Raw genomic sequence first — 53,360 nt, forward strand, 5'->3', positions numbered from 1 at the left:
CGCTGGATGGCCGGCGCGAAGCGCCGGGCAGACAGCGGATGGGAATCCGCAGCGCCGATGGCGCGGCGCGAAGCGTCCGCGCCATCGTAAAGTAGACAGAACTATGTATGCAGATTAGCAGCCCCCAGATGCCGGATAAATATATCACACTTTTAGGAAAATATGGGCAACATATTTAGAATCATGCGAAAATCCCGCGTGTATCCGATCGTTGACGCTTGTTAGACTGCGAAATCCTACAGTCTAATCCATTTATCCTAGCGCGGCATCGTGTACGTAATCCTCGTCGATTACTGTCGCCTTTCATCCTTGTTCTCCTGCATCGCATCCAGGGGACTTCTGACCGCGCGTCCCCCCTTGTTCAGCACGTGCGTGTAGATCATCGTGGTGCTTACATCCTTGTGACCGAGGAGTTCCTGGATCGTCCGGATGTCGTACCCGTCCTCGAGCAGGTGGGTGGCGAACGAATGCCTCAGGGTATGGCAGCTCGCCGGTTTCGCGATTCCCGACTCCCTGACGGCCGCCTTGAACGCCCGCTGGACCACGGACTCGTGGATATGATGCCGCCTGCGCACACCGTGGTCGTGATCGACATACATGCGCGTCGCCGGGAATACCCACTGCCAGCCGGGTTCCGATGACGCATTCGGATATTTCCGATCGAGCGCCAACGGCAGTACGACCGTCCCGCATCCATGGATCATATCGACCGCGTGTTGCTCCCGGACACGGTCCACCTGCCGGCGCAGGGGCCCGGCAAGCGTGCCGGGCAGCACCGTTCGCCGATCCTTCCGCCCCTTGCCGTCCCGCACGGTGATCTGGCTTTTCTCGAACTCAACGTCCTGTATCCGCAGCCGGCAGCATTCTAGGAGCCGCAGTCCCGCGCCGTACATCAGGGACGCCATGAGCCATGGCAGCCCGTACATCCGATCGATCACGAGGCGGACCTCGCGTTTCGTCATGACCACCGGCACCCGGATGGGGCGTTTCGCCCGCACGATGCCGTCCATCCATGCGAGCTCGATGCCGAGCACCTTCCTGTAGAGGAAGAGGATGGCGCTCAGGGCCTGGTTCTGCGTGGAGGCGCTGACGCGACGGCGAACGGCGAGCCATGAGAGAAAGGCCGTGATCTCCTTCTCCCCCATCGTCTCCGGATGGCGCTTGCCGTGAAAGAGGATGAACCTGCGGATCCAGCCGATGTAACTCTTCTCGGTCCGCCTGCTGTAGTGCTTCGTCCGGATCGCCTCCCGCACCCGGTCGAGCAAGGCCGATCGTCCCATCATCCACCACCCCTCCCAAAGAAAACGCCGGCGGGGGCCCGCCCCCCGCCGGCGCTCGATATATCCACTCGTTTCGGTGCGGTCGCGCTAGTCCTTCAGCACGAAGGTCACCTTCATGTCGACCCGGTACTCGGTGATCCTGCCATCCTTGCAGACGACCTTCTGCCCCTTGACCCACGCGCCCTCGATCTGCTCGAGGGTCTTGCTGGCCCGCGCGATGCCCTCCTTGACGGCATCCTCGAAGCTCTTCGGGGACGAGGCGCTGATCTCGGTCACCTTTGCCACAGACATGACATCCCTCCTGTCTCGTGGGTTTCCGGAAGCGTCGGTACCTCCATAACGCGTTCTGTCTTTCCCGCCGGGCGAGCGGCGGGCGGCGGCCGCTACTGCTGCACCAGCACCGCCCCGGTGAGCCCCTCGAGCGAGATCGCGATGTCGCCGCCCGCCACCTCGTACGCGGCGCCGCCGTTGAGCTCGTCGGCGAAGCGGTCGCCGTCGCCGAATCCGAGCTCGGCAACCGGCACCGTGATCTCCATCGCGCCCGGATCGTTGTTGAGGACGACGAGGATGCGGTTCGCCTCGTCCTCGCGCACGTAGGCGTAGACCTTCCCCTCGGCCAGCGCCGTGTGGAACGCGCCGGTACGAAGCGCCGGATACGCGTGACGGAGACCCGTCACCGCCGTGTAGTAGTCGTGTATCGCCGTGCGCTTGGGGCTCTCCTCCCAGCCCCACGGGAAGGGTCGCCGGCAGTCGGGATCCTTGCCGCCGCGCAGCCCCACCTCGTCGCCGTAGTAGATCTGCGGGATCCCCACGTAGGTCATCTGGAAGAGCGCCGCGAGCATGAGCCGCCGGTCGTTGTTGCCGGCGAGCGTGAGGAACCGCTCGGTGTCGTGGCTGTCGATGAGGTTCATCATCACCTGGACGGCCTGTTTCGGGTAGACGCTCCGTCCCGGGGCGAGGTCGCGGTCGAGGTCGGCCGCCGTGCCGATCCCCTGCCCGAAGAACTTCAGCGCCGGATCGCGGAAGAACTTGTAGTTCATCGTCGAGTGGAAGCAGCGGGGGCCGAGCCACGGCATCGCGTTGCCCCAGATCTCGCCGATGAGGAAGGCGTCGGGCTTCACCGCGTCCACCCGCTCGCGGAAGAGCCGCCAGAACCAGAAGGGCACCTCGTTCGGCACGTCGAGCCGGAAGCCGTCGATGTCGAACTCGCCGAGCCAGCGGTCGGCCACCGAGAGCACGTATTCCACGAGGGCCTCGTTGGGCTTCGCGTCGGCGATGTCGGTGATCGCGTTCTCCTGCGCGTTCGGCCTGGAGAGGTCGTAGTTGAGGTTCGGATGGATCCCGAAGCCCCACCAGCAGTCGTAGTAGTCGAGCGGGTTGGGGATCGGCCCGTCGGGGAGCGGCCAGCGCTTCCACTCGTACCAGTTCCAGTACTTCGATTCGCGGCCCTTCTCGCGCCCGTCGATGAAGGCGAAATGCCAGTCGCCGGTGTGGTTGAAGGCCATGTCGACGACGACGCGGATCCCCCGCGCGTGCGCCTCCCGGACGAAGGTCTTGAAGGTGGCGTCGTCGGCGAAGTGCGGATCGATCGCGAGGTAGTCCATCGGGTCGTACTTGTGGTTGCTGCGCGCCTGGTTGAGCGGGTTGAAATAGATGATCGTGACGCCCAGGTCGCGCAGGTAGTCGAGCTTCTCCGTGACGCCGGCGATGTCGCCGCCGTAGAAGGAGTAGTAGTCGGGCTTGCCGTCGGTGCGATAGGGGCTCCGCTGGAGCCCGCCGATGTTCTCCCACTGGGTGACGAGGTGGAAATACTCGCCGTTCGTCTTCCCGCTCGCCGGCAGGGTGTTGGCCCCCGCGTAGTATGGTTCGGTGAAATCGGGATCGTTCGACGTGTCGCCGTTCCGGAACCGCTCGGGGAAGATCTGGTAGAAGACGCCGTTCTTCGCCCAGTCGGGGGTGAAGAATGCGGGCACGGTCTCGGGGGAGTAGACGAACATCTCCCCGGCCGCCGGCTTACCGCTCGCGAACCCGCCGGCCGCGGCGAAGAAGTGGACGCCGCCGTCGACGTAGTCGAAGGCGAAGCGGATCGTCGAGGAGACCGGCACGTCGAGAACGGCGCGGTAGTAGGTGTAGACGACGTCCTCCGCCTCGGGAAGCATGTCGACGATCTGCTCCCCACCGCCGTCGACCGCGTAGAGGAGCTGGACGTGCTCGACGTCGCCGGTGTGCGCGCGGGCCTTGAACTCGATCGCTTCCTCGCTCAGCGGGTTCACCGTCGAATAGTCGAGCGCGATGGCGAGGTCGCCCGTCATCATCTCGCCGTCGCCCTCCTCGATCGAGACGTCCTCGTAGGAGGCGTCCACCGCGATCACCGAGTTCCTGCCGCCGAAGCCGTCGTCGGCGAAGTCGGCCGCCGCCTCGTCGGTGAGCCACGTGCCGTCGACGACGAACTTGTACTGGTAGGTGCCCGGCGCGAGGAGGAGCGTCGTCTCGTAGACGCCGTCGCCGTCCTCGTCGCTCATCCGGGTCTTCGAGTCGTTCCAGTCGTTGAAGGAGCCGGCGAGGAAGACGTTCGCGACGCCGCCGATCACGGGCTGGAAGCTGAACGTGACCTGCTTGAGCCCCTCGCCCCCCCCGGCGGCCGGGGCCGCCGCGCTTCCCCCGCCCGCCCCGGCGACGACGCCACCCTCGGGCGAGGCGACGGGCACGTAAAGAACGGAGTTCTTGCCGCCGAAGCCGTCGTCGGCGAACTCGGCCGCCGTCTCGTCGGTGAGCCAGGAGCCGTCCTTGACGAACTTGTACTCGTAGCGTCCCGGGGCCAGCTCGGTGCGCCACTCGTAGACGCCGTCGCCGTCGTCGTCGGCCATCCGGTCGCGCCCGGGATCCCAGTCGTTGAAGGAGCCGGCCACGTAGATGTTCGAGCCGGCCGCCGCCTCGAAGACGAAGCGGACCGGCACGGCGCCGCCCGCGGAAGCCGAAGCGGGCGCGGCGGCCGGAGCGCTTTCGGCCGCGGCCCCGCCGCCCCCCTCGCCGATACCGACGGCGAGCTCCTCCGCACCGTCGGGCACGTCGACGACGGAGTTCTTCCCGCCGTAGCCGTCGTCCACGGAGGCCGCCGCGTGCGGGTCCTCTTTCCACGTGCCGCCGTCGATGACGTACTTGTACTGGTACTGCCCCGGCGCGAGGGCGAGCGTGATCATCCAGATCCCGTCGCCGTCGAGGTCTGCCATGGCGTCCTGCGACGTGCTCCATCCGTTGAAGGAGCCGGCGAGGTGGACCGTGCCGGGCCGGCCATCCGGCCTGAACGTGAAGGTGACCCGCGTTTCCGCCGCCGACGCGTCGGCGGCGACGAGGCCAATCGCCAGCAGGGCGACGATCAGCAGGACGGGCAACAGTTTCCTCGAGGCGGATGCGCCCATGTCATCCCTCCGTGGTTGAGATTCGGGTGATTCCGTTGTCGTCGTGACTCTCCGTACCCCTCGCCCGGATTGTATCGGGCCGCCGGGCCCCTGACAAGCCGAAAGAGATGCTTGTCCTCGACGGCGAAATCGTGGAAAATGGTGGCCGACCCTCACCACAAACAGGGAGGCATCCCATGCGCAACGGCTCGATCCGTCGATCGGCCGCGCTTGTCGCGGCGATCGCCACGGCCACGCTCCTTTTCTCCTGCAGCGACGACGGCGGAGGCGTCGACACCGACGGCGACGGGGACGGCAGCGGCGTCGTGTGGTTCGTCGACGTGAACGCCACCGGCGCCGGCACCGGCACATCCTGGGCCGACGCCTTCACCGATCCGCAGTCCGCCATCGATGCCGCCTCCGCGTGGGACTCCGTGTGGGTGGCCGAGGGCGTCTACCTGCACGCCGGCCACGACAGCGTTCCCGTCCTGCGGCTCGCCCCGGACGTCGTCGTTCTCGGCGGCTTCCAGGGCGTCGAGACAGCCGCCGTCGAGCGCGTCCCCGGCGTCTACGAGGCCGTCCTCGACGGCGCGGACGCGGCGTGGCACGTCGTCGTCGGCGCGGAGGGAGCCGTTTTCGACGGCTTCACGATCCAGGGCGGAAACGCCGACGGCACGGGCGTGGATCGGCGCGGCGGCGGCGTCCACCTCTCCGGCGTGGGGATGCGGATCGCAAACTGCGTCATCCGGAACAACTCGGCCGACCAGGCGGGCGGCGGGCTCTCCGCGTGGAACGACCGGTCGCTGGTCATCGGCTGCCGGTTCACCGCCAACACGATGCCCCAGGAGAGCGGCCTCGGCGGCGGTGGCTGCTTCCTCTCCGGCTGCGAGACGGAAGTCAACGGCTGCACCTTCGACCTGAACGAGACGGAGACCGACGGGGGCGCCCTCTGCATCGACGAGGGATCTCCCACCGTCCTCTGGTGCCGGCTCGAGCTGAACACGGCGAGCTCGGGCGGCGCGGTCCACGTCGACGGCGCCAACTCATCGAACAACCACCCGATCTTCTCCGGCTGCCTGTTCGAGGGGAACTCGGCCACCTACGGCGGCGGCGTCGATCTTTTCGAGTGCGTCGTCACCATCGACAACTGCACCTTCGGCGAGAACGTCGTCCTGCAGGGCGGGGGCGCGATCTACGCCAACCGCTCGACGCCGGCGATCAGCAACACGGGCTTCTTCGCGAACGACGGCACGAACAGCACGGGCGGCGTCTTCCTGCTCTCGCATTTCGGCGCCTTGCGGGCGACGATCCACAACTGCATCTTCGTGGACAACCGGTCGACGAATGGATGGGGCGGCGGCCTGTACTGCCACGGCACGAGCCCGGCGATCACCTCGAGCACGTTCTCGGCGAACCGCTCGCTGAACGGCGGCGGGATCTGCAACTACGAGGCCTTTCCCGAGATCACCGACTGCATCGTCTTCGGCAACATCGACTCCGACGGCGGGGCGAACGACAATCCCGACATGGCGAACATGCAGAACAGCATGCCGATGGTGACCTTCTGCGACATCGGCATCGCCGCGTACGACGGCGTAAACGGCAATTTCAACCTCTCGCCGGTCTTCTGCTCCGGCATATCGGGATCGTATTTCCTCTCGCAGACGGCATGCGGCCAGGCGGCGACGAGCCCCTGCGTGGACGCAGGCTCGAACACGGCCGCCGCGCTCGGCCTCGACTCCCGGACGACGCGCACCGACGGGGTGACCGACACGGGCGCCGTCGACATCGGCTACCACTACGCGCCCTGACCCGCCGCGGGCGGCGGGGGATCCGGTCCCCCGCCGCCCCGTTGATTCATCCCGCCGGATGGGGTATCATTACCGCAACGGGGGGCGCCGGCGGCCAGGCTGCCGGCGGCCGCCCGGTAACGCGACGATCGAACCACACCGGCAAAGCGAGGACACCGTGCACCGCACCCGACGACCGCCCGCGGCCGCGCTCATCGCGCTCCTCCTGGCGGGCACGGCTGCGGCCGCGCCGGTCCACACGACCTACCTCTGGCACATGCACCAGCCGATCTACTGGCCCGACCGCTCCGCGTGGACGCCCGCGCGCTACGAGACGGCCTACGAGACGATCACGCTCGGCCACTCGGAGAACGACGTCTTCTCGATCTTCGACAAGGACGACCGCGTCCACGACTACCAGGACTACCCGCGGACGGCCGTCTCCTCGATCCTCGACCTTCCCGACGCCGGGGCCCAGGTCTCCTTCGCCGCCGCCCTCGCCGAGAACGTCGGCAGCCTCGCCGCCGCCGGCTGGAACGGCGGGCGATACGCCCCCGCGTGGTACGCCCCCTACCGCGAGGCCCGCTCCTGGACGACATCGGGCGGCCGGCCGCGTCTCGAACCGGTCATCGTCGCCGCCCACCACCCGATCGCCCCGCTCATGGACGAGCGGGCCCTCGCGATGGAGCTCGCCGTGGCGAAGGCCGCCTACGCCGCGGCCTGGGGCGACTCGGCATATTCGCTCGGTTTCTTCCCCGCCGAGATGTGCTTCTCCGAGCGGATGATCCCCGCGCTCGTTGCGGCGGGGATCGAGTGGACGATCGTCGCCGACATCCACCTCTCGCGCGCCTGCGCCGACTACCCCTGGCAGGCGAACGAGGACAACTGCGACCCGCCGAACCCCGCCGACCGAATCAACCCCGCTCGGGGGTACTACGAGTCGATCTCGATCAGCCGGGGCGTCACGGTGAAGACGCCGCCCCCCTGGGGCTTCCGCCCCCACCGGGCCCGGTGGGTCGACCCGGAGACGGGCGCCGCCGCCGAGATCGTCGTCGTCCCGGCGGCGAACGCGATGAGCTGGAACGAGGGCTACGGCCTCTACGGCACCGGCGAGGTCGACGCGATCGCCCCGTACAACGACCCGTCGCACCCGATGCTCGTCCTCTTCGCCCACGACGGCGACAACGCGTGGTCGGGCGGGTACTCCTACTACAACGAGAACGTCACCGGCTTCAGCCACGCCGCCGCGGCGAAGGGCTACGAGCCGACGACCGTCGCCGAGTACCTCGCCGACCATCCGCCGGCAACCGGCGACTACGTCCACGTGGAGGACGGCGGCTGGGTCAACGCCGACGGCGACTTCGGCTCGCCGCAGTTCATCAACTGGAACTGGCCCCTCTTCGACGCCGCGGGCGTCTTCGACATCCCCGGCGGCTGGGCAGAGGACGAGCGCAACTGGGCCGTGCTGACCGCCGCGCAGAACCGCGTGGAGACGGCCGAGGCCCTCGCCGGCGCGGCGCCCGATCCGGCGCGCGTGTGGAATCCGGCCGCGCCGGGGGCCACCGACGTCGAGAAGGCGTGGCACCACCTCCTCTCCGGCTACGAGAGCGGCTACATGTACTACGGCACCTCCCTCGACATGGAGATCAAGGCCACCCTCGCCGCGAACGCCGCGCTCCTCTACGCCGAACCGATCATCGCCGCCGCCGGCGAGGCCGACCCGGTTTCCCCGACGATCTGGCTGCCGCAGCGCCTCCCGTGGAACCCCGGCGGCCGCGGGGGCGGCTCGCTCTGGGGCTACCCCGGCGGCGACGGCGCCCCGATGCCGAGCGACTTCCACGTGTGGACCTTCGTCCACGACGTCTCGGGGCTCGCCCGCGTCGACCTCCGCTACCGGATCGACGTGGACGGCGAGAACCCGATGACGAGCGACCAGAACGAGACCTTCGCCGGCGGGCCGGAAGTGGGATCGTGGCAGACGCTGCCGATGAACCGCCGCGTCTTCCCCGCGGAAAACGTGCACAACGACCCCTCGATAGACTTCACGGTGATGCCGGACCGGATCGCCGACCAGTACTGGGCCGAGATGACCGGCTTCGACGAGGTCCTCATCGACTACTTCGTCGAGGCGGAGGACTCCTCGGGAAACGTCGAGCGATCGCCGATCCAGCACGTGTGGGTCGGTGTCGCCGTCGCCGAGCCCGACCACGTCATCGACGGCGACCTCGACGGCGGCGCGGTCCTCGCGGCGGAGAACAACGAAATCCATCTCTACGCCGACTGGGACGGCGAGTTCCTCTACGTGGCGATGGAGGGGGTCGGCGCCGACCTCCTCGGCGACCACTTCGTCCTCGTGGGCACCGCCCTCGCCCCGCCCGTTTCGGCGCCCTGGGCGAAGAGCGGCACGGTGGCCGGCCGCATGCTCTTTCTCGCGGGCGAGGACGACAACAACTGGTGCGGATGGTTCGACGCCGGCGAGTCGGTCCTCTCGGGGAGCGTCGCCTGCGCCTCGGCCAGCTGGCTCGAGGGGACGGTGCGCCTCGCCGACCGGCTCGGCGAACCCCTGCCCGACGGCGTCTGGCTCGCCGCGGTCGCCTACGCCACACCGGACGGCGGCCCCCTCGCCGCGCAGGCGCCGGCGGGAAACGCAGACGGCGACGTCGACGCCGCCGAGTACGTGTGGCTGCCCCTCTCGGTGACGGCCGCCGACCCGGCGCTGCCGGCCGCGCCGACGCTCGCGCCCCCCTGGCCCAACCCCTTCAACGGAAGCGCGCGGATCGCGTTCACCCTGCCCCGCGGCGGGCGGATCGAGGTGGCGATCCACGACGCGCTCGGCCGAGCAATCCGCCGCCTCGCCGGCGGGTTCCGCGGGGCCGGGCGCCACGAGATCGCCTGGGACGGACGGGACGAAGCGGGCCGCCGCGCCGCCGCCGGCGTCTACTTCGTGAGGCTCTCGGGGGGCGGGGCCCGGCTGAGCCGGAAGATCGTCGTCGTCAGGTAAGACGAACGGGATCGCGAGGCCGCGAGCGGCCGCCGCGAGGAAGGACGGCTCCGACATGGACGGCATGGCCCTCGTCATCATCAACCCCGCCGCCGGCGCGGGCAACGTCGCCGCGGTATGCCGCGCCGTCGAGACGCGCTTCGCGGCCGCGGGCATCCCCGTCGACCTGCGCCTCACCCGCCACGGCGAACGGATCGACGAGACCGTCGCCCGGCTGATCGGGAACGATACGACCCTCGTCGTGGCCGCCGGCGGCGACGGGACGGTCTCGGGCGCGGCGAACGCAGCGGCCGCGCGTGATATCCCCGTCGCGATCATCCCGACCGGCACGGGGAACCTGCTCGCCCGCGAGCTGCACATCCCCCTCGCCGTCGATGAGGCGGCCGCCCTCGCCGCCGAGCCCCCCGGCATCCGCCGGATCGACGCGATGCGGATCGACGGGCGCCTCTACCTTCTCAACGTCGGCGTGGGGATCACCTCCCTCACCGTCCGCGACACCCTCCCCGAGGCGAAGCATCTCATCGGCCGGGCCGCCTACGTCCTGACGGCCCTCGGCAAGCTCCTCGAGACGGAACCGGTCGACATCGACGTCACGGTCGACGAGGAGACCGTCCACGTCCTCTCTCCCGAGGTGACGATCTCGAACAGCGGGATGCTCGGCCGGATGATTTTCCCCGCCGGTCCGCCGGCCAGCATCGACGACGGACTCGTCGACGTCTCCTTCTTCGACACGCCGACGATCCTCCACTACCCCGCGGCGGCGGTCGAGGCCCTCGCCGGCCGCTTCGAACGGTCCCACGCGCGCCTCGTCGGCGCCCGCCGGCGCGTCCGCATCGAGAGCGATCCCTCGCTCCCCGTCCAGGCCGACGGCGAGCTCGTCGGACGCACCCCCGTCGAGGTCGAGGTCCTCGCCGGCGCCGTCGGTATCGTCGCCCCCGCACCGCCGCGCACATAGCGTCTTCGCCGTTCGCCGCCCCCGCCTCTTCCCTGGGAAACCCCAATCACCAAAAACGGCCCCTCCCCGGCATATGAACCGGGAAGGGGCCGCGCCGAGTCACCCGACCCTGCGGACTCGACAGGAAAGGCTACCGGAGCAGGATCATCTTCCTGCTCGCCGCGCGGTCGCCCACGAGCAGCTTGCAGAAGTAGACACCGCTCGCCAGCGCGTTGCCGCCGGCGTCGGTGCCGTCCCAGGCGACGCGCACCTCGCCCGCCTCGACGACGCCGTCGAGGAGGGTGCGCACGAGGCGCCCGTTGACGTCGTAGACGCGCAACATCGCCCGTCCCCGCTCCGGGGCGACGAAGAGGATCGTCGTCGTCGGGTTGAAGGGGTTGGGGAAGTTCTGTCGCAGCACGAAGGGCGCCTGCGGCTGGTCGTCGACGCTCACCACGCAGGTGTTGAAGTAGTCCAGCTCGAGGAGCTGCGGGTTGCCAACGGCGTCGAAGGCGTCGTCGACGAAGACGTACCGGTTCGCCTGCGTCGTGCACTCGTAGGCCGAGTTGAAGAGGTACTTGTACTCGACGTACTTCGCGTGCGAGTCGGGGAAGACGATCGAGAGCGAATATATCCCGTCCCCCGCCGCGGCGTCCGGGGCGACCCCGTCGTCGGCCATCGGGTTGATCGACGGGACGCTCCAGTCGATCACCGGCGGCGCCGTGTTGCCCGGTCCGCCGTTGACGGCCACCGTGTCGCCCGCGCCCGGCTTCACCCAGCGGGTGTCGACGGTGAAGACGACCTCGACGTCGCGGCCGATCGTCGAGCAGCGGTCGTAGTACTGCAGCGGCATCACGATCGGACCGAGCGTGCCGCCGACCGTGTCGTACGCGGCGTCGTTCAGCCACACCTCGCGGTCGTCCTCGCCGATGCACTCGTAGACGTCGTTGTAGAGGTACTTGTAGTTCACCGTCTTGAAGGAGAGCGCCGGGAACCGGACGGCGAGCGCGTAGATCCCGTCGCCGGCCGAGGCGTCCGGGGCGACTCCGTCATCGGCCATCCCGTTCACCGAGGGCACGTCGAAGGTGAGGGGCGCGACGCTCCCGTTGATCGCGACCACGCTGTCGAGGCCGGGATCGTAGGTGTTGAGGTCGACGGTGAAGACGACGTCGATCGCCTTGTCGGTGTAGTCGGCCTCGTTGTAGTCGTCCCAGTACACGTCGATCGTGTCGTAGGCGCTCTCGTCGTTGACGATGTAGATGCGGTTGGGGATCGACTCGTAGATCGAGCACTGGTGGACGAACTTCCACTCGAGCGTCTTCATGGGTCCCGGCGAGGGGTACACGCACTCGCCGTCGAGCGAGAAGTAGGCGAGGAGCTCGTAGACGCCGCCGCCGGTGTCGCTCATGAACGCGTTGTCGCAGAGCGTCCAGGTGAGGGGCGCGATGCCGCCCTCCACGGTGAAGGTATCCACGCCGAAGGAGGTCTGGCCGAGGTGGAATCCCATCCGGCCGCGGAAGAGCAACCCCTTCACGAAGAAGCAGGCGACGTTCGTCGTGTCGTTGTCGACGACGACGTTGCCGTTCAGGTCCTCCACGTCGACGGCCTTCACGCCGAAGTAATCAGCGTCGGGGGCGATCGGGGCGTCGAGGTAGAGCCGGACGCGGCTGGGGAAGACGCCGTCGCGGACGACCGAATCGATCGAGGCGGTCGTGTTGACGAGCGACCAGTTCGACGCGTTCTCCGCCGTCGCCTCGTCGACCGGCTCGCTCCAATCCACGCGGATCACGTCGAGCGCGTCGCCGCCGGCGCCGGGCTCGGCCACGGCGAGCCCGGCGCGCGAGATCGTGGGCGGCTCGCTGTCGCCGGCCGCCTGGACGATGTACATGATCATCGAATCGAGCTCGACGGGCGAACCGGCGTCCCAGGTGGTCCCGCCCGGGGTGCTGAGCTGGAGGTCGTCATTGGCCACGGCGTCGAGCGGGCCCTTCGACGAGCCGTCCTGCGTGGAGATGATCTCGATGTAGATCGTGTCGCCCGCCGAGATGCCGAGGTCGCTCAGGTTGAGGCCGAGCTCCTCGAAGCCGGTGTTGTTGACCCAGCCGAGCGAGCTCGTGCCGCTGTAGAGGAGATCCCAGGAGGAGACGTTCCAGGTGCGCAGCTCCTGCCATGAGTTGTCCATGTTGCAGTAGCAGTGGTAGTCCGGCTTGTGCGGCGCGGTGTTCCAGGCGATCGCGTGTCCCCACGGATCGGTCGTGCCGCCGGCGCCGCCGGTGGAGATGGCGATGCCGACCTGGTTGCCGGTCCAGCCGTCCTTGTCGTACTGGAAGCCGATGTAGAGCTTGTTGACGTCGTTCGTGACGAAGACCGAATCGATGTCGATGGGCACGAGCTCGCAGTCGTACCCGTCGGCGTCGAGCAGGTTTTCGGCGAGAAAATCGTTCGAGCCGTCGACCGCGATCGTCTGCGGCGCCAGGCCGTGTATCGATCCCGCCAGCCCGACGAGCCCCACGAGGGCGATCGCGATCACAAGGGTTGCACGCGTGCGGTTCATCCGTCGCCTCCTCCTTTCGCCGGGAACGCCCCGGCGTGTCCAACGAACGTTGCATCCCGGCTGGCGGCGGGGCGTTCCCCGCCGCGTCGCCTACCTCAGGAGCGCCATCTTGCGCGTCCGGACGTACTCGCCCGCGACGAGCCTGTAGAAATAGATCCCCGACGAGACGCGCCGTCCCCCCTCGTTCCGGCCGTCCCAGGCCGCCTCGTACCGGCCCGGCAGGCGCCGGTCGGCGACGAGGGTCCGCACGAGCCGTCCGCGCACGTCGTAGACGGCGAGCGTCACCGGCACCGCGCCGGCCCGCCCGCTCCCCGCCCTGCCCGGCACCTCGAACCGGATCGTCGTCGCGGGGTTGAAGGGGTTCGGGTAGTTCTGCGCGAGGGCGCCGGCGAAGGCGGCCGGCGTGTCGTCCGATCCGGTGAGCGGGCCGCGGACATACACCCACGAGCCCGGTTCGATCTCGTTGCCGGCGCACGAGACGTCCTTCACGTGGCTCACCGCCACCGAGTGGGCGTAGAGGACGGGCGAGGCGAGGGCGAGCTTGACCGTCGCGCCGTCGGGCTGGAGCGTCGCCGAGAGGACGGCGACGGTGTTCGACGGCACGTTCGTCTGGTAGACGGTGTAGTTCGACGCGACCTCCGCGCCCGCCTCCGCCACCTCCTCGTCGAAGAGGACGTCGACGAGGCTGTCCGAGAGGGCGTCGCGGTGAGCCGAGACGATCGACGGCCCCTCGACGTCCTCCGGGTCGGGGCTGCCGTCTCCGTCGGCGTCGACGACGATCGTGAAGGCGGCGTCGACGACGGGGAGCGCCGCCGAGGCGTTGCTCGGGGCGCTGTCGCCGCCGAGCACCCCGTCCGGTTCGGGATCCCAGCAGATCGAGGCGACGATCGAGATCGAGGCGTTCTCCGGCACGATCCCTTCCCCGAGGCCGTAGAGCAGGTTCCACGGCACGGCCAGCTCGCTCCCGCCGAGATCGCCGCGGTCGTGAACCGCATCGAAGGCGGTGACGACCGAATCGCTGAGATCGGTCGATGCGGTCGCCGTCTCCACGCGGAAGAAGGAGTCGCTGTCGTACTCCCCCTGGTGCTGGTAGCAGCCGTAGTAGTAGTCGGCGCGGAAGCCCGCGGCGGTGAAGACGGCCCCCCGCTCCCAGTGGTCGATCGCGGTGAGATCGGTCTCGCCCCCCGGGCCGCCCGGATCGGTGTCGATGTAGAGGACCCAGCTGTTTTCCGTGACGATCCCGTCGATCGCCACGTAGAGGTAGAGGGAATCCCACGACACGTAGAGCCCGTCGATCTCGTTGGCCGCCGTCCACTCCGAGTCGTTCGAATCGGCCACGGCCAGCTCGCACGCCCCCCACTCCGCCGGGTCGATATAGCCGTCGATCGTGATCGAGGTCTCGGCGCCGTACGCGACGGCGACGTCGTCCGCGTTCGTGAGCGCCGCGCCCCCGACGCCGTTCAGGTCGCTCGCCGCTCCGGCCGCCATCATCAGCTCGAGCGCGCCGGTGTCGAGCGCCTCGAGCGCGGCGGCGTCGGCCGCGGAGAGCTGGAGGGTGATGACGAATCCGTCGGTCGTCTCGACGACCGCCGTCAGGGCGGAGAGGGTCAGCTCGGCGAGGCCGTCGTCGTCGTCGTCGATCGAGACCCCCGTCGGATCGAAGCTCGCGTACCGGGTGACCTGGTTGAACTCGATCCGGAGCCTGTCCGTGCCGGGATAGTAGAGGGCGTCCGTGGCGCGGGGGCCGATCGTGTCGGCGAGGGCCGTGGCGAGCGCCCGGAGCTCGGCGATCTCGCCGTCGGGATCGGGAGCGCCCGTCTGGCCGACCCAGAGCAGGTACTCGAAGACCCCGCTCCCGTAGACCTCGTCGCCCTTCATGATGCGGGCCGAGAAGTCGAGGTTGTGTCCCGCCCCGCCCCCGCCGAGGACGAGGGCCGCCGTGGCGCCGGTGTTGGGATTGCGCTGCCCCATGTACGAGGCGTCCCCCGCCCATACGCGGTCCATCTCGGCGTTCCAGACGAGGTCGACGAGGCCGGGCGAGTAGCCGTTCTTGACGTACTGCGTGACGCCCCCCACCTCGTAGACGACGTCGAGGTACGGCAGCCCCTCGGCGAGGGTCACCGTCTTGACGAGACCGGCGTGGGTGAAGCGCACGGCCACGTCCGGCCCCGCGCCGTCGACGATCTCGATCCCGTAGACGTCGTGCTGGTAGTTCGGTCCGACGTCGCTGAAGCAGCCGACGTGGTTGACGTCGTTGTAGTCGGCCGAGGTCCCCGACCAGTAGGCGTTGTCGACGCCGACGATGGAGAAGCCGTAGCCCGCGCCCTTCGCGAAGACGTTCGTCGCCCGCGCGCCGATCGCCTCGAAGACGGCGAAGAGACGGTCGTTGTGGACGATCACCTCGTCGTAGCCGTCGTTGTCGATGTCGGAGAGGAAGGCGGCGGTCGTCGCGGCGTATTCGCCGTTCGCCCAGTGGGCCGCCTCGGCGTACATGCCGGTGTTCTTGATGTGCGAGGAGTAGTTCAGCTGCCAGCCGGAGATGTCGCCGCCGAGGCCGTCGTGCCAGCCCGTCTCGTGGAGGTTGGTCATGAGGCAGTACCAGCCGGCCTGCGAGATGTCGTTGTCGGGAGCGGCCATGAGGGCGTTGTACGCGTCGTTCCAGAGGGTGCCGAAGTTCTTGCAGTTCCCCCCGCGCCCCGGGTCGCAGTATCCCGAGCCGTCGCCGCCGTTGGCGTAGGGGACGTAGCCGGCCCAGTGCGTGTACCAGCCGTTGTCGCCGCCGCCGTAGCCGCCCGTGCCGCCGATCTCGTTGTACGTGCCGAAGGTGACGTTCATCGTCGTGCCGGTGAAATCGGGATTGGAGACGGCGTCGGCCACCTTCCACACGTGCAGCCAGGCGCTCTCCTCGGCGCACTTGCCGATGAACCAGTCGTAGGTCTCCTTCGCGTTCGGCGTGGCGCTCGCCCAGGAGCCCATCTCGGCGCACGCCTCCCAGTCCTCCGCGAAGAGGACGAAACGGTAGTCGCCGACGCCGGAGTTGGCGATGTCGGTGAGGGTCTGGAGCGCCGCGGCGCCGTTGCCGCCGACGATATCGCCGGTGAAGGAGCGGTCGCGCGGGATCACCTTGAGGGAGGTGCCCGAGATCGTGTGGATCTGGTGGTTGTCGTAGCCCTGGCAGTGGACGTCGTCGTCGAGGATGACGGCCCAGACGCCGTGGGGCACCCAGTCGTCCGACGGATCGTCGTTGACGCCGGCGTTCGGGTAGAACGAGGGGTGGAGCCAGACCCGCTCGGGCACCCACGCCACGCGGGGCACGTAGCCGTAGCGGGTGTTCGTCATCTGCGCCTGGATCTCGACCGACCAGTCGTTCATCGCGTCCTGGACGAAGGGCATCATGTGCTGGCCGTAGGCGGAGGTGACCATCCCGGCCCAGCCGGCCGAGACGCCGGCGGCGAGCCATGCGTTGAAATCCGTCGGGTCGCCGCTGCGGGCGTCCCACTCGGCCGAGGTCTGGAGCGTCGCGCTGAGGTGGAAGTTGCCCGGGATCGAGGTGGCCTCGTGGATCTGGAGCTGCTCGTCGAAGCCGCTCCCGTCGGGGTCGTCCCATCGCCCGTGGAAGACGTCGCTGTAGGCGAGCCCCTGGTTGCCGTGATGGACGAAGGCGCAGTGGGCGTTCCCGCTCGGCGCGAGCGTGTTGCCGAGGAGACGGTCGACGATCTCGCCGTCGACGATCGAGAAAACCTCGGCTCGCATCGGGACGGCGGCCCCCGCCGCGCGTTCGCCGTCGATCGATCGGACAGCGACCCCGTCGCCCGCGCCCGCGGCGAGCGCGAGGGCGCGCGTGCGACGAGTCCGTCCCTCGAAGAACTCCCCGCCCGTCGAGAGGAAGGCGCGCTCGAGGGAACGCCGGCTCTCGAGATCGCCCGCCGCCGCGTAGGCCGCGGCGCGCCGGCCGGGATCGGCGGCGAAGGCGTCGAGCACGACGGCCTCCTCCCAGGCGATCCCCGCCTCGCCCGCCAGCCCGGCGGGAAGCGCGGTTTGCCCGCCCTCGGCGTAGTCGAGAAGGAGGACGACGACGGGTTGGTCGCGGTTGAAGAGATCGACCCCCGAGGCCGGATCGGTCATGCGCACCATGGAGACGCGGAAGTCGACGCCGTCGGCGCCGCCGCCGAGGTAGAGGGCGAGAAGGTCGCCCCCCTCGCGCCCCGCCGGCACGTCGAGGCAGCCGTCGATGCCGGCGACCTGGCCGTGCTCCCAGGCGATCGGCGCGATCTCGCCCGCGCCGGCGAGGAGAAGATAGCGGCCGGGAACCGCATCCGGCTCCCCGGTCAGCGACGCCACGAGCACCGGCGCCGCGAAAACCAGTGCGGCGTACAGGATACCTCTCTTCATGCTCTCTCCGGGTTGTTGTGGTTGTCCGCCCCCGGGGCGGGGCGCCCCTTCATGCAAAGGGGGGATACCCCCACGTGGCGCGCACAGGTATCCCCCGAACAATTCGCGTACGATCGTCTACCGGTGGATCTGCTTGATCTCACCCCACGTGGACGACTCGGTGCCGATGCCGCAGAGCGGGCAATCGTCGCCGGCGTAGTTGTTCCAGTGGTCGACCCAGGGCACGATCCAGGACGACGCGGTGTCGTCGATCGTCGTCGCCCGGTTGCCGACCCATTCCCAGTCCGCGCAGCCGTTCGCGCGATACTTGTACTGGATGGCGGGATTCGAGCCGGCCGGGAAGACGACGGCCGCCTCGTAGTAGCGCGCACTGTGCACCGGGCAGGGCCGCGCCATGAGAACGCCGCTCCCCCAGGCGCTCAGCGCGGTGGCGTCGCCGGTCACGCAGACGTCGCCGGGATCGGCGATGTACTCCGGGTCCCCCTCGGGCGGGAAGCAGAGCCGGAAGTAGACAGTGACGTCCTGCTGCAGGACCGCCGTGATGTTGAGCTTGAACGGCGGATCGTTGTCGTTCTGGTCCTTGGCGCCGGTGTAGACGGACGCGTCGGTCGAATCGTACCCCTCGCAATAGAACCAGATCTCGGTCTGTCCGACGAGCGCGGCCTGCGGGATCACCGCGGTGTACTCGTCGTTGCTGCCGACGTCGGTGTTGTAGACCATCTCGACAGGCGTGTACGGGCCGCCGTTCGGGCCGTAGTACAGCGTCGCGCCGATACCCGCGCCCTGGCCGGCCTGGTCGGTCACGGTCTCTTTCCAGATCTGGAAGTAGACGCCGATGTCGCCGCCGTCGGTCACGGTGGCGTCATTGACGGGCCAGATGCTGCCCGCCCAGCCGAACGTCGCGTTCGCGACCCCGGCGTACGACGCGAGAACAGCGAAAGCGAGAAGAAGCGTGCACAGTCTCTTCATCTCAACCCCCTCGCGGTAACGAAGTGAAAAGAGCAGAACGTCCGCGGATTCCAGGGTACAGCTACCCCATCCCGGACAGTTTCGAAGCATTTTGGATTATATCACAGATCTGGCACGCGGTCAATCGATTAGACAGGGCGGACTGATCGAGAATCCGCTGGAATGAACGCGCTCAACTCGTTGTCGAAATTACAGCAACGGCCAGCTACGCAAGCGGCGGCGGCATCCTCGCCGCTTTCCGTTGTATAAGAACGTACGGGGCGCTATGATCGTCTCGTTCCCGGTCCAGGGCCCCGGCGAAACCGCCGAAGCGAAGGAGAATCGAGATGAGAAGACCACTGGTCACGTTCACGCTCTGTGTCGCCCTCGCCGCGGCCGTCGCGCCGGGCCACTCCTGCGCCGACGCGCCGGCGCCGGCGACCCCGCCGGCCAGACAAATCGACACCGGCCCGCTGAACAACTTCGCCTTCGACCTCTACGGCGAGCTCGCGCCGGGGGCGATCGACGAGAACGTCTTCGTCTCCCCGACGAGCGTGATGCTGGCCCTGCTCATGACGTACAACGGCGCCGCCGGCGCGACGGCCGATTCGATGGCGGCCGCCCTCCACGTCGACGGCCTGTCCGTCGACGACGCCAACATGATGGCCGCCGGGCTGATGCACAGCCTCCACGGCGCCGGCGACGTCGACGTCGCCGTCGCGAACTCCCTCTGGCTCCTTCCCGGCTTCCCCTTCCGGAAAGACTTTATCGCCCGGGTCGGCGTTTCGTACGACGCGGAGGTCTTCAACGAACTCGACGCCGGCAGGATCAACAGCTGGGTCGATGAGCACACGAAGGGCCGCATCGACCGGATCGTCGACCAGCTCGGCCCCGACGACATCGCCGTCCTCGTCAACGCGATCTGGTTCAAGGGCACGTGGAAAGAGGAGTTCGACCCGGCGCTCACCGGGGAGATGCCCTTCCGGTCCTCCGCCTGCACCGCGGGCGCCGCGCCGCTGATGACCGCGAATCGGAACTTCTCCTACCTCGAGAACGACCTCTTCCAGGCCGTGCATCTTCCCTACGGCGACGGCACGACGGGGATGTACGTCTTCCTCCCCCGCGAGGAAATCGGCCTCGTCGCCTTCCACGACTCCCTCTCCGCGGACCGCTGGAACGGGTGGATGGGCGCCTTCCGCTCCCGGAAGGGCACGTTGCGTCTCCCCCGATTCACCACCGAGTACGAGGCGGTTCTCAACGAGGCCCTGATCGGGCTCGGCATGGGCCTCGCCTTCCATCCCGTCAAGGCCGACTTCAGCCGGATGTGCTCGCTCGAGCGCGGCCCCGTCTCGATCAGCGAGGTCCGGCACAAGAGCTTCGTCGAGGTGAACGAGGAGGGCACCGAGGCGGCGGCGGCCACCTCGGTCCAGATGCGCCTCACCTCGGCCATGCCGATCGATCCACCCTTCGAGATGACCGTCGATCGTCCCTTCTTCTTCGCGATCAGGGACAACATGACCGGCGCGATCCTCTTCATGGGCTCGATCGTCGATCCAAAACAGAACTAATTTGCATGCAGGTGATTACGGTCGTCGCCTAATGTGATTTCTCGCCTGGTGGGGTTGCAGGGGGCTCCGTCGGTCCCGTCGGCTCCGCCTCCGCTGCGACCGCCCGGACGATCCCGTAGAGGTGCGCGACGAGCGGCCGGAGCCCGGCCTTCGCCAAAGCCGAGATGCGGAAGACCGTCTCGCCCTCGTCCGGCTCGAAGGACGGCTCCTCGCCGGGGGCGAGGGCGTCGGTCTTGTTGAGGGCGACGACCCGTGGCCGTTCGAGAAGCGCCGGGCTGTACGAGCCGATCTCGTGGAGGAGCTGCGCGAGGGCCTCGTCCGGCGGCAGCGTCCCCGCCGCGTCGAGGATGAAGAGGAGGACCCGGCAACGTTCGACGTGGCGGAGGAACTCGAAGCCCAGGCCCTTCCCCTCGTGAGCCCCCTCGATGAGACCGGGGATGTCCACCATGCAGAAGCTGGCCTCCTCGTCGACGCGGACGATCCCGAGGACGGGCGAGAGCGTCGAGAAGGGGTAGTCGGCGACGATCGGGTGGGCGTCGCTCACCGAGCGCAGGAGCGTCGATTTGCCGGCGTTGGGGAGCCCGACGAGGCCGACGTCGGCGATGAGCTTCAGGGTGAGGCGGATCGTGCGCTCCTCGCCCGGCCGGCCCCCCGTCGCGCGCCTCGGGGCCTGGTTGCGCGCGGAGCGGAAGTTCCAGTTCCCCTTGCCGCCGCCTCCTCCCCGGGCGATGACGATCTCCGCTCCCGCCTCGACGAGATCGGCGATCGTCTTTCCCGTATCGACATCCTCGACGAGCGTTCCCGGGGGCACCCGCACGACGACCGCATCCCCGCCGCGACCGCTCTTGCGCGCCCCCTGGCCGGGGCGCCCGCTCTCCGCCCGGTAATGCTTGCGGTAGCGAAGGTCGAGAAGCGTGCGCATCTGCGGCTCGACGCGGATGATCACGTCTCCCCCGTCGCCGCCGTCCCCCCCGTCCGGTCCCCCGCGCGGCACGTACTTCTCCCGCCGGAAGGAGACGCACCCGTCGCCTCCCGCGCCGCCGCGGACATGGAGTTCCACCCGGTCGATGAACATCATGCGGCACCCGCCTCGAAATACTTGCCCGGATTGAAGAGGCCCCCGGGGTCCATCGCGCGTGCGATACCGCGCTGCAGCGCGACCGCTTCCGGCGGGAAGAGCACCGGAAGCCAGGGCGCCTTCGTCATCCCGATGCCGTGCTCGCCGCTCAGGGTGCCCCCGAGTCCGACGACGCGGCGGAAGAGCTCGTCGACGAACCGCTCCACCCGCTCCATCTCCTCGCGGCGGCGCCGGTCGGTCATGATGTTGACATGGAGATTGCCGTCGCCGCAATGCCCGAAGATGTAGCAGTCGAGCTGGAGCCGGCCGGCCAGCTCGTGGATGTGCCGTACCGCCTCCTCGAGCCTGCCGAGGGGCAGGGAGACGTCCTCGTTGACCTTCGTCACGCCGCGCCGGGCGAGGCTCGGGCTGATCGAGCGCCGGAGCTCCCAGAGCGCCTCCCGCTCGCCCTCGTTTCGCGCGGTGACGAGGTCGAGCCCGCGATCGCGGCAGAAGCTCTCGAGGAGTCGCTGCTGCCCGGCCACCTCGCGCCGCGGGCCGTCGATCTCGAGGAAGAGCCGGGCGATCCCTTCCCCCGCACCGCCGATCCGCCGGTACTCGCCCACCGTGCGCATCGTCTTCGCGTCGATGAACTCGAGCACGGTCGGCGTGAATCCCGTTCCGAGGAGCTCGGCCGCCGTCCGCATCGCCGCGGCGTCCCCGCCGACAGCGAGAAGCGAGGTCCGGCGGTCCTCGGGGAGGGCGAGAAGGGCGAGCCGCGCCGCGTAGACGAAGCCGAGCGTCCCCTCGCCGCCGACGAGGAGGGCGGCCGGGCCCTCGGCCGGCGTCGTCACCGTCTCTCCCGCCGCGGTGATCCACGTGATGGCGCGCACGTAGCGCCTGGTGACGCCGTAGCGGTACGCGCGGGGGCCGCCGGCGTTCTCGGCGATGTTGCCGCCGATCGTCGACACCTTGAGGCTCGCCGGGTCGGGCGGGTAGAAGAGCCCCCCGGACTCGAGCCGGTCCTGGAGCTCGCGGTTCACGACCCCGCACTCCACCTCCGCCTCGAGACGGTCGCGGTCGACGGCGAGGATGCGGCGCAGGCGCTCGGTCGAGAGGACGAGGCCGCCGCCCGCCGGCACGGAGCCCCCGGAGAACCCGGTGCCGGCGCCGCGGACGAAGAGGGGCACCTCCGCCTCCCCCGCCGCCAGGATCACGCGCCGGGCCTCGTCGAGCGTCGCCGGAAAGGCCACGCCGGCGCAGCGGCCCCGGCGACCGGTGGCATCGAAACCGTAGGCGATGCGGTAGTGCGGCTCCGTGCGGACGGCGATCCCGACGAGTCGGCGGGCGAGGCCGGCCACCCTGCGCGCGAGATCGTCAGTCATGACGGAACCGCCTTCCGGGAACGGCGAGCCGGGCGTCCCGGAGCGCCGCGGATCGGGGGCGGACGGCGCCGCCCCCTTCCGCCGTTTTGCGGATCAACCGGCGTATTTCTTCACGAACCGCTCGAACCGGTCGAGCGCCCCCGTGAGTTCCTCCTCGCTCGCGGCGAAGGAGAAACGGATCATGTCGTCACACCCGAACGGCCCGCCGGGGATCACGAGCAGGCCGTCCTCGGCGAGGAGCTTCTCGCAGAACCCGGTGCTCGTCGAGACGCCGCAGGCGTCGTAGAGGGCCGAAACGTCGACGAAGAAGTAGAAGGCGCCGCCCGGGGCCGGGAAGGAGATCTTCGGGATCCGCAAGAGGCGCTCGCCGAACATCTTCATGCGCTTCTCGAACGCGACGCGCATCATCTCGCGGTCGCCGGCGCCCTTCTCGAGCGCCTCGAGGGCGGTCCACTGGGAGATCGAGTTGGGGCAGCCGGTGGCGTGCGCCTGGTAGGCGGCCATCCGGTAGGCGACCGGCTCGTCGGCGAGGCCGAATCCGATCCGCCAGCCCGTCATCGCGTAGCTCTTCGAGACGCCCGTCACGACCACCGTCTGCGCCTTCAGCTCCGGCATCAGGGTCACCGGGGAGACGTGCTCGACGCCGTCGTAGACGAGGAACTCGTAGATCTCGTCGCTGATAACGGCGATACCGCTGTCCAGGAAGACCCGGCAGAGGGGCTCGAGCTCGGCGCGGCTGTAGACCGTTCCCGCGGGATTGTTCGGCGAGTTGAAGAGGATCGCTTTCGGCGATCCGGCCGCGAGCTCCTTTTCGAGACGTTTTGCCGTGAGCTTGTAGCCGTTCTCCGCCGACAGCTCGACGATCCGCGGACGGGCGCCCACGAGCGACACCATCTCGGGATAGGAAACCCAGTAGGGCGTGGTGATCAGCACCTCGTCGCCCGGATCCGTCACGGCGAAAAGGGCGTTGAAGATCGTGTGCTTGGCGCCGTTCGAGACGACCGTCTCCTTCCATCCGTAGGGCACGCCGAGGCGCTCGGAGTAGAACTCGGCGATCTTCCTGCGCAGCGGCTGGATCCCCGCGGCGGGGGTGTACCGCGTCTGCCCCGTCTCGATGGCCCGGTAGGCACCCTGCTTGATGACGTCGGGGGTGTCGAAATCGGGCTGGCCGGCCGCGAGGCCGATGATGTCCTCGCCCTGCTCCTTCAGCTGGTTGGCCTTGGTGTTCCAGCTCAGGGTGATCGAGGGCTCGACGGTACTCGCCCGTCGGCTGAGGATTCCGGACACGACGATCCCTCCAGAATAAAGGTACGGGCGCGACCGTCCATCGGCCGGGCGCCGGAAACACCTTACATAACGAAAAAACCGGCGTTCCCGCAAGGGCTATCTGCGCGGGTGCCAGCGTTCGAGACGCTCGATGACGGCAGCGGGAACGAGGCAGCTGATGTCGCCGCCGAGCCGGTGGATTTCCTTGACGAGGGAGGAGTGCAGATAGATGTACCGTTCGCTCGGCATCAGGTAGACGGTCTCGAACTCGGGGTCGAGCTTCCGGTTCATCAGGGTGATCATCAATTCGTACTCGAAGTCCGAGACGGCCCGGAGCCCCCTGATGACGACGCTCACGTCGCGTTTGCGGAACTCGTCGACGAGGAGGCCGTCGAAGCTCACCACCTCCACCCGCTCGCGGCCCTCGAGAGCCGCGCGGGCGATCTCCACCCGCTGCTCGAGCGTCAGCAGCGGCGCCTTGTGGGCGCCGGCGGCGACGGCCACGATCACCCGGTCGAAAACGCGGACGGCGCGGTCGACGAGGTCGATGTGCCCGTTGGTGATCGGGTCGAAGGTCCCCGGGTAGAGCGCCGTCTTCTCCTTCAACTGTCCCCGCCTCCTTCCGGTTCCGCCGCAGCGCCGCCGCGGCAGTCGAAGATCGATACGGTCGTCTGCCCGAACTTCCTCGAGCGGCGGAGCTCGAGGCGGCCCTTCTTTGCGCAGGAGACCGGCGAACCGCTCTCGACGACGAGGAGCCGGCAGATCGCGCGCCGGGCCGTCTCGACGACGCGGACGACCTCCTGCGCCACCGCGCTCGCGTAGGGAGGATCGGCGAAGATGACGTCGAATTGCCCTGCGCCGCGCGAGGCGAGCCTGGAGAGGAACAGCCGGGCGTCCCCCGGAACCACGTCGGCGCGGTCGGCGCCGTAGCCGCAGCGCTCGAGGTTGGTCCTGAGGGCCCGGAGGATCGCGCGGTCCTGTTCAACGAAGACGGCGCGCGCCGCGCCGCGGCTCAGGGCCTCGATCCCGATCGCGCCGGAACCGGCGAAGAGATCGAGCACGCTCCTGCCCGCCACCTCGGCGCCCAGCTGATCGAAGATCGATCCCTTCACCAGCTGCGATGTCGGGCGGAACTGCGGTCCGCGCCCGCATCGGAGGGCCCGTCCCTTGCATTCTCCCGCGATCACCCGCATCCCTGCATGCCCCTTTCGCCCCGGCACGGGGCCGGGGAGTTCAGGATACGAAACGTACGGGGCCCAAACAAGAGAAAACCCCCGGCGCGCAGGATTCGCGCCGGGGGTCGACGGTGAGTGGAGGGGGCACGTATCACTCGACGATGTTCGGTGTCACGAAGATCACGAGCTCCTGCTTCTTGGACGCCTGGCTCGTCGACGAGAAGAGGCGGCCGAGGAAGGGGATGTCCTTGAGGACCGGAACGCCTCGGACGACCTCGGTCTCGGTCTTCTTGATGAGACCGCCGATGACCGCCGTGTCGCCGTCGGAGACGATCACCCGCGTGTCGGCCTCGCTCGTCGAGATGATGACGCCGCCCTGGGCGGTCGACTCGCTCTGGAGCTCGGAGACCTCGGGATGCAGGTCGAGCGTGATCGTGCGATCGGCGTTCACATGCGGAATCACCCGCAGCATGATGCCGATCTTGGTCAGCTCGGTGATCGGGTTCCCCGCCTCGTCGGCGACGATGAGGGGAATCTCCTTGCCGACGAGGATGCTGGCCTCGCGGTTGTCCATGGTCGTGATCCGCGGATTGGAGATGATGTTCGCCTTGTTGCTCTTCTCGAGCATCTCGAGAATGGCGTTCAGCTCGCCCCACGAACGGACCGTGCCGAACTTGATCGTTCCCGAGCTCGACGCGATGTTCTCGGCGACGGACATGCTTCCGGTTCCGCCGACGCCCGACTTGTGGAGGTTGAGCAGGCCCCAGTTGATCCCGAGCTCGCGGGTGGCCTCGACGTCGACCTCGACGAGCTTGGCGTTGATGTCGACCTGGTGGTTCTTGCGGTCGAGATCGGCGACCATCGCCTCGATCTTCATGATGTTCTTCTCGATATCGTTGACGATCAGGGAGTTGCTGCCGTAGTCGACGTCGATCTTGCCTCGGCTGCTCACGACGTTCTGCAGCGCCTGCTTGAGCTCGTCGGCGTTGGCGTTGTTGACGAAGATGATCCGCGTCACGAGCGGAAGCAGCTCGTCCTTCTTCTTGCCGGCCGTCTGCAGCTCGAGCTCCTCCTGCAGGAGGCTCTTCATCTCGGCGACCCTGATCATTCCGTATTCCTCGCGATAGCCGTACCCGTTGGCCTTCAGAAGAATGTCGAGGGCCTCTTCCCACGGCGCGTCCGTGATGTGGACGTGCACCTCCCCCTTGACTTCCTTGCCGTAGACGATGTTGATGCCGGCGAAATCGCCGATCGTCCGGAGCACGGTCTTGATGTCGGCGCCCTGCGCGTCGATCGTGATGCGCCGCGCCGCCATCCCGGCGCCGCCGCCGGCGGCGGGGGCGCCGCGCGTGTAGGCGTCGTTCCAGGGCAGGTTCTCGTCGACGGGCATGACCGTCCTCTCGGACGGCGTCGGGTCCTCGGCAACGGCCGGGGCGGTCTCGACGACCCACGGGGATTCCTCGACGGGCGCGGGCACGGGCTCCTCGGCTGGAGAGGCTCCCTGCTTGTGTCCGCCTCTCGCGGGAACGACGACCGGCAGGACGGGTCCCATCGCGGCCGTGTTCAGGATGGGCGGCGAGGAGACGGATCTCCCGGCGCCTGCCGCCGTCTCGACGGGGGCAGCGGTCGAGATCTCGACGACCCGCATGCCCTTCTCGTCGAACATGCGCCAGTCGGCCCTCGCCGCGAGATCGACGACGATACGGCTGATCATGACGGGATCGTACTGGAACTGGCTCGTTCTCACGTTCGAGACCAGCGCGTTGTCCATCGGTCCGGAGACGCCGTCGATCGCGTGCTTCGCGCCGATGCAGTCCACGACCAGGCGGTCGGGGCCGTCCATGCGGAAGACCTTGAATTCGACGTCACCGGCCGTGCTGATCTCGAGCCGCACCGTGCCATCCCCCGGCACCACCGTGAGACCGTTTATCTCGTTCACGGTCCCGGCGGAGAGGCCGAAGAGCGGCAGCATCACGGCAGCGAGGACAGCCAGGGCGATTCTGCGGATCGCTGTCATCACGATTCTCCTTTTCCCTTCGTGTTCTCCAGGCGGAGGGTGACACTGGTTGTCTGTCCGAACATCGTCACTCTCGCGACGAGGTTGCGATCGCCGATCGATACGACGGAGCCGTTCCGCACGGGATCGCCCGACTTCAGTATGTATCCGTACCCGTTGTTGTCCTCGAGCATCGCGTACTTCTCGAGACCGCCGGTCAGGACGCCGACGAGTTTGACGCCGTAGATGTCGACGAGCTCGAATTCGCCTTCCTCGAACTCGCCCGAAACAAGGCTCCGGAAGGGATCCCTGCGATTGAAGGCCTGGTAGTAATAGCGCTTCTCCCGCAGGTTCTGCTGTTCGGCGCTGCCCGCGCTTTCGCTTTCCCCGGCGGCCACCGCGAAGGGGATGAGCACGCTCGTCACGAACAGGAGACCCGCGATGGCGGCCCCGGGAAGACGGAGCGACCTACGAACGCTGCTTCTCCGTACTTTCATCAGCCGTCTCACCACCTTCCAGGAGCGTGTATGCCGTCATGACCATCTCGGCCTCGATCGTATGGCTCGTTACGACCTTGCCCTTCTCCCCCGGCTGCTCCGCATAGGGACTGATATGCATGTTGCTCACGTTGATGATCCGGTCGAGATTGGCGACCTTCGAGAGGAAGGCGCCGAGTTCGTGGTACTGGCCGCGCACCCTGATCTTGACCGGATTCTCCTTGATGAACTCCCTGGCGACGACCGGCTGCGGCTCGAAGAGCATGAACTCGACGCCCGCCTGGTTGCCCGCCCGGGTGACCTTGCGCAGCAGCCTGGCGACCTCCTCCTGCTGCGGGAGGAGGCTCTGGGCGGCCACCCACTTCACGTGGAGCCGTTCGTACTCCTCCTCGAGCCTCGCCAGGTCGCCGACGGTCTTGCGCGCCTTCTCCAGCTCGGCCGCCATCTTCTCGTACTCCCCGGAGAGAGTCTCGTGCTTGGCCTTCATGGGCCCGTAGAAGAAGGGCAGGAACGAGGTGAAGAAATAGACGTACCCGATCATCATCAGCAGGATGGCGACGATGATCGATTTCTGTACCTGCGGATCCTTGAAATCCATTGCCGTGACCTCGTTTCTACTGCGGCAGAGCGTTCGCGCTCAGCGTGAACTTCATGACCTGCCGGTCCTTGATCTGACCCATCTCGGCGATCGTGAGATCGACCTGCGTGAAGAGGCCGCTCGTCTCGAGGTTGCTGATCATGTCGGCGACCGTGTAGTTCGAGAAGGTGACCCCGTCTATCGAGTACCGGTTCGGCGAGAGCTCCTGGATGTCGGTCAGCCAGCAGTTCTCGGGCGTCTTCATGGAGATGTCGTTGAGCAGCTTCACGCGGAAGTACCGGTGCCGATCGAGCGAGGTGATGAGGTTGAGCCGGCGGTCGACCTCCTCGCGCTCGCGCGTGATCTGCTTGATCTTGGCGAGCTGCGGGGCGAGCTTGCGCGACTCCTCCTTGGCCGTCTCGATCTTCCCCTCGAGCACGCGCACCTGGTGGTGCTGCATGAAACCGATCACGAGGATGGCGGCGAAGAAGACGACGACCCCGGCCACGAGATAGACTGTCGACATCTCCGGCAGGCGGAACTCGCGCTTCTTCGCGCGCTCTTCCGGTGGCAGCAGGTTGATCCTGATCATTATTTCCCCGCCTTTCTCAGAGCAAGGCCGATACCGACGGTCAACAGCGGAGCGATGCTGTCGATATCCTCCTCGAACCCGTCCGTCACGCTCTCGTCGTACTCGATCCCGTCGAGGGGATTGTGGATCGACGGCATGATGCCGTGCTTCTCGGCGATGATCTCGGCCAGGAAGGGGATACGCGCTCCGCCGCCGCTCAGGACGATCCGGTCGATCGTCTCGGCGTCTCCCGCCGTCTTCAGGAACGAGATGCTCCGCTCGATCCCCAGCGAGAGATCGCTGGAGCAGCTCTTGATGATCTCCTTGATCTTCTGCTCGTCCCGGCCGCCCAGATCGCCGGAGACGATCCTCACCGCATCCTCGTATCCGACGCCGAGTTCCTTCTGGAAGGCCTCGACGAAGGAGTTGGTGCCGATACTGATATCGCGGGTGAAGTGGGGACAGTCGTTCTGGATGATGTTGAGATTGGTCACGTCCGAGCCGATGTTGATCAGGCCGACGACCTTCCCCTCCTCATCGACCGGCGGAAGGTCCTCCTCGCCCGTGATCTCGTCTTCCGCGCCCCCGGCCCCGGCGGCGCCGTCGGCGAAGACCGAAGCGTTCCGCTCGAAGCAGTTCTGGACGGCGAAGGAATCGACGTCGATGATCCGGGGATTGAGGCCCGCCTCGCGGATCAACTCGGCGTGCATGTTGACCATGTCCTTCTTCGCCGCGACGAGAAGGACTTCCATCTGGTTGGCGCCGATGTCCTCTCGGAGGATCTGGAAATCGAGGCAGACGTCGTCGATGTCGAATGGGACGTGCTGCTCGGCTTCCCAGAAGATCGCTTCCTGCGCGTCCTCCGGCGGCATCTTGTCCATGACGACCTTCTTGACGATGACGGCCCGGCCCGAGACCGCGGAAACGACGTCGGTCGTCTGGATCCCGGCCTGCTCGAAGCATTCGCGGATGCCGTCCACGACGAGGTTCCGGTCCATGATCTCGCCTTCGACGATCGCCTCCGGGAGCAACCGGGTGAACCCGAGTTTGACGATCCGGGGAACGGCCCCCGAATGATCGATCTCGACGACCTTGATCAGGCTGGATCCGATATCGAGCCCCACCGTCGTCGTGTTCTTCCTGAGGAACGGTAAAGAGATCATGTGTGCACCAACCTTTTGCTCATCTGCAACGCGTCGGATCGGCCGCGAATGACGGACGAAACGTTTTATTGTCAGTCACTTGTCCCGTTTCATGGCTGTAACGCTGGCTGTTCGTAACCGAGGTATCGCAACAAGCGTGCCAACGCAGGATCGCGCAAGTATCACATAACAGGCTGTAATCCATGATGTTATGGATGCCGCGATGAGCCGCGTCCCGTCGGTGCGGCGGAACTGCACGAAATCAGTGCAATACCGCCGGCCAAGCTCAGAGGCGTCCGAGATACCAGGCGAGGATACGGGAGCCGAGAAAGAGGCAGCACCCGGCGGCCGGGGCGAGAAAGGAGCCGAAGGCCACCTTCGCACTTCCGCCGGCGCCGGTCCGTCGCATCAGGGCGACCCCGTAGATCGATCCGAAGAAGGAAGCGATGAGGATCACCGGAACGACCATCCGGACGCCGAGGAAGGCCCCGATCATCGCCATCAGCTTGATGTCGCCCCCCCCCATCCCCTCCGCGTGCCTGACGAGGCGGTAGAGGACGCCGACGAGCCAGAGGCCGCCGCCTCCGACGACGACGCCCAGCGCCGAGTCGAGAAGGTCGATCGATGGGGAGACGGCGCTCCATGCGACGCCGACGAGAATGAAGGGAAGGCTGATCTCGTCGGGAATGATCCGGTGTTCCCAGTCGATCAGGGTGACGGCGAGGAGGGCCATGAGAAAGGCGTATGCGAAGACCGCGTCCACCCCGGCCCCGTATCGCCGCAAACAGAGCACGGCGAGCACGCCGCCGAGCAGCTCGACGACGGGGTAACGCGGCGAGATGGCGCCCCCGCAGCCGCGGCAGCGTCCCCGAAGCGCGAGCCAGCCGAGCACGGGGACGTTCTCGTGCCACGCGATCGGCCGCCCGCATGCCGGGCAGGCCGATCGCGGGCGGACGACGGATCGGCCGAGCGGGAGGCGGTAGACGACGACGTTGAGAAAGGAACCCGCCATGAGTCCGAAGAGCGCCGCGACGACGTACGGATACCAGTTCATCTCGTCTCCTCCCCCTCCCCGTCAGGCCGGCGGATCTCCTTTTCGAGGCGATCGAGGTACCGCCTGGCCAGTTCATCCCTGATGTAGGGGTCCTCCGAGGTCCGCGCCAGGTCGTCCCACATCGCGATGGCCGCCTCGCGGTCCCCCGCCTTCGCGGCGACGAACGCGGCGAACCGCTTGGCCAGCTCGTCGGCCCCCGGCATCCTCGCCGCCTCGCCGAAAAGCCTGGCCGCCTCACGGTAGTCGCGCGCGTCGACGTAGTGGAGGAAGCCGTTCTCGAAGACGAGCCACCAGTTGTTTGGATTGGCCGCGATCCCCTTCTCGAGGAAACGGATCCCCTCGTCGAAGCTGCCGAGATCCTCGACGATGATCATCGCGCCGAAGAGGTAGGCGAAAACGAACTGCGGGTCGAGATCGGTGATCACCTCGACGAGGCGGCTGAAGAGCGCCAGGTCGTTCTCCCCCCCGCGGTAGGACCCGTAGTACTGCACCGTCCTGAACCACAGGACGTCGGCCGCGAGGTTGCGGTACTCGAGGGCCGCCTGCTCCATGAACCGTCCGGAGGGGAGGTAGAGGACCTCCTGCTCGCGCTGCCGCGCGGCGAGGGGCTCGACCCGCAGGGCGGCGACGAACAAAAGCATCAGGGCCGCGGCCCCGACGAGCGAGAGTCCGATACGCGTCCGCATCCCCACCTCCTAGGCGAACTCGTGCCGCCGGAAGACGAGCCAGGCGAAGTACAGCACGACGCCGACGTAGACGAGCCCGTAGAGGACCGGTGCGACGAGGTCGCCCGGCGACCACGGAAGGCCGTGCACCGCCTCGTGCCGCAGGTTGAAGACGGCGAGATTCGGCATCAGGTAGTAGACGGCGTCGGTCACGCGCGCGAACGCGCCGCCTCCGAACTTCTGCGCGAAGACACGCAGGTCGCCGCTCAAACTCCCCGCGACGAAGATGCACAGCGAGAAGAAGGAGGTGAGGATCGGCGTCGTGAAGGTGCTGAAGAAGACCGTCACGGCGCACATCACCGTCATCTCCACGCAGGAGAGCAGGACGGCGGCGAAGATGGCGCCGCCGGGGCGGCCTCCCGTGAAGAGGATCATGCAGGCGAGCAACGCCGTCATGACCGCCGTCATCAGGAATACGGCCGCCGCGAGGCCGGCGAACTTGCCCGCGACGTACTCGAGGCGCGACACGGGGCGCGTCAGCACGATGTAGACGGCCCGCTTTTCCACCTCCTTGTGCACGAGGACGCTCCCCACCATGACCGCGGTGAGCACGCCGAGGATCGAGATCCCGGCGAGCCCGACGTCGGTCATCACCTTCATCCGCGCGCCGATGGCGAGCGGCGAGAGCACCCAGGTGCTCGCCATGAGGATCCCGCCGAAGAGCAGCGCGACGAAAACGAGCTTCTCCCGCACCGATTCGCGGAAGGTGCAGAGAGCGATCGATAGTATCCGCGTCATCGTGCCACCCCCGTTCCCGCGGCGATCCCGGCCGCCGCCCGTTCGCCTTCCGGGCCGCCGGCCGCGTTGATCTCGTCGAGGAATACCTCCTCGAGCGACCGGTGCCGGTTGGCGATCCGGAGCACCTCCGCGCCGCCGTTGTAGAGATGCGTCACGACGGTCCTGACGAACGCGCCGGAGCGCACGACGAGGAAGATCTCCCCGCCCCGCGTCTTCGACGAGACGAGATAGTCGGCCACGGCCTCGATCCGCTCGGGCGCCGCGCCGCGGGCGACGATCTCCACCTGCCCCTCGCCGAGCCGGCCCAGTTCACCGAGCCCGATCGTGCGCGCGATGCGTCCGTCACGGATGATCAGCGTGCGGTCGCAGAGAGCCTCCATGTCGGGCAGTATGTGGGAGGAGAAGAAGATCGTCCGTCCGCGGCGACGCAGGTCGACCAGGATGTCCCGCACCATCACGCGGCCGAGCGGGTCGAGCCCGGAGAAGGGCTCGTCGAGGATGACGAGATCGGGATCGTGGAGCACGGCCTGCGCGAGCCCCGCCCGCTGCGTCATCCCCTTGGAGAAGCTCCTGAGCCGCTTGCCCTCGTGTCCGGCGAGCCCGACCGTCTCGACGACCTCGCCGATCCTGTGCCGGAGACGCCTCCCCCCCAGGCCGCTCAACCGTCCACAGAAGGAGAGGAACTCGCCGAGGGTCAGGTGGGGATGGAAGTAGGGGGATTCGGGGAGGTAACCGACCCGGCCCATCGCTTTGCCTTCCCCCGCCTGGCGGTCGAAGATCGTCACCGAGCCGGCGTCCGGGCAAATCAGGCCGAGCAGTATCTTGATCGTCGTCGTCTTGCCCGCGCCGTTGGGACCGAGGAACCCGAGGATCTCCCCGGGGCCCGCCTCGAAGGAGACGCCGTGGAGCACCTCGCGCTTCCTGAGCGACATGTCGCCCCGGAAGGATTTCCGCACATCGTTCGCTCTGAGGATCGTCATGACGCTCGCTTCCGTCTTCCGGTCACCGTTCCGGCCGCGTCCGGCAGGAAACCGTTCACCCTTCCCCGAAAGGGGCGGAAAACCTGCCGCTCGACGGGCGTTCTCTCCACTGTGCGTCGGAAGTTGCAGGAAGCGTACCGGCCGCGCAAACGGGCGGCCGGGAATGAAAAGAGGGGACGGCCCGCGTGAGCCGCCCCCCTTGATGTCACGTTCCGCAGAGGTTTCTACTGACCGCTGTTCAGCGTGATGATGACGTTGCCACCCTTGCCGGCGCCGGTGATCGAGTAGCCGATGTTGGTGCCGGCGGGAGCGAACGGCATGTAACCGGTCTGGCCCTCGGCCGCCGCGACGGCGTTCACGGGCTCGGTGGCGGCCTTCGTGAACGGGTTCTCGAGGAGGGCGGCGCCCGGAAGCATGTCGGTGATCGTATCGCCGCCGGGAGTGGTGTCGGCGTCGATGTTAGCGGCGTACACGCCGTCGTTCTGGACCGCGAAATCCTCGGCGGCCAGCTGGACGGTGTGACAGTTGGACTTCACGGAGGCTTCCTTGGCGCGGGCCTGCATGTTGATGAAGTTCGGGATGGCGATCGCGGCCAGGATACCGATGATAACCACGACGATCATGAGCTCGATGAGGGTGAAACCCTTGTTGTTCATCGAGGCACCTCCTTGTGCGTTTTCGCAAAGCCCTCGCGGGCCTTGTCGTCTCAGGTTTCCGGTCTTCACGAACCGTTTACTTCTCTTCCGCACCGGTCGCGGTAACCGGTCTCGATTCAGGAATCGCAAGCATTGTGCCAAACGTCATTCAGGATCTCGCCTTCCCAAACCCCCTTTTCTCATCAGGTTACGCATTCGCATATCGCTTCCGTTTCATGGCCGGGGTCGATTTCTGCCCGGTCCGGCTCTCGTTCCGCAATGCGCGAGGTCAGCTTTCCGCCAACTCCCGTTCAAGCCCGTACCGCTGGATCTTGCGGTAGAGCGTCGAGGCGTTGATGCCGAGGATCGAGCTGGCCCGCTTCTTCTGCCAGTTCGTCTCCTCGAGGACGGAGATCAGGTACTCCTTCTCGAGTTCCTCGAGCGTCATCTGCGCCCGGTCCATCACGAGCCTGCGCCGCTGGCGGGAGAAATTCCGGATCTTCTCCGGCAGGTCCTCCACGCCGATCCCGTCGCCGTCCTGCAGTATCACGGCGCGCTCGACGATGTTCTCCAGTTCCCGCACGTTCCCCGGCCAGTCGTAGGAGCAGAGGAGCTCCATCGCCTCGTCCGAGATCGTCCTCTCCCGCCCGGTCTTCTCCGATGCGAACCGGAGGAAATGGCTGACGAGGAGGGGAATGTCGTCGCGCCGGTCCCGCAACGGCGGCAGGGCGACCGGGATCACGTTGAGGCGGTAGTAGAGGTCGGTCCGGAAGCTCCCGTCGTTCACGGCCGCCTCGAGATCGGCGTTCGTCGCGGCGATCAGGCGCACGTTCACCTTGATCGGCGCCGTCCCGCCGACGGGGATGATCTCCCGTTCCTGGAGGACGCGGAGGAGCTTGACCTGGATCGCCGAGGAGGTCTCCCCCACCTCGTCGAGGAAGAAGGTGCCGCCGGAGGCGACCTTGAAGAGGCCCTCCTTGTCCTTGATCGCGCCGGTGAACGATCCCTTCACGTGGCCGAAGAGCTCGCTCTCCAGCAGGTTCTCCGGAAGGGCGCCGCAGTTGATCGTGACGAAGGGCGCGTCGACCCGGCTCGATCGGTAGTGGATCGCCCGGGCGATGAGCTCCTTGCCCGTCCCGCTCTCGCCGCAGATCATGATCGTGCTGTCCGTGTCGGCCACCTTGTCGACGAGGTCGAAGACCTCCTGTATCTCCTCGCTCTTGCCGATGATCTCCCTGAAATCGCTCTTCTTCTTGAGCTGCTTCTTGAGGAAGGTGTTCTCGCTCTTCACCTTGTGGATGTCGAGCGCGTTGCGGACGACCATCTTGATCTCTTCGTTCTTGGCGGCCCGCTTGATCAGGTAATAGAAGGCGCCGTGGTTGAGCGCGTCGATCGCCGTCTTCTGCGACGCGTACGCCGTCATGATGATGACGGGAAGCGCGGGATCGATCTCCTTGATCGCGGAGAGGACCTCGATGCCGTCCATCCCCTCCATGCGGATGTCGGTGATGACGACGTCGAAATTCGACGTCGCGGCCGCCTTGACCGCCTTCCTGCCGTCGCTGAACGTCTTGACGTCGTACCCTTCCTTCTTGAGCATGATCGACAGGTACTGGCACATGCTCTTCTCGTCGTCGACGATCATTATCCGTTCGCCTGCCATATACGCGACCCCCGTCCGTTCAGACGCCCTGCATCGTTTCGAAAATCTCGTGTATCGTTTCCATGTCCTCCTCCGCCGGCGCGCCGCCGATCGGCAGGAAGACGGAGAAGACCGTCCCGGTCTCGTCGCTTCGCACCTCGATCGCCCCGCCGTGGCTCTCGACGATCCTTGCCGAGATGGCAAGTCCGAGCCCCGTCCCGGCCCCCTTCGTGGTAAAGAACGGCTCGAAGACGCGCGGAAGCACGTCCGCCGGGATCGGCGGGCCGTCGTTGGCCATGTCGATCCGGACGCACTCGGTCGGCGTCTTCTCCTCCCCCAGGGGATGTACGGCAGCCCGGAGCCCGATCGAGATCCGCCCCTTCCGCCCCACCGCATCGCACGCATTCAGGCCGATGTTGAGGAAGACCTGCCTGATGAGCTCGTCGTCGGCCATGATGCGCATCCCGCACGTCCGGCATTCCAGTTTCATGTCGATCGCCCGGTTGTCCGGGGACGAATGCCGCAGCAGGGTGAGCACCTCATCGAGATAGCGCTCGATGTCGACGGACGAGAAATCCGGGTGCTTGAGCCGCGCGTACTCGAGGAAATCCGAGATGATGTTGTCGAGACGCTCCGATTCCCGGATGATGAGATCCATGAGATCGCGGTTCTCCCCGCTCGTGTCGAGCTCCTCGGCGAGCATCTGGATCGAGCCGCAGATCGACGCGAGGGGCGCGCGCACCTCGTGGGCGATCGCAGCGGAGAGCTCGCCGACCGCCGCCATCTTGTCGCCCCACCGGATCCGCTCGCGCATGCGGCGCACCTCGGTGAGGTCCTGGAAGAGGGCGATGACGCCGCGCGATTCCCCGTTCTCGTCGAGCAGCGAGGAGATGCTGAGCCCGAGCGGCATGACGCCGCCCCCGACCCGCTCCACCTCGATTTCCTGCCGCCTCCTCGGCTCGCCGGTGGCGAGCCCGAAGGAGAGCGCATCGACGAGCGGCTTCATGCGCCCGGCGACCTCCTCGATTGCTTGGCCGCCGTACTCGGCGTTTGCGTCGAGGCCGAGTATCCGCAGGGCGGCGGGATTGATCGTGACGATCTCCCCGCACGTGTCGGTGACGATGAGCCCGGAGCTCATGTTCGCCACGATATTGTCCGTGCTGAGCTGGATGCGCCGGATCTCCCGATCGCGGTCGGCGAGCTGCTCGCTCTTCCTGCTGATCCGCCGCGAGTACCAGCCGCTCGCGAGACCGGTGAACACGAAGACGGCCATGTGCAGGTAGCCGCGGACGAGCGGATGCTGTATGGCCACGTTCCGCGCGGAGAACCCGTCGGCGGGCAACGCGATCCATCCCCCCAGCTCGAGGGCGGTGTAGATGATGTACGCCGACGAGGCGAGCACGGCGGTCATCGTCCCGCCGAAGACCCGGAACCAGGTGCCGCTCGCCAGGATCGGCAGGACGTAGAGGATCGTGAAGTTCGAGGCCGATCCGCCGCTGCAATGCATGATGGCGGTGAGCACGGCGAGATCGATCGCCGTATGCAGCCAGAGGGCCGTCGAGAAGGAGATCCCGGCCCGGAAGGCGAGGTAGACCCCGCCCGTCGAGAGGTAGAAAACGCCGAGCAGGCTGTACAGCGCCACGAGCGACAGGGGACGGCGGTCGATCTGGAGGGCCATGATCGCGGCCCCCACGACGACCGTCGCCACGACGAGCCGCAGCACGGACACTCTTCTCAGCTTCCCCTCGTCCACGGGGGAAAACGCACGCGGAAACGCCTTCATCGGGCCGTCCTTCCGGTTACCCGGCAACGACTGTCACGAGCTTGAACATCGGCAGGTACATCGCGATCAGCATGCCGCCGACGATGGCGCCCATGAATACGATCATGATCGGCTCGATCGCCGCGGTGAGCGCGTCGACGGCGTTGTCGACCTCCGTGTCGTAGAAGTCGGCGACCTTCTCGAGCATCTCGTCGAGGGCGCCGGTCTGTTCGCCGACGCCGATCATCTGGACGACCATCGGCGGGAACACGCCGCACTTCTTCAACGGGTCGGCGATCGTGTTTCCCTCGCTGATGCTCTGCCGCGTCTCGACGACCGCGTTCTCGATCACCTTGTTTCCCGACGTGCGGGCGGTGATCTCGAGGCCGTTGAGGATCGGGACGCCGCTGGCGATGAGGGTGCCGAGCGTCCGGGTGAACCGGGCGACGGCCCCCTTGCGGATGACCTGGCCGAGGATGGGGATCCTGAGGAGCAGCTTGTCGATCCGCAACCGGCCCGCATCGGTCTTGTAGAAGCGCTTGATGAAAATGAACGAGCCGACCCCGATGGCGAGCAGCAGGTACCAGTTCGCACGGAGGAAATCGCTCAGCATCATGACGATGCGGGTCGGGAGCGGCAGCGAGCCGCCGAAGTCGGTGAACATCTGGGCGAAGGTCGGAATGATGACCATCAGCATGAAGATCGTCGCGCCGATCGCCACGCAGAAGACGATCGTCGGGTAGGTCATCGCGCTCTTGATCTTCGCCTTGAGGGCATCGGCCTTCTCCAGGTAGACGGCGAGCCGGTTGAGGATCACGTCGAGGATACCCCCCGCCTCGCCGGCGTCGATCATGTTGACGAAGAGGTCGGAGAAGCATTCGTGCTTCTTCAGGGCCTCCGCGAGCGTCGCCCCGGACTCGACGTCGCTCATCACCTCCGTGACGATCTTCTTGAAGGACGGTTTCTCCAGCTGCGCGGAGAGGATGTCGAGGCATTGCACCATCGGCAACCCGGCGTTGATCATCGTCGCGAACTGCCGCGTGAAGATGCCGAGGTCCTTCGTCGTGATCCGGTTCTTGAGCCCGAAGCTGACGTTGATGTCCTTCGGCTTGTGCCGGATGTGCGTGATGATGATCTTGCGCTTGCGCAGGTAGTTGATCAGCTCCTGCTTGTTCTCGGCCAGGTATTCCCCCGAGAGGACCTCGCCCGTCGGAGTCCTGCCTTTCCAGATGTATGTCGTGGCCATCGGTATTCCCCTCTCGTGCTATTTGCGGCTGTGCTGGAAATCGCGCGTGCCGGCGCGATCCCCCATCATCTGCTGGAGTTCGATCGGGTCGGAGCTCCGCCTGACCGCCTCGTCCATCGATATCTGGCGATTGACGTACGCGTTGAAGAGCGACTGGTTCATCGTCTGCATCCCGTACTTCTGCCCGGCCTGCATCAGTCCGTAGATCTGGTGGATCTTGTCGTCGCGGATCGTCGCGCGGATACCCGGCGTGCAGACCATCACCTCCGAGACGAGCACGCGCCCGCGCCCGGAGATGTGCGGAACGAGCTGCTGCGTGACGACGCCCTCGAGGACGAAGGCGAGTTGCGCGCGCACCTGCGCCTGCTGCGTCGGCGGGAAGTTGTCGACGATGCGGTTGATCGACTCGAAGGTCGAGTTGGTATGCAGGGTGGCGAGGGCGAGATGCCCCGTCTCGGCGATCGTGAGCGCCGCCTGCATCGTCTCGAGATCGCGCATCTCGCCGATCAGGATCACGTCGGGATCCTGCCGGAGGACGTACTTGAGCGCCCGCGCGAAGGTTTCGGTGTCGGCCCGCACCTCGCGCTGGTTCACGATGCACTTCTTGTGCTGGTGGATGTATTCGATCGGGTCCTCGATGGTGATCACGTGGCCGAAGCGCTCGCAGTTGATCTTGTCGATCAGGGAAGCGAGGGTCGTCGACTTGCCGCTGCCCGTCGGCCCCGTGACGAGGAGGAGCCCCTTCTGCTTCTCGGCGAACGTCTCCACGACGGGAGGAAGGCCGAGCGTCTTGAATTCGAGGATCTCGTAGGGGATCTGCCGTATCGCGACGCTCGTCACGCCCCGCTGCTGGAAGACGTTCGCGCGGAAACGAGAGAGCCCCTGCACGCCGAAGGAGAAATCGAGCTCCTTCTCGTTCTCGAAACGTTTCTGCTGCTCCTCGGTGAGAACGCTGTAGGCGATCTGCTTGCAGACCTCCGGCGTCATGACCGGGTGCGTCGTCTTGGCGAGGAGACCGTCGACGCGCAGCATCGGCGGCACGCCGGCGGTGAGATGCAGATCGCTCGCCTTCTTGTCGATCATCTCCTGGAGCAGATCTCTCAGATTCAACATCGCGTGTCATCTCCCCACCGGCCTCGCCGGTCAGTGATCGGTCGTCTCACGAAGGACCTCCTCGAGCGAGGTGATCCCTTCTTTCAGTTTGAGGATCCCGTCCGCCCGGAGCGTCAGCATCCCCTCCTTGACCGCCTGCTGCTTGATCTCCGTGGTCGATGCGCGATCGAGGATCATCTGCCTGACCTCCTCGCTGATCGGCATGACCTCGTAGAGCCCGGTACGTCCCTTGTATCCCGTGCCGGAACACTTCGGGCACCCGATGGGCTCGTATATCGTGAAGGGCTGCGCGTTGGCGATCCCGAGCTCGCGCATGGCCTCCGGATGGATCTCCTTCTCCTTCTTGCACTGGGGGCAGAGGCGCCGGATGAGCCGCTGCGCCTGGATGAGATTCGTCGACGACGCGACGAGGAAGGGTTCGATCCCCATGTCGATCATCCGGTTGATCGTGCTCGGCGCGTCATTCGTGTGAAGGGTGCTCAGCACGAGGTGGCCGGTGAGCGCCGCCTTGACGGCGATCGACGCCGTCTCGAGATCGCGGATCTCGCCGACCATGACGATATTGGGGTCCTGCCGGAGGAAGGCCTTGAGGGCCGAAGCGAAGGTGAGGCCGATCTCCTCGTGCACGTTGACCTGGTTGATCCCGTCGATGTTGTACTCGACCGGGTCCTCGGCGGTCATGATGTTCGATTCGGGCAGATTGATCTTGGCGAGCGCCGAGTAGAGCGTCGTCGTCTTGCCGCTGCCCGTCGGGCCTGTTACGAGCACCATCCCGTAGGGGGATTCGATCGCCTTGTTGAGGACATCCAGCGCCTCGGGCTGGAACCCGAGCTTGGTGAGATCGATCTCGAGGTTGCTCTTGTCGAGAATACGCATCACGACCTTCTCGCCGAAGATCGTCGGCAGCGTGCTCACGCGGAGGTCGATCTGCTTCGAGCCGATCCGGATCTTGATACGGCCGTCCTGGGGGACCCGCTTCTCGGCGATGTCCAGCTCGGCCATGATCTTCAGGCGCGAGATCATCGCCCCCTTCATCTTGATCGGCGGGGACATCATCTCGTGGAGCATGCCGTCGATGCGGAAGCGAACGCGGAGCTGCTTCTCGAACGGCTCGATATGGATATCGCTCGCCCCTTTGTTGACCGCGTCGGAGATGAGGGTATTGACGAGCTTGACGACGGGGGCGTCCTCGTTCTGCGCTTCGGCGAGCCCGAGATCGTCGTCGACGTCCTCGACGATCTCGAAATCCTCCTCCATGTCCCGCATCACCTCGGCCAGCGAATCGGCCGAGTCGTAGAAGCGGTCGATGGCGCGCTTGATCGCCGTCTCGGTGGCGACGACCGGGCGGACCTCGAGCCCCGTGATGAACTTGATGTCGTCGATCGCGAAGATGTTGTCCGGGTTCGCCATCGCCACGGTGAGGATCCTGCCCTCGCGGCTGACGGGAACGACCTGGAATTTCGTGGCGACCTCGGACGGGATCAACTCGACGGAATGGTCGGCGGGCTGCAGGTCGTCGAGATCGACGGCGGGCACCTGGTAGAGCTGGGAGAGGAACTCCGAGAACGCCTGTTCGGAGATGGCCCCCGTCTTTACGAGGTTGTATCCGAGGCTTCCCCCGGAGCGTCCCTGCTCCGAGACCGCCAGCTCGAGCTGGTCCTTGCTTATCAGGCTGGAATCCAGCAGCTGGTTGGCTATCGTTTCCTTCAAGGATTTCCTCCGACCGGTATCAGGTCCCCCCCGCGACGGTGCAATTCCCCGACCGGCGCGTGGGGACAACACACCCCTTCAATCGGAAATCATGGCTCGACATTTATCAGAAAATGCCCGGCTGCAATATTCTTGCCACCGGGCACGATTCTCGTTATCAAGTTCTATCGCAGGGAGTTATACGATTCGCAAGGGGTCACGCGAGGGCACGGAAACAGGCAGTTTTCCGTGCGCCGGCCACGGGAACCGGCCGCCGGGAATCCGGTGGCCGCCTTCGGCGGACGCCGGCCCGCCGGCGTACGCGGAGACGCGCATCGTGCGAGCCGGGTTGCGAATTGCACGAGATCAGTCGAAGAAATCCCAGAGAAGCCCGATCGACCAGTAGCGGGGCGGCATCAGGTAGCCGGGTACGGTCTCGGCATCAGTGTCGAGCGCGTTGCGCAACTCGACGCGGACGATCGCGCCGAGGATCGTGAGCGAGCCGGAGAGATCGACCGAGACGAACCCGTCGAGTGTCTCTTCTCCCCACGAACGCTCGCCCCAGGCCGTGACGCCGGCGCCGAGACGGATTGTCTCGGTTTCCTTGAACACCGCGCGGGACAGGCTCGTTGAAAGGCGGGCCCCGTAGACGGGCACGCCGTCGACATGCCCGTTCTTCTCGAAGAGGTACGACCCGGACAGCGCCCACGCCGCCGCGAAACCCGGCACGCTTCCCGCGCCCCGCGCGCGACACCGGGCGCCGATTGTCTCGCCGCGTCCCGTCGCCGAGAAGACGCCCGGCAGGACGCCGCCGGCGACGGGGAGGTCGCTCGACCGCCGCGCGAAGACCTCCGCGAATAATCGTCCCGATTGCCCCGCGCCCGCCGCGATCTCGTCGACGACGGCCGGTTCGAGCGCGGTCGATCCGAGCGGCGTTTTCCCGGACGGATCCGCCGCCGGCGCGAAGAGCTCGGACGCGTCGGGCACGCGGAGACGACGCGCAACCAGGACGCTCTGCGTCCATCCTCCCGCCTCCCGCGCGATCCCCGCTTCCCCGCCGAGGTATGCCCCGGCCTCGTCGTGAACGCCGCCATGGACGCCGCCACGCCAGCGGAGCCCCCCGGCGATCGCCGATCCGCCGGTGACCCCGCCCTCGAAGACGCGCCACGCCGGTGCCGCCGTCACGCCGCCGATCGTCACGTCGGCGTCGGCGTCCTCGACCCGGGCGAAGAAACGCGCCGCGCATCCGCCGACCTGATTGTCCCAGGAGGCCTCGCCGGCGACGAGCATCGAGGAGACCCGCCCGGTCGGCCAGATCCGCTCGACGCTCCGCTGGCGCACCCGCGCTGCGACCGTGCCGCGGCTCCAGGAGAGGCGCGTGTCGAAACCGTCCCGCCTCGTCTCGTCGACGTCGGCGGGTGACGGCGCGTAGTCGACGGTGACGTGCGCTTCCTCGTACCGGTGCAGCGAGGCGTCGACGACGTCCCCGGCCTCCGTCTCGATCCGGAGACCGAGGAGCGTCGAACGGCCGTCGTACTCGCCGATCTTGAAAGACGGCCGTTCGGGATCGGCGACGAAGGCGTCCTGCAGGTACTCGTCGTACGCGACGACGAGCGAGAGCGGCCCCCGGGGCGTGGAGAACCAGACGCGCCTCGCGCGGCGATCGCTCTTGCCGTAGGTGAAATCGGCCCTGGCGAACGGCCCCTGCCGCCCCCCCCTCTCGAGGATGACGTCGACGGCCCCCCCGGCGCCGCATCTCCCGGTGGCCAGCGGCGACGACGAATGGACGATCTCGACCCGCTCGATCCGCGAGAAGGGAATGAACCGCGAGAGCGCCTCGCCGTCCCAGGGATCGACGAAGGGCGCGCCGTCGACGAAAAGGGCCGCGCCCGTCGGCCTGCCGTCGATCGAGAATCCGGTGGCGGAGGCGGGCGAGCCGCCGAGCCACCAGGACACGCCGGGGGCGAGCGCGAGGATATCGTTCAGCGTGTTGACGTTCACCGTGCGGAGATCGGCGTGCGTGAGGGTATCGACCTCGCCGGGGAAGAAAAGCGAATCGGCGGGCGACGCGCCGTGTGCGGCGACCGGAACGAGGAAGGAAGCGGCCGCGAGAAAGGCCGCGATGTGTCGGGAGATGGTCATGTCGGATACCGTCGATCGCCGTGTTCAAGCCCGTCGCCGCGGCCGGCGTCATGTCCGGCGCGGGTCCGGTTGACTGTATGGGAGCGGTGCCGGAGAATCAAGCGGGAATTCTGTCCGGGGCCGCCGTTCACCTTCCCCCGGCGAGGCGCCTGAGCTCCTCGACGATCCGGTAGGGCACGGTCGACTCGCCGATATCGGCCTTCATCGCCTCGTCGAAATGGAAATCGCTGCCGCCGGTCGCGACGAGGCCGAAACGTTCGGTCGCCGCAACGATGAGCGCGACGGTCGTGTTGTTGTGGTTGGGATGTGTCGCCTCGAGCCCGCGGACACCCGCGGCGAGCAACCGCCCGAGGAGCGGCTCGTCGTTCACCATCCGGCCCGGGTGTGCCCAGACGGCCACTCCGCCGGCCCCGTGGACGAGCTCGACCACGGTCTCGAGGGCGAGGACCCGCTTGGGAACATACGCCGGACCGTCCGGCCCGATGTACCGGGCGAATGCCTCGTAGAACGAGGAGATCGCCCCCGCACGGAGCAGCGCGCGCGCGACGTGGGGCCGCCCGATCGATCCACGCCCGGCGAGGGCCCGTACGTCGTCGAAGGAGATGTCCACGCCGGCCTCCCTGATCTTTTCCACGATCACGCGGGCCCGCTCGATCCGCGCCGCCGCAAGCTCCGCGAGGGCCGTCGAGAGAGGCCCGTCGGCCGGATCGACGCAGTAGCCGAGCAGGTGGATGTCGCGTTCCGCCTCGATGAGGCTGAACTCGACGGCGGTGACGATATCCACGCCCTCTCTCCCCCCCGCCTCGATCGCCTCCGCCTGCCCGGCGATGGTGTCGTGGTCGGCGATGGCGATGGCGGCCAGCCCCGCGCCGCGGGCCCGCCGGACGAGCTCGGCCGGTGACAGGATGCCGTCGGAATGGAAGGAGTGCAGGTGCAGGTCGCAGGGAGCGGCGGGATCGGTCATGTACGTCCGTTTCAGGATATTGTGCTGAGCTTCTTCATCTTCTCCGCGACGTCGCGGAACGTGACGTCGACGATATAGACCTCTTCGAAGTGCTCGCGGGCCCGCTCGAGCTCACCAAGCATCTCCCGGGCGAGACCGAGATTGTAGTGGATGCCGAGCGTGTCTCCGCCGCACCTGATCGCCTCGGCGAGCCCGCGTTCGAGCTGCTTGACGGCGAGCCGCGGATTGTCGAGCAGGATGAAACAGTGCCCGATCATCTCGAAACAGCTCGCCTGGAGATGCTCCGACCGCGACGCGATCTGGTACTCCTTGATCGCCTCGTTGTAGAGGGCCATCTCGAGATAGGCCATGCCGAGATCGTAATGGCTCCTGAAATCGTCCTCCTCGACGTCGCTGGTGATCTCCTCGGCGAGGCTTTCCGTGCCGGTCGGCCGGGCCGGCGCGTCGTCGGCCTCGTCGAAGATGTCGTCGAGCGAGGCGGCCCGTTCCGGCGGATCGACGGCGATGTCGTAGACCTTCCCGTTCGGCGCCGCCGCCTCGGGCTCCGCCGCGGCAACGGGGATCTCCCCGGTGCGCGATTCGCCTGGCGCCGTCTCCCCCGCGGGCGCGGCATTCCCCGCCGGGCTGGCCGGATCGTTTGACAGAGCATCCCCGGCGGGCGCAACCGGCTCGCAGGTCGCGGTCTCTCCGCCGGTCGCCGCCGGCTCGCCGGGCGCCGTCTCCCCCGCGGGCGCGGCCTGCGCGGCCGGTTCGTCGAAGGGCGAGGCCGCGTCGGGGATCTCGGTCACGCCGGGTTCCGGCACGGGCGATGATGCCTCCGGAACCTTGCCGGCGTCGGTTTCCGCGGCGACCGTGGCGTCGTCGGGCAACTTCACGGCGCCGGGTTCCCCGTGGACGGGGACGCCGTCGCCAGCAATCGGCTTTTCTCCGGCCGGCGGCCGCTGGTCGGCCTCCGACGCGATGAGGGATTCGACGTGGGCGCGATCCTCCTGGCCGAGCGTGTTCTTGAGCATCGCGAGGCGTTCGAGGTAGATCGTCGCGCGGTCGCGATCCCCGCCGGCCCGGATCCGCGAGACGAGACCGGCGAGCAGTTCGGCCGCCTCCCGGTTCCGGCCGCCCTGGCCGAGCAGTTCGGCGGCCGTCGCGGTGAGATCCTCGTTGTCGCCGGCGAGCTCGAGCATCAGATCGATGCGCTCCTGGAGCCCCGGCTGGGCCGGCTGCGGCTCGTTCAGGACACCGTTCATGTACTGGAGGAAGAAGTTCACCGCCTCGCCGGTGAATTTCTGTTTCGCCTTCAGTTCGCCGAGCTTGAAGATCGTGTCGAGCCGGTTCGGCACGACGCGCAGGATCTTCTTGCAGACGGCGATCGCGTTGTTGTACAGGGCGACCTTCTCGTAGTGGGAACTCGCCTTCTCGAAACTCGAGACCGCCTGGATGCGGTCGCCCGCCTTGAGGTAGATGTCGCCGAGCTCGTTGTAGACGTTCGGATTGCGGGACTCGAGCTGGACGAGACGGGTATACTCCTCGATCGCCTTCTCGAGGCGTCCCTTCTTGAGGTGATCCTGCGCCTTCTGCCTGAGCTGGCTCGCCTTGCTCACAGCCCCACCTCGCTCTTCTCCTCGTATCCGGGGCGCTCGGCCGCGACGGCGCCGTCCTTGAGCACCACCGCCGCGTGATCGGTTCCGGGACGCGCGGGGATCTCGCGGAAATCCTCCACGTCGTATATCACCATGTCGGCTTTCTTGCCGGCTTCCAAAGACCCCGTTTCCGATTCCCTCCCGATCGCGCACGCCGCGTTGTAGGTGGCGGCGTTTATCGCCTCTCCCGGGAGCATCCGCATCTGCGAGCAGGCGATCGCCACGGCGAGGGGCATCGAGCACGAGGGATTGCTCCCCGGGTTGTAGTCGGTCGCCAGCGCGACGGCCGCTCCCGCCTCGACGAGGTCGCGGGCCGGCGCGTAGTCGCGCGACCCGAGGCCGAAGGTCGTCGCGGGAAGCAGAACGGCGATCGTCCGGCTCGCGGCGAGCGCGGCGATCCCCGTCGATGTGATCTTCGTCAGGTGTTCGGCGGAGACGGCGCCGAGGGCCGCGGCGAGCTCGGTGCCGCCGAGCGCGACGATCTCGTCGGCGTGCACCTTTCCCCGCAGGCCGTGGGTCATTCCCGCCTCGAGTATCCGGCGCGTCTCCTCGACGTCGAAGACCCCCTCCTCGCAGAAGACGTCGTTGAATTCGGCGAGGCCGCTCGCGGCCGCCGCCGGTATCAGATCCTCGACGAGGAGGCGGACGTATTCGTCGCCGGCTTCGGCCGGCTTCTGGTGCGCTCCCATGAAGGTCCCGACGACGTCGAGGGGCGTCTCGGCACCGAGTCGCGCGATGACGCGGAGCATCTTCATCTCGTTCTCGAGATCGAGCCCGTAGCCGCTCTTGATCTCGATCGTCGTGACGCCCTGCGCGAGCATCTTCAGGAGACGGCGCCGCGAGAGCTCGAAGAGCGTCGCCTCGTCCATGGCGCGCACGCCGCCGACGGTCCGCTTGATCCCGCCGCCGCGTTTCTCGATCTCGAGGTAGGTGTCGCCGCGGATCCTGGCCTCGTACTCGTCGGCGCGGTAGGTCGTAAAGACGGCGTGGGTGTGGGGATCCACCCAGCCCGGCATCACGACGCGGCCGCCGGCGTCGATCTCGCGCAGGACGGTCATGCCGCGGATCGCGTCCCGGACGTCCCCGGCCGTTCCGACGGCCAGAATTCTGCCGCCGGTGACAGCGATCGCGCCATCGGACACCAGCCCCGGATCGGCCAGCGCACCGCCGCGCTTCGGCCCCGGCCTGGACGCCCGGCAGGTGACCAGCTGGCCGGCGCCGTGAAGCAGCAGATCGACGGACTCGGGCAAGCGCCACTCCTTGCAGAATGATAGTCCTGTGCCGGCGTAGCCGGGCAGAATGCATACGGTTACGAGCGCTCAGGATTTCCGTGAACGGGCGGGCCACCCCGCGGCGGATTCGGAACCGCCGTCAGTCGCCCAACATCGGGATGTGAAGCCCTGCATCCTTCGCTTTTTCAACGGCTATCTCGTAGCCTGCATCGGCGTGTCTTGCAACTGCTGTGCCAGGGTCACATTCGAGGCAACGGGCCACTTTCTCGCGACCCCCGGGCGTCCCGTCGGCGACGACGGCGAGTCCCGCGTGGATGGAAAGTCCCATGCCGACTCCCCCGCCGTGATGGACAGAGACCCACGCCGCGCCGCAGGCCGTGTTGAGGAGCGCGTTGAGTATCGGCCAGTCGGCGACGGCGTCCGATCCGTCGCGCATCGCCTCGGTCTCCCGGTAGGGGGAGGCGACCGAGCCGCCGTCGAGGTGGTCGCGGCCGATCACGATCGGCGCCGAGATCTCCCCCGAGGCGACGAGGTCGTGCATGGCCAGGCCGAAGGCCTTCCGCTCCCCGTAGCTCAGCCAGCAGATCCTGGACGGCAGCCCCTGGAAGGCGACCCGCTCGCGCGCCATCCTGATCCAGCGGCAGAGCGACTCGTTCTCCGGGAACATCTCGAGGGCGAGGTCGTCGGTGCGATGGATGTCCTCCGGCTTGCCCGAGAGGGCGATCCAGCGGAAGGGGCCCTTGCCGATGCAGAACATCGGCCGGATGTAGGCCGGCACGAAGCCGGGAAAGTCGAAGGCGTTCACGAGCCCGCCCTTCTCGGCCTGGCCGCGGATGTTGTTGCCGTAATCGAAGACCGCGGCCCCCTTCTTTTTCAGATCGATCATCGCGCGGACGTGCTCGACGATCGACTCGATCGCCTCGGCGATGTAGCGGTCCGGATCGACGCGGCGCAGTTCGGCCGCTTCGGCGACGTCGTAGCCGCGGGGAACGTAGCCGTTGAGGGGATCGTGCGCCGAGGTCTGGTCGGTGACGACGTCGGGAACGACGCCGCGCCTCGCCAGCTCGGGGAAAACGTCCGCCGCGTTGCCCACGAGTCCGACCGAAAGCGGCCGCCGCTCCTCTTTCGCGGCGAGGACCTTCGCGAGGGCGGCATCGAGATCGGTCTCCATCTCGTCGAGGTAGCGCGTCTCGAGGCGTCGCCTGATCCGCTCGGGATCGACCTCGACGATCAGGCAAGCGCCGTTGTTCATCGTGACGGCGAGCGGCTGCGCCCCGCTCATCCCGCCGAGCCCGCCGGAAAGGACGAACCGGCCCGCGAGATCGCCGCCGAAATGCTTCTTCGCGCATGCGGCGAAGGTCTCGTAGGTGCCCTGGAGGATCCCCTGGGTGCCGATGTACATCCACGAGCCGGCCGTCATCTGGCCGTACATCATCAGCCCCTTGCTCTCGAGCTCCCAGAAATGCTCCCAGGTCGCCCACTTCGGCACGAGGAGCGAGTTGGCGATGAGGACGCGCGGCGCGAGCTCGTGGGTGCGGAAGACGGCCACCGGCTTTCCCGACTGGACGAGCATCGTCTCGTCGTTCTCCAGGTTCCGCAGCGTCTCGACGATCTTTTCGTAGCAGTCCCAGTTCCGCGCGGCCTTCCCCCGCCCGCCGTAGACGACGAGCTCCGCCGGGTTCTCGGCGTTCTCGGGATCGAGGTTGTTCATGAGCATCCGCAGCGCGGCCTCCTGGAACCAGCCCTTGCAGCTGATGGTGGCGCCCCGCGGCGCCCGGATCTCTTTCGACGTCATCAGACACACCTCCGAATCGGATCAGGTGTTCAGCGTAACCATATCTATACGCGCACGTTGCGCAACATTATCCGTCGCATCGGCAGGTCGTCTCATGCTACCGCGTTTCGGGCGCGAACACAACCGTAAAGACGCGATGGCCCCGGACGCGACGCCGCTGAAAGCGGCCGGGCCCGGTTCGAGGCGCGCCGTGCGCCGGCATGTCACCGGCGAAACCACGCCGCGGCCCGCTCGACGAGGGCCTCCTCCCCTGCCGGGCGCTCGGCGGGAACGGGCAGCGCGTCGAGGATCGTTCGCCCGTAGAATCGTGCGTCGATCCGCGGGTCCATGATCACGACCACTCCCCGGTCGTCGCGCCGCCGGATCAGCCGTCCCATTCCCTGCCTGAGCCGCCGGATCGCCGCGGGGAGAAAGAGACGGTGGAAGGGATCCTCGCCGAGCGCCCTCATGCGTTCGGCGCGGGCCTCGACGATCGGCTCGGACGGCACGGGGAAGGGCAGCTTCGGGATGACGAGCACCTCGAGCTCCTCGCCGGGGAAATCGACGCCTTCCCAGAAGCTCGCCACGCCGAGAAGCGTCGCGCCGGGCTCTAGGCGGAGCCGCGCGGCGAGCGCCTCGCGGCCGCACCCCGGTTCCTGGACGAGAACGGGGCCGGGCAGTTCCTCGCCGGCGAGCAGCCTCGCCGCGGCGAGACACATCCGGTAGGAGGTGAAGAGGACCATCGTCCGCCGCCCGAGGCGCCGGGCGAGCATCGCGACGACGCGCGCGGTGTCGTCGGCATGCTCCGGCGCGTTCGGATCCCGCCCGTCGCCGTGCAGAAGGAGCAGGCAGTTGTCCGCCGGATCGAAGGGCGGCGCGGGAAGGAGCGTCCGCACCTCGTGGCGGGTGAACCGGACGCCGAGCGTCTCCATCGTCTCGTCGAAGCGGTCGTTCCGGGCGAGGGTCGCCGAGGTGAAGACGGCGGCGCGCACACCGTCCTCGAGGAAATCGGCGAAGATCCGGTCGACGGCGATCGGGGATCCGCGGAAGGCGGCGATCCGCCCGGCGCCGTCCCGCTCGATCCAGTACACGTCCTCCTCGCCTCCCGGGCCGGCGAGGTAGCGCAGCGCGTCGGCGAGCTCCGCGACGGCCGCCGCCGCGTACCCGACCTCCCCCTGGAAAACGGCGGCCGCGCCGCCGACCACAGGTTCGAGCATCGGAAGAAACGAATCTCTCAACTTGTTGCAATCATGATAAATGCCATCAAGATCGTCGCGCACCATCGCAAAGGTCTCCTCGCCGTCCCGGTACCGGATCCGCCGCTCCCGGACCGCGCCGCGTACCTCGGTTTCGAGGACGGTGAAGAGCCGCCGGTAGCGTTCGCGCAGCGAGGCGGCGAACGGCGCGGCGCCGGCGAGCCGCGCCTCCCAGTCCTCCCCCCGCCGCGCGACCGTGAGGTCGTTGAGGAGGAGCTTCCACGCGTCGTTGCGCCGCCCCAGCGGCGAGACGGGCTCGAGGATGCGGTCGAGATCCTTCGATCCGGCCGACACGGAGAGGGTGTCGGTGACGCATCCCTCGATATGGTGCGCCTCGTCGAAGATCACGCGGTCCCAGGCGCCGAGGAGGCCGCCTCCCTGCCGGTAGTCGGTGAAAAGCAACGCGTGGTTGACGAGGAGGATCGCCGCCTCGCGGGCGCGCCGCCGCGCGGCGATCAGCGCGCATCCGGCCGCGTGCGGGCAGGAGGAGAGCGTGCAGCGGCGCGGCGCGGCGAGAGAGGCCGGATCGACTCCCCGGGGAAGCCCCGCGAGCTCGTCGACGACCCCCTCCGGCGCGAGGGCCGCGGCGATGGCCGCATCGAGCGCCTCGCCGGGCCGGTCGGAGAGCCGGAGGACGGCGGAGAGGACGTGCCGCGCGCAGAGGTACCGTTCGCGCCCCATCAGCCGCTCGACGCGCACGTTGCCGCCGATCGCCTCCCGCACGATCGGGATCTCCCGCGAGAGGAGCTGTTCCTGGAGGTTCCGCGTGTGGGTGGAGACGACGATCCGCTCTCCGGTGGCGAGGTGGTGGAGCGCGGCCGGCACGAGGTAGGCGAGTGACTTCCCCGTCCCCGTTCCCGCCTCGACGAAGAGGACGCCGCCCTCGTCGAGCACGCCGGCGGTCGCGGCGGCCATCTCGAGCTGGCCCGGCCGGCGCTCCCCGAGCGTCCTGAAGAGGCGTTCGAAGACCTCCTCGAGCGTGGGAAGGGACCCGGGCGCCCCGCCCTCTCCGCCCGCGGGCGCCGTCTCGCGGCGACGCGGCGCCGAGGCGGCCTCCTCGATCGGGTTGCCCCCGGGAACGCCCGCGGCGCGGGCGAGATCGAGAAGCATCGACGCGGGCACCGGCCCCACGCGGAGGCAGGCGACGAGGCCGGAACGATCGGGAAGGATCCCGCCGGCGGAACGGAACGCCTCGAAGAAATCGGCCGGCGTCGACGAACGCCCGGCCATCTCAGACCGTCTCGTCTTCGGAGCGGCTGCGCATCGTCCCGCGAATGGCGCAGAACTCGCCGCACATCGAGCAGAGTTCTCCGCTTTCGTCGGCGCTGCGGTCATAGAGGGCCTCGGCCCGCTCCGGATCGATCGAGTTCTCGAGAACGGTCCGCCAATCGAGGACCGCGCGGGCCCGCGAAACCGTCCGGTCCCACTCCGCGGCCCCGGGGATCCCCCGGGCGATATCCCCCGCGTGCGCCGCGATGCGCGCCGCGATGACGCCCTCGCGCACGTCCTCCACCGACGGCAGACGCAGGTGCTCGGAGGGGGTCACGTAGCAGAGGAAATCGGCGCCGTGCCAGGCGGCCACGGCGCCACCGATCGCCGCCGTGATGTGGTCGTACCCCGGTGCCACGTCGGTGACGAGCGGCCCGAGTACGTAGAAAGGGGCGTTGCGGCAGACCTTCTTCTGGAGCAGCATGTTGGCGGGAATCTCGTGGATCGGGACGTGCCCCGGCCCCTCGACGAAGACGGCCACGCCCCGCTCCCGCGCGCGATCGACGAGCTCGCCGATGACGAGCAGCTCGCCGACCTGCGCGCGATCGGTCGAATCGGCGATCGCGCCCGGCCGGAGCCCGTCGCCGAGGCTCAGGGCGACGTCGTGCCGGCCGGCGATGTCGAGAAGCCGGTCGTAGTGCTCGTAGTAGGGGTTCTCCCGGTTGTTGTGGACGATCCACTGGAGAAGGAAACAGCCGCCGCGGCTCACCACACCCGCCGTCCGCGTCCGGGCCACCCCCTCGGCGAGTCGGCGCGTGAGACCGCAGTGGATCGTCATGAAATCGACGCCGTCCTTCGCCTGGCGCTCGATCACGTCGAAGAAGTCGTCCGCCGTGCAGTCGACGAGGCCGCCGCCCGCCCTCGTCTTCTCGACGACCGCCTGGTAGATCGGCACCGTGCCGACGGCCACCTCGCACTCGGCGAGGATGCGGCGCCGGACGGCGTCGATGTCGCCGCCCGTGGAGAGGTCCATGACGGCGTCCGCCCCGGCGTCGACGGCCGCGCGGAGCTTCTCGAACTCGACGTCCGCGTCCTTGTGGTCGGGGCTCGTGCCGATGTTCGCGTTGGTCTTCGTTTTGAGGCCCTCGCCGATCCCGATCGGCCTCGAATGCTTCCGCGCATAGCCCGTGAGCACGACCCGGCCGTCGGCCACCAGCCCGCGGAGCCGTTCCGGCTCCATCCCCTCGTCACTCGCCACCCGCGCCAGCACGGGGCTGATCTCTCCGGCGCGCGCCTTCAGCACTTCTGTCACGTCGGTCGCCTCCTCTCGGGTACCATCGAAAAGCGCCTTATTATAGTCGCCCGGCCCTGTCCCGTCAAGGCGACCCGGGAATCAGAAGGACTGCCGGAGGGAAATGTGGATGCGAGTGTCGTCGAGTGACAACCGCTCCCCCACGCCGAAGGAGAGCTCGATCACGCCGAGGGGCGAATCCGATCGGAGCCCGAACCCGGCCCCGTTCTTCGCCGTCCATCCCTCCCCCTCGACGAAGAAGGCGCCCGCGTCGTCGAAGAGGAAGACGCGCCCGTCCCCCGTGAGACGGTATTCGGCGGAGAAAAGGGCGATCCGTTCGCCGCGGAACTGGTTTTCGCGGTACCCCCGGAGCGTCGTCGCGCCGCCGAGCGGATACCGTTCGGCCGGCTCGATCAGCCCGGAGGCGAAGACCCCCTCGCCGAGAACCCGGAGATGCAGGAGGCGTCCCCAGCCGATCGGCACCGGCCCTGCCGCCTCGGCGCGCGCGAGGAACTGTCCCTCCCCCGTCGATCCGCCGGCGACGAGATGGTTGCGCTTGTGCGCGCCCTCGACGTGGAGACGGAAGACAGACAAACCGCCGGTCCGTTCGACCCCGAGCCGGTACCGCTGCCTGACGCTGCGTTCGAGCGCCCCCACGCCGGGAACGTTCCGGTCGACGGCCGCTCCCGCCGAGACGGCCCAGTCGGGGCCGATCGGCCACGTGAAGTAGATCCCCCCAG

General features: G+C 67.6%; 37 protein-coding genes and 1 pseudogene. 4 read left to right on the forward strand and 34 right to left on the reverse strand.

Translation table 11 applies throughout. The features are described from left to right. Nucleotides 1–290: 290 nt before the first annotated feature. The 3 genes from JW876_09650 to JW876_09660 all read right to left on the reverse strand — a co-directional run bounded on the left by JW876_09650 (nt 291) and on the right by JW876_09660 (nt 4,699). Complete coding sequence (locus JW876_09650) at nt 291–1,280, reverse strand: integron integrase (protein ID MBN1885769.1); 990 nt, start codon at nt 1,278–1,280, stop codon at nt 291–293. A gap of 87 nt (nt 1,281–1,367) precedes the next feature. Then, on the reverse strand, nt 1,368–1,571 hold the full coding sequence (locus JW876_09655) for a dodecin domain-containing protein (protein MBN1885770.1): 204 nt from the start codon (nt 1,569–1,571) through the stop codon (nt 1,368–1,370). Between the two features lie 92 nt (nt 1,572–1,663). Beyond that, the gene (locus JW876_09660) at nt 1,664–4,699 is read right to left on the reverse strand and encodes an alpha-glucosidase C-terminal domain-containing protein (GenBank protein ID MBN1885771.1); all 3,036 of its coding nucleotides are present in this window, start codon (nt 4,697–4,699) and stop codon (nt 1,664–1,666) included. 176 nt (nt 4,700–4,875) lie between these two features. Between JW876_09660 and JW876_09665 the strand changes: the two genes are divergently transcribed. From JW876_09665 to JW876_09675, 3 genes are all read left to right on the forward strand, one after another. Continuing rightward, complete coding sequence (locus JW876_09665) at nt 4,876–6,489, forward strand: hypothetical protein (GenBank protein ID MBN1885772.1); 1,614 nt, start codon at nt 4,876–4,878, stop codon at nt 6,487–6,489. A gap of 157 nt (nt 6,490–6,646) precedes the next feature. Then, nucleotides 6,647–9,469 (forward strand): T9SS type A sorting domain-containing protein, encoded by a 2,823-nt coding sequence (locus JW876_09670; GenBank protein ID MBN1885773.1) that lies wholly within the window; start codon nt 6,647–6,649, stop codon nt 9,467–9,469. A 55-nt stretch (nt 9,470–9,524) separates the two neighbouring features. Further along, nucleotides 9,525–10,424 carry an NAD(+)/NADH kinase gene (locus JW876_09675; GenBank protein ID MBN1885774.1) on the forward strand — a complete coding sequence of 300 codons (900 nt, stop codon included), beginning with the start codon at nt 9,525–9,527 and terminating at the stop codon, nt 10,422–10,424. Nucleotides 10,425–10,554: 130 nt separating this feature from the next. On the opposite strand, the gene JW876_09680 is transcribed toward JW876_09675, so the two are convergent. The 3 genes from JW876_09680 to JW876_09690 form a co-directional block, all read right to left on the reverse strand. Continuing rightward, complete coding sequence (locus JW876_09680; protein MBN1885775.1) at nt 10,555–12,957, reverse strand: T9SS type A sorting domain-containing protein; 2,403 nt, start codon at nt 12,955–12,957, stop codon at nt 10,555–10,557. A gap of 90 nt (nt 12,958–13,047) precedes the next feature. Next, complete coding sequence (locus JW876_09685) at nt 13,048–17,349, reverse strand: hypothetical protein (GenBank protein MBN1885776.1); 4,302 nt, start codon at nt 17,347–17,349, stop codon at nt 13,048–13,050. A gap of 117 nt (nt 17,350–17,466) precedes the next feature. Further along, the gene (locus tag JW876_09690) at nt 17,467–18,318 is read right to left on the reverse strand and encodes a hypothetical protein (GenBank protein MBN1885777.1); all 852 of its coding nucleotides are present in this window, start codon (nt 18,316–18,318) and stop codon (nt 17,467–17,469) included. Between the two features lie 326 nt (nt 18,319–18,644). Between JW876_09690 and JW876_09695 the strand changes: the two genes are divergently transcribed. Beyond that, nucleotides 18,645–19,865, forward strand: a complete 1,221-nt coding sequence (locus JW876_09695; protein MBN1885778.1) for a serpin family protein — start codon at nt 18,645–18,647, stop codon at nt 19,863–19,865. A 28-nt stretch (nt 19,866–19,893) separates the two neighbouring features. On the opposite strand, the gene obgE is transcribed toward JW876_09695, so the two are convergent. From obgE to JW876_09835, 28 genes and pseudogenes are all read right to left on the reverse strand, one after another. Then, nucleotides 19,894–20,943 (reverse strand): GTPase ObgE, encoded by a 1,050-nt coding sequence (gene obgE, locus JW876_09700; GenBank protein ID MBN1885779.1) that lies wholly within the window; start codon nt 20,941–20,943, stop codon nt 19,894–19,896. After that, nucleotides 20,940–22,307 carry an FAD-binding protein gene (locus JW876_09705; GenBank protein MBN1885780.1) on the reverse strand — a complete coding sequence of 456 codons (1,368 nt, stop codon included), beginning with the start codon at nt 22,305–22,307 and terminating at the stop codon, nt 20,940–20,942. Before JW876_09705 ends, obgE begins: the two co-directional genes overlap by 4 nt. A gap of 93 nt (nt 22,308–22,400) precedes the next feature. Further along, complete coding sequence (locus JW876_09710; protein ID MBN1885781.1) at nt 22,401–23,594, reverse strand: pyridoxal phosphate-dependent aminotransferase; 1,194 nt, start codon at nt 23,592–23,594, stop codon at nt 22,401–22,403. 96 nt (nt 23,595–23,690) lie between these two features. After that, the gene (gene coaD / locus JW876_09715) at nt 23,691–24,179 is read right to left on the reverse strand and encodes a pantetheine-phosphate adenylyltransferase (protein ID MBN1885782.1); all 489 of its coding nucleotides are present in this window, start codon (nt 24,177–24,179) and stop codon (nt 23,691–23,693) included. Beyond that, nucleotides 24,176–24,766 carry a 16S rRNA (guanine(966)-N(2))-methyltransferase RsmD gene (gene rsmD, locus JW876_09720; GenBank protein MBN1885783.1) on the reverse strand — a complete coding sequence of 197 codons (591 nt, stop codon included), beginning with the start codon at nt 24,764–24,766 and terminating at the stop codon, nt 24,176–24,178. The genes coaD and rsmD overlap by 4 nt, the downstream gene beginning before the upstream one ends. 133 nt (nt 24,767–24,899) lie before the next feature. Continuing rightward, nucleotides 24,900–26,768: an AMIN domain-containing protein gene (locus JW876_09725; protein ID MBN1885784.1), complete on the reverse strand. Its 1,869-nt coding sequence runs from the start codon at nt 26,766–26,768 to the stop codon at nt 24,900–24,902. Next, a complete protein-coding gene (locus tag JW876_09730; protein ID MBN1885785.1) occupies nt 26,765–27,241 on the reverse strand; it encodes a hypothetical protein in 477 nt (158 codons plus the stop codon). Before JW876_09730 ends, JW876_09725 begins: the two co-directional genes overlap by 4 nt. Next, nucleotides 27,213–27,839 carry a type 4a pilus biogenesis protein PilO gene (gene pilO / locus JW876_09735; GenBank protein MBN1885786.1) on the reverse strand — a complete coding sequence of 209 codons (627 nt, stop codon included), beginning with the start codon at nt 27,837–27,839 and terminating at the stop codon, nt 27,213–27,215. Before pilO ends, JW876_09730 begins: the two co-directional genes overlap by 29 nt. A 16-nt stretch (nt 27,840–27,855) precedes the next feature. Beyond that, nucleotides 27,856–28,410: a PilN domain-containing protein gene (locus JW876_09740; protein ID MBN1885787.1), complete on the reverse strand. Its 555-nt coding sequence runs from the start codon at nt 28,408–28,410 to the stop codon at nt 27,856–27,858. Next, nucleotides 28,410–29,552 (reverse strand): type IV pilus assembly protein PilM, encoded by a 1,143-nt coding sequence (gene pilM, locus JW876_09745; GenBank protein MBN1885788.1) that lies wholly within the window; start codon nt 29,550–29,552, stop codon nt 28,410–28,412. The genes JW876_09740 and pilM overlap by 1 nt, the downstream gene beginning before the upstream one ends. A 265-nt stretch (nt 29,553–29,817) precedes the next feature. Next, nucleotides 29,818–30,585 carry a prepilin peptidase gene (locus JW876_09750; protein MBN1885789.1) on the reverse strand — a complete coding sequence of 256 codons (768 nt, stop codon included), beginning with the start codon at nt 30,583–30,585 and terminating at the stop codon, nt 29,818–29,820. After that, on the reverse strand, nt 30,582–31,271 hold the full coding sequence (locus tag JW876_09755; GenBank protein ID MBN1885790.1) for a hypothetical protein: 690 nt from the start codon (nt 31,269–31,271) through the stop codon (nt 30,582–30,584). Before JW876_09755 ends, JW876_09750 begins: the two co-directional genes overlap by 4 nt. A 9-nt stretch (nt 31,272–31,280) precedes the next feature. After that, entirely contained in the window at nt 31,281–32,048 is a 768-nt protein-coding gene (locus tag JW876_09760; GenBank protein MBN1885791.1) for an ABC transporter permease subunit, read from the reverse strand. Further along, nucleotides 32,045–33,028 (reverse strand): ABC transporter ATP-binding protein, encoded by a 984-nt coding sequence (locus tag JW876_09765; GenBank protein ID MBN1885792.1) that lies wholly within the window; start codon nt 33,026–33,028, stop codon nt 32,045–32,047. The genes JW876_09760 and JW876_09765 overlap by 4 nt, the downstream gene beginning before the upstream one ends. Before the next feature lie 536 nt (nt 33,029–33,564). After that, a pseudogene (locus tag JW876_09770) lies at nt 33,565–33,684 on the reverse strand (prepilin-type N-terminal cleavage/methylation domain-containing protein). Between the two features lie 268 nt (nt 33,685–33,952). Then, nucleotides 33,953–35,326: a sigma-54-dependent Fis family transcriptional regulator gene (locus JW876_09775; GenBank protein ID MBN1885793.1), complete on the reverse strand. Its 1,374-nt coding sequence runs from the start codon at nt 35,324–35,326 to the stop codon at nt 33,953–33,955. A gap of 19 nt (nt 35,327–35,345) precedes the next feature. After that, nucleotides 35,346–37,088 carry a PAS domain S-box protein gene (locus tag JW876_09780; protein ID MBN1885794.1) on the reverse strand — a complete coding sequence of 581 codons (1,743 nt, stop codon included), beginning with the start codon at nt 37,086–37,088 and terminating at the stop codon, nt 35,346–35,348. 16 nt (nt 37,089–37,104) lie between these two features. Next, nucleotides 37,105–38,313, reverse strand: a complete 1,209-nt coding sequence (locus JW876_09785; GenBank protein ID MBN1885795.1) for a type II secretion system F family protein — start codon at nt 38,311–38,313, stop codon at nt 37,105–37,107. Nucleotides 38,314–38,331: 18 nt separating this feature from the next. Beyond that, complete coding sequence (locus JW876_09790) at nt 38,332–39,426, reverse strand: type IV pilus twitching motility protein PilT (GenBank protein MBN1885796.1); 1,095 nt, start codon at nt 39,424–39,426, stop codon at nt 38,332–38,334. A gap of 30 nt (nt 39,427–39,456) precedes the next feature. Then, complete coding sequence (gene pilB / locus JW876_09795; GenBank protein ID MBN1885797.1) at nt 39,457–41,136, reverse strand: type IV-A pilus assembly ATPase PilB; 1,680 nt, start codon at nt 41,134–41,136, stop codon at nt 39,457–39,459. 345 nt (nt 41,137–41,481) lie between these two features. Then, the gene (locus JW876_09800) at nt 41,482–43,257 is read right to left on the reverse strand and encodes a TonB-dependent receptor plug domain-containing protein (GenBank protein MBN1885798.1); all 1,776 of its coding nucleotides are present in this window, start codon (nt 43,255–43,257) and stop codon (nt 41,482–41,484) included. Nucleotides 43,258–43,384: 127 nt separating this feature from the next. Continuing rightward, nucleotides 43,385–44,221, reverse strand: a complete 837-nt coding sequence (locus JW876_09805) for a PHP domain-containing protein (protein MBN1885799.1) — start codon at nt 44,219–44,221, stop codon at nt 43,385–43,387. A gap of 11 nt (nt 44,222–44,232) precedes the next feature. Beyond that, nucleotides 44,233–45,819 (reverse strand): tetratricopeptide repeat protein, encoded by a 1,587-nt coding sequence (locus JW876_09810; GenBank protein ID MBN1885800.1) that lies wholly within the window; start codon nt 45,817–45,819, stop codon nt 44,233–44,235. Beyond that, a complete protein-coding gene (locus tag JW876_09815; protein ID MBN1885801.1) occupies nt 45,816–47,108 on the reverse strand; it encodes an imidazolonepropionase in 1,293 nt (430 codons plus the stop codon). Before JW876_09815 ends, JW876_09810 begins: the two co-directional genes overlap by 4 nt. A gap of 121 nt (nt 47,109–47,229) precedes the next feature. Continuing rightward, the gene (gene hutU, locus JW876_09820; GenBank protein ID MBN1885802.1) at nt 47,230–48,885 is read right to left on the reverse strand and encodes a urocanate hydratase; all 1,656 of its coding nucleotides are present in this window, start codon (nt 48,883–48,885) and stop codon (nt 47,230–47,232) included. 203 nt (nt 48,886–49,088) lie between these two features. Next, the gene (locus JW876_09825) at nt 49,089–51,350 is read right to left on the reverse strand and encodes a DEAD/DEAH box helicase (GenBank protein MBN1885803.1); all 2,262 of its coding nucleotides are present in this window, start codon (nt 51,348–51,350) and stop codon (nt 49,089–49,091) included. A gap of 1 nt (nt 51,351) precedes the next feature. Then, complete coding sequence (gene thiC / locus JW876_09830) at nt 51,352–52,641, reverse strand: phosphomethylpyrimidine synthase ThiC (protein ID MBN1885804.1); 1,290 nt, start codon at nt 52,639–52,641, stop codon at nt 51,352–51,354. Nucleotides 52,642–52,722: 81 nt separating this feature from the next. Next, on the reverse strand, nt 52,723–53,360 hold a 638-nt coding region (locus JW876_09835; protein ID MBN1885805.1), incomplete at its 5' end, for a BamA/TamA family outer membrane protein.

It is taken from the genome of Candidatus Krumholzibacteriota bacterium (assembly GCA_016931295.1).
Classification (GTDB): Bacteria; Krumholzibacteriota; Krumholzibacteriia; order Krumholzibacteriales; family Krumholzibacteriaceae; genus JAFGEZ01.

Excerpts from the sequence above, each read along its gene's own strand:
- JW876_09825 (MBN1885803.1), bottom strand. The coding sequence starts at position 51,350 with ATGGCCGGGCGTTCGTCGACGCCGGCCGATTTCTTCGAGGCGTTCCGT.
- JW876_09665 (MBN1885772.1), top strand. The coding sequence starts at position 4,876 with ATGCGCAACGGCTCGATCCGTCGATCGGCCGCGCTTGTCGCGGCGATC.
- JW876_09785 (MBN1885795.1), bottom strand. The coding sequence starts at position 38,313 with ATGGCCACGACATACATCTGGAAAGGCAGGACTCCGACGGGCGAGGTC.
- JW876_09680 (MBN1885775.1), bottom strand. The coding sequence starts at position 12,957 with ATGAACCGCACGCGTGCAACCCTTGTGATCGCGATCGCCCTCGTGGGG.
- JW876_09675 (MBN1885774.1), top strand. The coding sequence starts at position 9,525 with ATGGACGGCATGGCCCTCGTCATCATCAACCCCGCCGCCGGCGCGGGC.
- JW876_09780 (MBN1885794.1), bottom strand. The coding sequence starts at position 37,088 with ATGAAGGCGTTTCCGCGTGCGTTTTCCCCCGTGGACGAGGGGAAGCTG.
- JW876_09740 (MBN1885787.1), bottom strand. The coding sequence starts at position 28,410 with ATGATCAGGATCAACCTGCTGCCACCGGAAGAGCGCGCGAAGAAGCGC.
- pilO (MBN1885786.1), bottom strand. The coding sequence starts at position 27,839 with ATGGATTTCAAGGATCCGCAGGTACAGAAATCGATCATCGTCGCCATC.
- JW876_09750 (MBN1885789.1), bottom strand. The coding sequence starts at position 30,585 with ATGAACTGGTATCCGTACGTCGTCGCGGCGCTCTTCGGACTCATGGCG.
- obgE (MBN1885779.1), bottom strand. The coding sequence starts at position 20,943 with ATGATGTTCATCGACCGGGTGGAACTCCATGTCCGCGGCGGCGCGGGA.
- JW876_09765 (MBN1885792.1), bottom strand. The coding sequence starts at position 33,028 with ATGACGATCCTCAGAGCGAACGATGTGCGGAAATCCTTCCGGGGCGAC.
- JW876_09690 (MBN1885777.1), bottom strand. The coding sequence starts at position 18,318 with ATGAAGAGACTGTGCACGCTTCTTCTCGCTTTCGCTGTTCTCGCGTCG.
- rsmD (MBN1885783.1), bottom strand. The coding sequence starts at position 24,766 with ATGCGGGTGATCGCGGGAGAATGCAAGGGACGGGCCCTCCGATGCGGG.
- pilM (MBN1885788.1), bottom strand. The coding sequence starts at position 29,552 with ATGATCTCTTTACCGTTCCTCAGGAAGAACACGACGACGGTGGGGCTC.
- JW876_09755 (MBN1885790.1), bottom strand. The coding sequence starts at position 31,271 with ATGCGGACGCGTATCGGACTCTCGCTCGTCGGGGCCGCGGCCCTGATG.
- JW876_09695 (MBN1885778.1), top strand. The coding sequence starts at position 18,645 with ATGAGAAGACCACTGGTCACGTTCACGCTCTGTGTCGCCCTCGCCGCG.
- JW876_09805 (MBN1885799.1), bottom strand. The coding sequence starts at position 44,221 with ATGACCGATCCCGCCGCTCCCTGCGACCTGCACCTGCACTCCTTCCAT.
- JW876_09685 (MBN1885776.1), bottom strand. The coding sequence starts at position 17,349 with ATGAAGAGAGGTATCCTGTACGCCGCACTGGTTTTCGCGGCGCCGGTG.
- JW876_09705 (MBN1885780.1), bottom strand. The coding sequence starts at position 22,307 with ATGACTGACGATCTCGCGCGCAGGGTGGCCGGCCTCGCCCGCCGACTC.
- JW876_09775 (MBN1885793.1), bottom strand. The coding sequence starts at position 35,326 with ATGGCAGGCGAACGGATAATGATCGTCGACGACGAGAAGAGCATGTGC.
- JW876_09800 (MBN1885798.1), bottom strand. The coding sequence starts at position 43,257 with ATGACCATCTCCCGACACATCGCGGCCTTTCTCGCGGCCGCTTCCTTC.
- hutU (MBN1885802.1), bottom strand. The coding sequence starts at position 48,885 with ATGACGTCGAAAGAGATCCGGGCGCCGCGGGGCGCCACCATCAGCTGC.
- JW876_09660 (MBN1885771.1), bottom strand. The coding sequence starts at position 4,699 with ATGGGCGCATCCGCCTCGAGGAAACTGTTGCCCGTCCTGCTGATCGTC.
- JW876_09655 (MBN1885770.1), bottom strand. The coding sequence starts at position 1,571 with ATGTCTGTGGCAAAGGTGACCGAGATCAGCGCCTCGTCCCCGAAGAGC.
- JW876_09760 (MBN1885791.1), bottom strand. The coding sequence starts at position 32,048 with ATGACGCGGATACTATCGATCGCTCTCTGCACCTTCCGCGAATCGGTG.
- JW876_09730 (MBN1885785.1), bottom strand. The coding sequence starts at position 27,241 with ATGAAAGTACGGAGAAGCAGCGTTCGTAGGTCGCTCCGTCTTCCCGGG.
- JW876_09650 (MBN1885769.1), bottom strand. The coding sequence starts at position 1,280 with ATGGGACGATCGGCCTTGCTCGACCGGGTGCGGGAGGCGATCCGGACG.
- JW876_09790 (MBN1885796.1), bottom strand. The coding sequence starts at position 39,426 with ATGTTGAATCTGAGAGATCTGCTCCAGGAGATGATCGACAAGAAGGCG.